Here is a 57,671-nt window from a genome sequence, read left to right on the forward strand (position 1 = left end):
CGGTGACGAGCACGCGGCCGGCGAAGGTGCCGTCCCCGTTGCCGGGCCACATGTACAGGTTGCCCGTCGCGTCCTCCCTCGCCATCAGGTCCGCGTGACCAGTCCCCCGGAAATCGCCGGCGGTGGTCTGGGAGAACGCGCCCCAGCCGGCCGTCAGGTCGGTCCTGGCCGTGAAAGACCCGTCTCCCAGCCCCGCCCACTCGTACAGGTGCCCGTCCGAGTCGTCGCGGGCGACGAGGTCGCCGATGCCCTTGCCGTGGAAGGCTCCGGCCGTCGTCTGGGAGAAGGTGTGGGAGAGGCTGGTCGGGGCGGGCCGCGGGGCGAGGACCTCGGCGAGGGCCGTGTTCCCATTGGTGGTGAAGTGCAGGTGGTCGGAGGAGACGTAACCGGCGAACGCGGCGCTCGGGTTGAGCGGGTCGCGGGTCGCCCGGTCGAAGTCGTGGAAGCCGTCGATAGCCGTCGTCGTGCGGATCCAGTCGTTGACGCACTGGCGCACCCGGTCCCGGGCGGCGGTGTAGTCGGTGTAGCCCTGGAAGGCGGGGATGGTGGCAACGGTTAAGCGCAGCCCGGCCGCGTGCGCGCGTGAGGCCAGCTGCTGGATCCCCGACTCGAGCGCGGAGTCGGAGGCGTCGTCCATCGTGATGTCGTTGATGCCCTCGTAGAGCACGACGCTCCGCACTCCGGTCTGGGAGAGGACGTCCCGGTCGAAGCGGTTGAGCGCGCTCTGGCCGAAGCCGACGCGTCCTCCCGTCCCGTCGGTGAGGATCCGGTTGCCGGAGATGCCCTTGTTGACGATGCCCTCGGGCGTCGGCCGGGCGCTGAGGGCGCGCCCGTAGTCATCGGCCCAGCGGGTGTTGGAGTCCTGGTCGGTGTGCCCGCCGTCCACCTGCGAGTCGCCGATGGCGACCACCGTCCCGTCGCTTCCGGCGGCCGTGACGTCCAGGCCGCTGAGGAAGGCCCAGTAGGGGTACGGGGTGGAGAGGTTGGCGCCGCCCGTGTCCCGGGTGCGGTCGGCACCGTCGCCGGGCGCGGAGGTGTAGGAGGTGGTGAGCGTGTAAGGGTGGTAGGGCGCGGTGGTGACCCCGTTGGGCAGCCAAAGGCTGACCAGCAGGTTCTCGTCTGCGGTGACCGGGAAGGCGACGGGGTCGCTGTAGATTTCGCTGCCAGGCGGGATGACGGCCTGGCCGGACCCGCCGAACGTCAAGTTGACCGGTGTGGCCGCCGGCGCGGCCGGGTTCCCGTTCTGGGCTGCGATCCTGTCCTGGGCCGCGATGGTGACGTGCCCGATGGTCACCTGGTCCGGACTGAAGGTGTTCACCAGGCGAATCCGGGCGGAGCTGCCGCCGATGCTGGTGTGGACGACCATGCGCAGGGTCTGCTGCCCCGTCACGCCCGAGGACGCGGATGGTCCGGCCAAGCTCATGGCGGTACCCCAACTCCCCGTCCAGGCCGAGGACTCGGGGCGCGGTGCGCCCGGGCCTGACGGGAGCGCGACGGGGACCGGCCCGCAGCCGGCGGCCGCGTTCGCCGGGGCCGCCGGCGGCAGGGCGGCGAACGTGCCGAGGACGGCGGCGGCTGCCGTCATGGCGGACAAGCGGCCCCGCGGTGGGCGGTGGGCGACGTGCACAGGAGTCCTTTCGCCGGGTACGGAAAACCCTTTTCCCGCATGGCTCGGATGACGAAGAAATGGCGGCGATCCGTTTCCCGAAGGAGGAGGTCCGAGAATGCGCCGAGAAATCTCGGAGCCCGCTCGCCATGCACCATGCAATCACCGCAGGCCCGGATTTCACCAGGAGGAACATCAGGCGGAAACCATGGGGAAGTTCCAGCAGAAACCGCGCTGGACAGGCGAGATCGGCGAGAAACAGGCGGATTGGCTTGATCGTACGTCAGTTGACTGTCGCGCCTGACGGGATTTGCGATATACCGTCTCGGGCACTTCCTGATCGACAATCCGCCAATCTCCTCCTGGCGTGATCACCTGCCTGCCTCGAATCTCGAATGAGGGAAAATCACATGGCAATCGGACGACGGCAACTCCTCACCTCCCTCGCACTGACCGCCCTCGCCGCACCCGTCCTGGCCAAGGGGAGCGCGACCCGCGCCTCCGCGGCCACGGGTACGGGTACGGGTACGGGTACGGCCGCGCGTATGGCCGCCGGCCCCGGGCCGCTGTTCATGCAGGTCGTCGCCCACGAGGACGACGACATCCTGTTCATGAACCCGGACCTGTCCAACGCGATAGCCAACGGCACGCCGTCCGTCACGGTGTTCGTCACCGCCGGGAACATCACCGGTGACCCGTGTTCGGGCTGCGGGGACCCCGCCGGCGACCCGCTGCGCACCTGGAACCGCCAGATGGGCGCCGTCAACGCCTACTCCCGGATGGCCGGGGTCGGCGACAACGACCCGTCGACCGACGAGATCGGGCACTGGACGGTCGAGGCCTGGACGGTCGCGGGCAAGCAGGTCGAGCGGTACATGCTCAAGGACCGGTCGGTGCACCTGATCTTCCTCAACCTGCACGACGCCGGGCTCGCCGACGTGCTGAACGGCGGCACCGACACCACGGTCGTCCCGAAGGACAGCCCGCTGTCCGGGCCGTCGACCTACACGGCGGCGGACGTCGTCGAGGTGCTGCGGCAGATCATGGTGACGTACCGGCCGACCGTGCTCCGGGCCCAGGACGAGCTCCCGGACACCCGCTACAAGGGCGACCACTCGGACCACATCTCCGCCGCGAAGTTCGCCGGCGTGGCGGCGAGCCAGTACGGCGGCTCGCTGATCCAGGTGAACTACCGGGACTACAACATCAGCGACTGCCCGGTGAACCTCGACCCGGCGACGGTCGACACCAAGGGCGTGTTCGTCTCCGAGTACGCCAGCCACGACCACTCGGGCAGCTACGAAACCGCCTGGTTCTCCCGGATGTACTACCGCTGGTCGCGGGGCACCTCCTGGGCCGGGCTGAACCAGGACGGCCGGCCGCAGGTCTTCGTCGTCCGGGCGGGCTCCCTCTACACGTACTGGCGCAACTCCGACGGCAGTTGGGGCGGCCCGGCACGGTTCGCCGACCCGGGCGGCCGGCTGGCGCCGGGCATAGCCGTCGGCACCAACGCGGACGGCCGGATGGAGGTCTTCGCCCGCCGCCTGACCGACCACCACATCGTCTCCGTCCCGCAGACCGCGCCCAACGGCGTGTGGCGGGACAGCTGGGCCGACCTCGGCAACCCCAACGCCGGGCTCAACAACGCGGACCAGGTCGGCGTGCCCGCAGTGGTCGCCTCCCAGGACGGCCGGCTGGAGCTCTTCGTCAAGAACGGCGGCGGCGGCCTCAGCACGATCCGGCAGACCAGCCCGAACGGCGCCTGGACGACCACCTGGGACGACCTGCACGGCACCGACATCCAGGACCCGGTCACCGCGATCCGCAACGGCGTCGGGAGGATCGAGGTCTTCGCCAGCACCCGCGACGGGGTCGTCAACTGGTGGCAGACCGCTCCGAACGACGCCATCAACGGCCCGGGCCCGATCCCGAACTCCCGGCCGGCCAGCCCGCCCAAGGCCGCGCTCGACCAGGACGGCCGCATCGAACTCGCCTACCGCGAGGCCAGCACCGGCGCCATGCTCGTCAGCTACCAGACCCAGCCCGGCGGACCGTGGAGCCAGTCCCCGGCCAACATCGGCGGCCACAAGGGCGTGGGCGAGCCGGCGATGGCCACCGTCGGCGGACGGGTCGTCCTGTTCGAGCGCAACGGCGGCAGCGGCGTGAGCACCACCGCCCAGACCGCCCCGAACACCGCCTACGGCGCCTGGCAGGACCTCGGCGGCACCGTCCTCGACTACCCGACCGCGCTCGTCGACGGCGGCGGCGTCCTCCACGTGTTCGCCATCGGCACGGACGGCCGCGTCTACTACCGCGCGGGCACGACGCCCACCGACCTCGGCGGCTGGCAGGGCATGCCCCTGTGACCGCCGGTCCCGTCGGCCGGTCGGGCACCCTCCCGACCGGCCGACGGGCCGGGCCCGTGGGAGCGCCCGTGGGAGCACCCGTGGGAGCGCTCTCACACCGTGTAGGATGGCCACTCCCGAGAGTGAGCCACACCGGAGTGTGATCATGCCCCGAACTGACAGGCCGGGCCCCGGAAGCGCCCGGCCTGCCGCGCGACCGACGGTGGAGGACGTGGCCGCCCGCGCGGGAGTCGGCCGGGGAACGGTGTCCCGGGTCATCAACGGTTCGCCCAAGGTGAGCGCCAGGGCGAGGGAAGCCGTGGAGCACGCCGTCGCCGAGCTCGGCTACGTACCCAACCAGGCGGCACGGTCCCTGGTGACCTCGCGCACCGACGTCGTCGCCCTGGTCGTCCCGGAGAGCCTGGCACGGCTGAGGTCGGAGCCGTACTTCGCGGACGTCATCACCGGGATCTCCGACGAACTCGCTTCGACCGACCTTCAGTTGCTGCTGACCCTGGTCCGCAACGAGGACGAGCGCGAGCGCCTGACCCGCTACCTCACCGCGCGTCGGGTCGACGGGGTGCTCCTGGTCTCGGTGCGCCAGGACGACCTGTTGCCCGACCTGCTCGAACAGCTCGGGATGCCGGCCGTACTGGGCGGTCGCCGGTCCGAGCGCGAATCGCTGAGCTACGTCCACGCCGACAACGCCGGCGGGGCCCGAGCGGCCGTCCGGCACCTGGTCGGGCGCGGCCGCACCAGAGTGGCCACCATCACGGGGCCGCTCGCCATGGAGGCGGCCGGGGCACGCCTGGCGGGGTACCGGGAGGCGCTCACGGAGGCCGGCCTCGCCCCGGAGGACGCGCTCGTCGCCCACGGCGACTTCACCGAGGCGGGCGGCTATGCGGCGATGTGCGAGCTCCTGGCCGAACTGCCCACCCTCGATGCCGTGTTCTGTGCCTCCGACCTGATGGCCGTGGGCGCGTTCCGGGCGCTGCGCGAGGCCGGGCGGCGCGTGCCGGGAGACGTGGCCGTCGTCGGCTTCGACGACTCCGTCATCGCCCGTAGCACCGAGCCGCCCCTCACCAGTGTTCGCCAACCGACCGAGGCGATGGGGCGGTTGATGGTTCAGCTGCTGCTCGAGGAGATCGCCGAACCGGGGCGGCCGCGTCGCCAGGTGATCCTTCCGACCGAGCTGACGGTCCGCGCCTCGGCCTGACGGTCCGCGCCTCGGCCTGACGGTCCGCGCCTCGGCCTGACGGCCTCGGACGGCTTCGAACTGAGAGACCGTCACATCCCGTTGTTCCTTATGAGCCACTGGCGCGTGTCGCGGCTGACCTGGACATGAGGTGCTGCTACGCTCTCGATGCGCGTGGGAGCGCTCCCACGCGCCAAGATTCTGGGGGTGACGTGTCGAAGGCACAACAAGGGGATTCGGCATTCGGGGGCATGCTGAGGACGCTTCGCCGCGAAGTGGGATTCACGCATGAGGAACTCGCCCGGCGTTCCCAGGTCAGTGTGAGGACGATCAGCGACATCGAGCGGGGCCGGGTGCGCCGACCGCAGCGCCGCTCCGTCCAGCAGCTCGCGGAGGCGCTCGGCCTGGGGACCTCGCGATTGGAATGGTTTCTCCGTGCCGCACGAGCCGTTCCCGGCAGCGGGCTCGATCAGCCGGACCGGAGCCGTCGCGAGACACCGGCCGCCGGGGAGGTCGACGAACAGCCGTCCGCGGTGGTCGTGATGGTCCTGCCGTTGACCGCGATCGGCGAGAGCGGTCCGTGCTGTCGGCGCCGCCGACGCTGTCCGCAACCCCGCCCGGCCGGGCCCCGGCACCTGCGCCGGGCCAGTTGATGGCCGTCACGTGCGGCGGGCAGGCTCCGGCGGCCACACCTCCGCCACGAGGACGCCGAACGCGTACGCCCGCCCCACCAGCGCCGTCCGGTTGGGGACGTGCCACCGGCGGCTCAGCCGGGCGAGGTGGTAGTTGACGCCGTCCGCGGCCAGGCCGATCTCCCTGCCGATCTGGGCGGTGGTGTAGCCCGGGCGGCCGCAGCCAGGATCCGCGCCTCGGTCGGGCTCACCTCGGCACGCGGCGCGGACGCCGGGGCCGGGGGCTCTGCGCGGGTACGGAGGGAGAGCAGCAGGTTCGGCTGCTCCTCAGGGGTGTCGCTCACCAGCGCGATGTTCATCTCGCCGTGCCGCTCGATGTCGGGCGGGTGACGGTGAACCTGGCGTACAGGCCGACCGTGACCGTTCATCGGCAAGCCCTGGTAATCCCGCTGACCACGGCTCAGCTTCGTGCGATCGAGGCCGGCCGGTCCGGCGACGCCCGGTTCGAGGTGGAGGTGTCGGCAACGCTTCCGCAGGCGGAGGGTTATCTCGGCACCGCGGTCATCACCGACCAGATCTCCATCGCGAGAAGTCGGTGGGAGGAACAGTTGGAGCAGGCCGCGCCATCCGCAGCGTTCGGGATGGCCGTCCCGTACCCCCTTCACGAGTCTCGGCGCGCTGAGCCCGGACTCGCCCTCCGCGAAGCCCAGCGCTTGATCACCAGCGGCCACATCCGGGCAGCGATTCCGGAGGTGCGCCGTGCCCTGGAGTGGATGCAGCACAATGCTGGGTGGGACAACCCCGGCTCCAAGAAGCTCGCCAATCAGTGCACCCAGTCGGATGGCGGATCTCGGTGAGCCGGCCCCGGGATCCGACGACGGCCTGCCAAGTGGCCTGATGAGCCGTCACGAAGTATCGAGGCTATCCCGGGCCGGGGCGGCTTGTCGGCGCATTGAATTCGGCGAACCGGAATTGCAGGAGGACCCAGGCGAAGACGTCGATATCGTTCAGGTCGAGATCGAAGAGCGTCTGCAGCTTGTCGATGCGGTAGCGGACCGAGTTGACGTGGACGTTCAGGGCGGCCGCTGTGGCGGGAATGCTCTTGTTGCTTTCGATGTAAGCCTTGAGAGTTTCGAGGTACGCGGAGCCGCGTTCACGATCCATCTCCCTCATCCGTTCGAGGACAGGGACGCGCAGTTGGCTGGTCGAGCGGTACCAGTCGGCGATCGTGGCCAGGTCGAGTCGGGGAAGGTGCTCGTCCATGAGCACGACGGCACCGCTGGGGCGGTGGGTCAGGAGCCCGGACGCGGTCAGCCGCACCAGGGTGCGCAGGTAGGTGTAGTCGTTGCTGAGCTCATGGGTGTCGTGGAGTTCACGGCCCACGACGACTGCCAGTGACGGTGCGGTGGGCTCGACGCGGCGGAGGAAGTCGTCGAGGTTGTGTTGGAGGGTTGTCCATTCCTGACTGTGCCGACCGCTGAAGAGCATGACGAGATGGGAGTCGACTTCCGCCACGATCGCGTTCGGCTGGATGAGGTGCAACCAGGTCGAGACACGTTGGACGAGCCGGTGGGAGACGACTTCAGCGGTGTGTGTGGGCGGGTTGGTCGTGGTGAGCGTGGCAAGGCGATACCACTGCTTGTCGGCGATCTCCAACGCGAATGCGCATGCGGATGCCTGGCGGGGATCGCGCAGGAGGTTGGAGAGCAGGTCGGCCTCGCGCCGCCGTTTGACGTCGACGTAGGAGCGTGCGTGGTGGAGGTGGAGGGAGGCGGCGTCCAGCAGCTCCTCCAGGGCTCGCATGACGTGGTGGCATTGCTGCGGATCGGTCACGATGACCCAGATGGTGCCGAGCACTTCGCCCTCGCTGCGGACGGCGGCGGCGACACGTCCGTAGGTCTCGGCGCAGCCGGGAACGAAGACGCACCCGGGGCTGGCATAGATGAGGCGGTAGTCGGGGTCGGTCGAGGGTGAATCGACCTCGCTCATCAGGAGGGTGACCTTGCGGCGCTGCTCGTCGATGGGCTGATCGGCGAGGTTGGAGAAGCCGAGCACCCGGCCCGCGGGGTCGACGATGCTGGTGGCGCCGCCGGCCATGGTGGCCACGGCGTTGGCGAAGGTGAACAGGTCGCCGAGCCGCGCCCCCGCGACACCGTCGGCCGCGGAGATGGACACGCTGCTCCTGAGGAGCGTCGCCAGCTGCAGCCAATCGATGGACTGGCGTGCCAGCACAGTGTTGACCTTGTGCAGTTCGCCCAGCGTGCGCAGGGACTCGGGGTCGATCGTGGCGGGCTTGACGATCACTGCGGCGGCCCGGGCTCCGCCGGCTCGGACCAGCAGCCTGGTGAAGGCGGGCCCCTGCGCAGGGAAGCCGACCGCGAGGAGCACCGCGCCCGGCGGGATGTACTCGTCATCGTCGGTCGGTTCGCGCAGCACGATCGACTGCACGAGCGGGTCGTCATTCTGGTGCGCCGGCCACAGGTCCGCTCCGACGTTCACGAGCACTTCCGAGAGAGACGCCGGTTGGAAGCCGTCAATGGCCGACGCGGTCCGGTCCGGGGTTTTGCTCGCCATGTTTGGAGATTTTATCAGCAGACAGCCGTCTTCTTTGTAGATCGGTCTGTATCGATAGGAGGTTCGCCCTCCTACTCTGGTCCCACGCCGCCCCCTTCGACGGGGCCTGGCGACCACAATCCCCCTGGCGCAGGAGCCCACGTTGACGTCTATTTCCTTGCGGTGCGTCGCCGCCGTCCTCGTCGCGACGTCAGCCACCCTCCTCACGGCGTGCGGATACCAGGAGGGTGGTGCGAGCACGTCGCCGACGTCCGCGAACGGCACCGCGTCGAGCCTGGCCAAGCAGGCCGGGGTACTGCGCGTCGGCACCAACGCGCCGTTTGTGCCGATGGAGTTCTACGCACCGGACGGGGCGACCCTTGCGGGTATCGACATCGACCTGGCCACAGCGGTGGCCGAGCGTCTGGGGCTGAAGGCGAGCTTCTCCAACGCTTCCTGGGACGGTCTGATCCCCGCGTTGAAGGCCGGCCGCCACGACATGCTGGCGTCGTCGTTCGGTGACTTCCCCGAGCGCCGGAAGCAGGTCACCTTCGTCGACATGCTCAAGGGCGGCATCGCGGGCATCGCGCGGGCCGCGGACGAGTCCCGGTACCCGCAGCCCTCCGCCCTGTGCGGCAAGAAGGTCGGCGTCGCGAACGGCTCCGCAACCGTCGCCGTGGTGGACACCGTCTCGGCGAGGTGCCTGGAGGACGGCGGCAAGGCGGTCTCCGCGCAGGTCTTCCCCACCGACAGGGAAGCCGTGGTGGCGGTCCGGAGCGGGCGGGTGGACGTGGTCCTGGTCGACCGCGTCGTGGCTCAGCACCTGGCCGGCACCCAGCCCCAGCGCTACGCCGAGGTCCTCGGCACCATCGCGCCGGACTTCCTCTACGGCTTCGCGGTCGACGAGAACAATCCGGCTCTGGCCCAGGCGGTCGCCACGGCGCTCGACTCCCTCATCGCCGACGGCACCTACGCCGAGATCTGTGCGAAGTACGGGATCACCGGCGGCTCCCTGGTCACCAGAGCCACCATCAACGGAGACACTCAGTGATCAACTCGACTCTTCCGGAACCGAACACCGATCAGGACGAGCTGCGCACCATCGCGCGGCGCCACCCGTGGCGGTGGGTCTCCGCGCTCGTCGCCCTGGCGGCCGGCAGCGGGATCGTGTGGGCTTTCGCAAGCTCCCCCAACATCGTGTGGAGCGAGGTCGGTTCCTACCTGACCACGCGCTCCATCCTCGAGGGCATCGGGCTCACACTTCTGCTCACGCTCGTGGCGCAGAGTGTCGGCATCGTCGGCGGCGTCGTCCTCGCCGTCATGCGAAGGTCGAGAAACCCCGTCCTCAGGATGATCAGCGGACTCTACCTGTGGATCTTCCGCGGGACACCGGTGCTCATCCAGATCATCTTCTGGTACAACCTCGCTCTGATCTTCCCCGCGGTCGCCCTGCACGTTCCGTTCACATCGTTCGGCTTCAGCGTCGAGACCAACTCCCTCATCACTCCGGTGGCCGCGGCCATCGTCGCGCTCGGTCTCAACGAGGCCGCTTACATGGCCGAGATCGTGCGAGGCGGTCTCCTCTCCGTCGAGCAAGGGCAGAGCGACGCGGCAACCACCCTGGGCATGACCCGCAGCCAGGCCATGCGCCACGTGATCCTCCCGCAGGCGCTCCGCACGATCGTTCCGCCGACGGGCAACGAGCTGATCAACATGCTCAAGAACACCTCGCTCGTCAGCGTCATCGCCGCCCACGAACTGCTGACCGCGTCCCAGCAGGTGTACGCGGTCAACTACCTGGTCATCGAGCTGCTCATCGTCGCCAGCATCTGGTACCTGGCACTGTCGACCGTCGCCTCCCTCGCCCAGGCCTACCTGGAACGCCGCCTTCAGGTCGTGCTCCGGGTCCGGCAGCAGCCATGGACCACACGCGCCGCGAACCACCTCGCCTCCCTGCGGTCCCCCTCCCCCACCTCGGACGGTAAGTCATGACAGCGATGCTCACGGTAAGGAACGTCAAGAAGAGCTACGGCCAAGCCGCCATCCTGCGCGGCGCCACACTCGACGTCCAGCGCGGCGAGGTGGTCAGCATCCTGGGCTCCTCCGGAGCGGGCAAGTCGACCCTGATGCGTTGTGTGAGCCATCTCGAACCGGTGGACGCCGGAACCATCAGCATCGACGGTCAACTCGTCGGCTACGAGCGGCGGGGCAATGACCTCCACGAGGTCAAGGAGTCGGTCCTGTGCCGGCAGCGCCAGGACATCGGCATGGTGTTCCAGCACTTCAACCTCTTCGGCCACCTGACCGCTCTGGACAACGTGACCATCGGCCCGCGGAAGGTCCTCGGCCGGCGGCGCGGTGAGGTCGAGGAGGAGGCACGGAACCTCCTCGCCCAGGTCGGCCTCGCCGACCAGGCGGACTCGTACCCGCGCCAGCTCTCGGGCGGGCAGCAGCAGCGCGTGGCGATTGCCCGGGCCATGGCCATGCACCCCAAACTCATGCTCTTCGACGAGCCCACCTCGGCCCTCGACCCGGGCCTGGTCGGCGAAGTGCTCCGTGTCATCCGTCAGCTCGCCGAGGGCGGCATGACGATGGTGATCGTCACCCACGAGGTGCGCTTCGCCCTCGATGTCTCCGACCGCATCGTGCTCATGGACGGCGGCACGGTCGCCTACGACGCCGGCCCGCAGGAGTGGCTCACCTCGACGCATCCGCTGGTCACCACCTTCATGAGCCACTTCAAGGCCTCCCAGGACGCCATCACATCCATCGGTTCCGAGGACAGGAACACGGCATCATGAGCTTGCCCGTCAACATCGACGACTTCCGCCGCGCCACCCGCCGCCGCCTGCCGCGGATCGTCTTCGACTTCCTCGAAGGCGGCGCACTCGACGAGATCACGCTGCGCAGCAACATCACCGACCTCGCTGCGCTGCGCCTGCGACAGTCCGTCATGAGTGACGTCTCCGGCATCGACCTCAGCACGACCGTCCTGGGGCAAACCCTGAGAACGCCGGTGCTCATCTCACCGATGGGCCTTCTGTCCCTGTTCCACCGCGACGCCGACGTCGCGCTCGCCAGAGCGGCCCGTGCCGCGGGAACCGTCTTCGTGCACAGCGCCTGGTCCGGCGCGCCGTTGCAGAAGGTGGCGGCCGCGGCTCCCGGCGCCGTCTGGTGCCAGGCCGCCATCTGGCCGGACCAGCGACTCGTCGACCAACATCTCGACCGCGCCGAGGAGGCCGACGTTCCGGTCCTCGTCCTGGCCGGCGACGTCGCCGTGTCCAGCAAGCGCGAACGCGACCTCCGTAACGGCTTCACGATGCAGGCGCGCCCCGCGCTCCGGGGTGTGCTGAACGCCGCGACGAAGCCGCGCTGGGTCGCCAACTTCCTGTTCGGCCCCAAGATTACGTTCGGCGATCAGAGCATCGACGGCCGGGCGATGAACATTCGCGAGATGGGCGAGTTCATGGAGACCGAGAACGACGCGGTGACCTGGGACGACGTGATCCGGATCCGCAAGCGCTGGCGCGGAAAGCTCGCGGTCAAGGGTGTGATGACCGCGCAGGATGCCCGCAGGGCCGTGGACGTCGGCGTGGACGCGATCTTCGTCTCCAACCATGGCGGCCGACAGTTCGACGCACAACCCTCCACCGTCAGCGCACTCCCCGAGATCGTGCAGGCGGTCGACGGCCAGGCCGAAGTGTTGGTCGACGGCGGCATCCGACGCGGTAGTGACATCGTCAAGGTCCGGGCCCTCGGCGCGACCGCCGGCCTGATCGGCCGGCCGGCCGTCTACGGACTGGTCCACTCCGGCGAAGCCGGCGTCACCGCCGTGCTCGACATCCTGCGCGACGAGACGGCAACCGCGCTCGCCTTCACAGGCAATATCACCCTCAACGCCCTGAGCACCTCGGCCCTGGCTCCCGGGACCAACGACGCCTACCCGCGCGCCAGGCACACGCTCCAAACACCCTGAACGTCCGTGTCGGCAACAGCCCGGACTGACACCGCGACCTATCTCCTCACCACTCGTACCGACACGAACGGAACACCATGAGCTTTGGCACCGTCAGCCACAGCGAGGCCGGAGCAACTGCGTCCGAAGACGCTCTGTCCGCAGATGCCACCGGCTTCGGCGGCCTTGTGTGCACCACGCAGATTCCAGACCGCGAAGACGGCTCGATCGAGCTGGGCGACATGCGGGAGCAGACCAGGCAGACGCTCACCAACCTGGCCAACGCACTCAGGCGGGCGAACAGCGACCTGAGCCGACTGCTGCACCTGACGATCTACCTCACCGACATCGAGGACCGCGGCATCTTCAACGAGGTCTACGCCGAGATCGTGCCACGGCCCTATCCGGCACGGTGTTGCGTCGCAGTCGCCGCACTCGCCATCGAGGGAATGCGCGTAGAAGTGACCGCTCTCGCCGCCCAGGCGGGCGTAACGCCCGGAAACCCGGCTTCCGCATGACACACGAACCAACGACCGCCCGAACCGGCGCCAACGCTGTCATGCCACTCACAAAAGGTCCCCTACCGCCCAGGCCAGCAGGCACCCTCGAATAGCACATGCTCGAACGGGTGGACCTTTTTCGAAAAGGCGTCGTTCCGCTGGAGGATTGACTATCTGATGGCCAGTCAGGGACTTGCGGATACTTGCACCGAGGCCTATGTCGAGCGGGCGGCCTCCCATGCCGAGCGGTGGAGCGACCACGCACCGGTGACCGCCGTGTTTGATCTCGGCCAACTTACTGAGAGCAGCCGATAGTTCGGCATCACCGAGAGGCATCCGGAGAACCACGAGACCCAGCCGCGCCAACGTTCTGCCAGCCGACCCGACGCCGGCCCCGAGCTCCAGCGGCCTCCCCGCTGGAGCGTTTTACAAAGTGAGTCGCTCGCCAGCTCCGATGGCATTGCCAAAACTCCAGAGCGTCACACCCGCCCCAGCGCCGCTTCCGCCACAGTTGCGCCAACGATGCGGCCGATGAGCGAGGCGCACCCGGCTCGTCGCTCTCCTACACCGGCTACGTCTTCTCGTCGACGAAAGGTGATTCAGAACCAGCATTCGGGCAGCAGCGACACAAGGAGCGCCGAAAGGAAAGCGCGGTCCTCCGGGGCGAGATTCGCCTTGCCCACCGAGCTGCCGCTCAAGAATGGTGAACTGATAGCGCAGGGCGAGTATCACCACATCCTTGTCCTGGTCACTCATCGGTAACAGCCGCCAGGCAGCGAATGCCTTGATGACAGTCAGGTATGCCAGGCGAAGCATCACGAGTGATCATCCTGCCGCAGCCACCAGGCAAGCCCTAGCCCTGCTGTCCCCATACCTCCACGCCCCGGCCACGCGCGGCTCCGACATTCGCGAGGATGGCCTTCTGGTGTTTGGGCGGGTGCTGAAAGCGGCAGCTGTCCAGCGTGCAGTAGGGCGGCGTCTCAGTTCAGAGTCACGGTGCGTTTGAGGTTGTTGCCATGCGTCCACTCGAGTGCGCCGTCGTGTTGCAGTCGGCCGACGACGATGCCAGGTGAGATGTGCGCTTCGCGGGCGAATGCCTCGATGAGAGTGAACGGCGTGGGCCTGGCTCGCAGGCGCCGGTAGGCGGCGGCGTGCTGCGGGGGGATCAGAGTGCTGGCCGCGAAGTCGTTGGCTTCGTCCTCGGCGGGATCCGCATGGGCCTTGGAGCGGAGGTTCTCGCTGTCGTCCATGAACGTCAGGCGCTTGCCGTGGAGGAGGACGTGGCCGAGCTCGTGGAAGAAGCTAAACCAGAACTGGTCGTCCCTCTTGAAGCGGTCGCTGAGCGCCACCATGACCTTCTCCGGTGTAAGCCAGCGGGTTGCGCCGGAGACTCTGGTCTTGGGGAGCGCCGGGACGAAGACCACGGCGACGCCGGCCCTGGCGCACAGGCGGGGGAGTTCTTCGAGCCAGCTGTCCTGCCCGGTCAGGGTCAGTGCTCGTAGCCTGGGGAGAAGCGCGGCGAGCTCGTGCTTGCTGTAGGGCAGCAGGTCCAGGTTTTTGGCCAGTTCCCGTGCCTGAAGTTCAGCCTGGCGCAGCCAGACGGCGGTCGCGTACTCGGTTGCTGTGCCTTCGGCGGATTCCTGCAGGGTGGAGCGGCGGAACGCGGTGCGGTAGTTGCGCCAGACGTCCTCGGCGGTGTCGGGGTCGGCGACGCCGAACCAGTCCAGCAGCTTGAGGAGGTTGGCGGAGGTCTTCTCGCGATTGGGGAGGATCTGGAGCTTCACCAGTTCAGCGAGAGGGAAGCGGCCGAGCCAGTCGACCCTTGAGGCCAGCGCCTTGCTCTCCTCCGCGCGGGCCTGCTGGGTGCGGTACGCGGCTTCCATCGAGTTCCACAGCGTGGCGGGCACGCCAGTGGTGCGTTCGAACAGGAGGGCGGTGTCGGGACTGAGCGGCGCGGTGCCCTTGATGACCTGGTTGATGTGCTTAGTCGACAGCCCGGTGCGACGGGCGAGGTCGGCCTGGGGGATGCCGAGTTCGTCCAGGGTGTCCTGGAGGGTCTCCCCGGGATGGGGGACCGAGGTGGGCGCGTATGCGAGCGGGTCGGCGCCGGCGGTCATCGAGGTGCCTCTCTTCGGATGACGGGAGGGGGGCTCAGGCGGCGGCAGCGAACTGGACGTCCGTGACGAGCAGGGAACGGACGGCCCATTCGACGAGGTGTCCTTCGGCCATGGGCGGCGGATCGTCGTGGGGGCGCAGGTGCAGCTCTGCCGTGGGGCCCAGGGCAACCAGCAGACGGCCGTCGGCGTATCCGCGCAGCCGGGCCTGCGGAAGACAGCGGAGCTCGGCCAGGTGGGCGGCGGCGGCGATCTCCGCCAGGCGGCGCCGGAGCACTGGTGCGACGACAGTGCCGAAGCGGTTCATGCGTATGGCGTCGTCGTTGCAGGACCGTGCCAGCTCGCCGTCGAGGAAGTAGATCTCCACCCGCACCCCAAGAATCACTTGCGTTTACCCATCGGGTGCATGATACCGTCCTCTCAAGATCGAAGGATTCCATGCACCTATTTGGTAAATGAAACCCTCGGGCTCGGCTGCGCCCCTGCACTGAGCCCTGGTGCGGATCGCGCCAGTCCAAACCGGGGGCCCGGAGCTTCACCAGACCGCCCGGGGGACTCCAGCCGCCCGAACTGCTCGGCGGTCAGCCTGTTCCGCCGCGCCCTCTGCATCCACTGCTGACCCGTGAAAGGAACAGACCTGTGCAACACGTCAACAGCTTCCGCGCCTTCCTGCGGGACACCGTCAACCTCAGCCAGGCAAAGCTCGACCTCCTCGACAGTCGGGTCGAAGCCATCTACAAGGCACTCCGGAACGATCCCGAACTCGGCCCCCTGATTCTCGGCAAGGAGCGCCAGGGATCGTGGGCGCAGCGCACCATCATCAACCCCGTCGGGGAGAAGGAGTTCGACGCTGACTTCATGCTTCACCTCGCCGAGGTACCGGAATGGGCCGACAGCCCGAGGACCTACGTCGACAAGGTCTACGCGGCCCTCCACCGGCACAGCATCTACAAGGACATGCCCCACACCCGTAAGTGCCGCTGCGTGCAGCTACGTTATGCCAACTCCATGCACGTCGACGTCGTCCCGCATCTGTTCCTGGTGGACGGCCGGGAGGTGATCGTCAACCGGGACGACAACCAGTGGGAGCAGACCAACCCCGACGGCTTCACCGCCTGGATGCGGGAGAAGGACGACATCGCGGACGACAACCTCCGCAAGGTCATCCGGCTGATGAAGTTCCTGCGCGACCACAAGAACTCCTTCACCGGGACCCGGTCCATCATCCTCACCACTCTGCTCGGCGAACGCGTCAGCCAGGCAACGGCCCTGGCCCGCCCCGGCTGCTACGGCAACGTGCCCACAGCGCTGCTGACCATCGTCGAAGACCTCGACATATGGCTGCAGGCCCGCCCCGACAAGCCCTCGATCGCCGACCCCTCCGGATCCGGAGCGACCTTCGACCACCGATGGAACCAGACCACCTACAGCTACTTCCGCGCCCGCATCCACACTCACGCCCAGGAGATCCGCGAGGCCTTCGACGAGCAGGACCACGACAGGAGCGTGCGGTTGTGGCGGAGCCTGTTCGGCGGCTCCTTCCCCTCCCTGCCGGGCACCTCCTCCCCGTCGCGCGCCCCCAAGTTCGCCGCGGCGTCGCTGCTCACCACGGCCACGCGCACCGGACGCGCGGGATGACCAAGCGCAGGCCGCGCTCAGACGGCCCCAACGACTGGCAGCGGCTGCAGCTGGCCGAGCTCAAGGCACTCGCGGACAAACACCCCGGGGAGGTGCGGGTGGTTGGCAGGCCCCGCACCTCCCCGGGCGGGCAGGTGGCTGTCACCATTCACATCCGCACCGCGGACATGCCGCGCTCGCCGGGCGGCCTGCGCCTCGCCAACACCGAGGAGTTCCTGCTCGTCCTTCCCTCCACGCCCCTGGCCCCGCCCGAAGTACAGACCCTGGACCACCGGTTCGCCGGCACACCGCACGTCCTGCAGGGAAGCCGACTGTGCCTCTACCTCGACCCGGCCCGCGAATGGGACCCTCTCGCCGGCGTCCCCTCCGTCATGAGCCGCTTGTGGCAATGGCTCACCGACGCGGCAGCCGGAAAGTTCGACGCCGGCACCGCGCTCTACCACGCTGTCGGAGGCGTCCTCCATAGCACACCGGGCACTCCCGCCGTCGTCGTGCGCGAGCCGGTGGCGCACGCCCGGGCCGCGGTCGGCTGGCTCACTCCGCGCACCGCCTACCGTCTCGACCTGACCAGCCGCTCCCAGAGCGGCGACAGCCTCCGGACCCCGATCCTGACGCTGGAGCACGCGCTGCCCCTGGGCGCCGGCGAGACCCTGGCGCACCTGATGACCCTCATCGACGCCAGCCCCACCGGCACGCCCCGCCAGACGCCCCCGTCCGGCGCCGCTTCCCGGGCCCTGCTGACAGCCCTGGCCGCGAGCGCCTTACGCAACCCCGAAGGCACCGCGCAGCATTTCGTTCTGGCGGTTCCGCACCCAGCGGCGCCGCGCTCGCCCCTGTTCCTCCTCGCCGGACGCCTGCCGTCCGGCCCGAGCGACCTGCTGCGCCAGCTCGCCCGCCGCGCGACGCCACGTCACCTGAGTGCCCTGCCCGCCGAGGTGAGCGATGTCGGCATCGAATGGTGCTACCTCTCCGACGAGCGCCCCGCGGTCACCACCCGCCGCGACGCACAGCGGCCCGTCCACGCATTCGACGGCCGTCACGTCCACATCTGGGGGTGCGGCGGCATCGGCTCGTGGGCAGCCGAACTGATGGTCCGCGCCGGAGCCTCCCGCCTCACGCTCAGCGATCCCGGCCGGATCACCGGAGGCCTCCTCGTGCGGCAGAACTACACCGAGGACCACATCGGCATGCCGAAAGCCCATGCCCTGGCCCAACGGCTGGCCAGCATCCGGGACGACGTCTCCATCGACGTCGCCCCGCAACCCCCCTCACCCGAACTCCTGGAGGCGGCCGACCACGCCGACCTCATCCTCGACGCCACCATCAGCGTGACCGTCGCACGCTTCCTCGACCAGCTGGCACAACGCCCGCACCGCAAAGCCGTACTCGCCCAGCTGGCTGTGGACACCCGCACCGCGTCCCTGGGAATTCTCACACTCGTCGCCCCCGGCACTCACTGGGGCCCCAGCGCCGTCGACCAGGCCGCCGGCCGGTACGTCCTGGCCACACCGGACCTCGAGCCCTACCACGGCCTGTGGGCCGAGCCGGCGCCCGGGGACGAGCTACGGCCGGTCCGCGGCTGCTCCGTTCCCACGTTCCACGGCTCCGCCGCCGACCTGATGGCGACCACCGCGACCTTGGTCAACCTCCTCGGTACGCAGATGCGCGACCCGGTCTCCGGTACCCATCTGTGCGCCCAGCCTCACACCGGAGTCCAACCTGCGCACTGGTTCCTCGCCCACGGAGCCCCGGCGCTGCGAGCGCGCTGAACCCGTGCCGGGGCGCCGGGTACGTCAGGGGGCCGCCCGGCCCACCTCCAGCGTGGCAACGTACCGTCCTGCCAGCCGCTCGTAGATCACCAACTCGGGGTGCACCTGCGGGTGGTGCGTACGGCCCAGCGCCACCGCCGCGGACATGGGGAGGGCCGGCAGGACGTGAAGGCGCCGCAGAGTCTTCGCCTCGGTCTCCAGGCTTGCCAGGAAGCCCCGCATGGTGGTCTCCAGCGACTGCAGGGATGCTTGTTGCCGCAGGATGTCCGGGTGCGTCGACCTGCCGACCGGGCTGATCTCGTAGCGGCGCAGAGCGGTAAGCGCGGCCGGGACCTCATGCCGGGCTATCGTGCCGGAGACGTTCATGACCACCACCGCCTCGTCATCGGCCGGCACGTCCTGATCCACGCACACCGTGAACGCCGTTGCCGAGCCCGTCTCCGCCGGCCAGGTCCACGACTGCTCGGGCCGGTGGCGCTGGTACACATCCGTCGGCACGGTGTCGTCCAGCACGGACCCCAAGTACACGAGCAGGGGAAGCCGCGCGAACCCGAACACGCTCACATGCTGTACCACGCCGCGTTCGATTCCCTCCCTCAGCTGATGCCTGAGCACGTCGCCGATGGCCCTGACCGCGTACTCGTAGTAGCTGCGGCTGCTCGCAGCCGCGGACTGCGCGTCCTGGGACGGGTCGCAGAACTCGCCGAGAATGCGCTGCAGGTCGACCTCTATCCCATGGCGCGCATAGGAGTTCAGGAACCGCGGGAAGCGACCCACCGCGGTCACGGCGAGGGCGGCCGCATCCTGTGACAGCTCGACGGCCTGTCCGTGGACCGATCCCAATACCCGCACCACCGTCGTGGTGCGATCCTGGCCCAGCCCCGTCACGTGCCGGATGCGGTCCTCGTGGTCCTGCTTCACCCGCCGCAGCCGCTCGACAGTGAAGACGTCCAGGGCGCCCTGCGCATCGATCTCGGCGTGATCGCGGGGGCACAGCAGGATCAGGTTGTCCACGTTGCCCCGCAGGACGGGACTCAGCGCGTGACCACCCCGCGGCGAGCGCGCGTCGGTGCTCTGCCCGACGATGTGCGCCGCCTCGCCCAGGCTCAGTGGGCGCCCCGACAAGGGGCCCTCCAACAGGTACGTGTTGCACAGCGCGCACCGCCCCCCGCTGCGCACCCACAGTTCCAAGCGGTCAGGAGCGGGGAGAGACTGCCGCCGACGCGCCGGATGACCCCCACTCAAAATTCTGCTGCCTTCGTCGCGTCCAAGCTCTACCGGATCCGACTCTAAGCCATAACTCCCATCTCCCAGGCAAGTTGACAGCATCGGCCGTATCGGATCGCCGCATCGCGAGAGGCTGCGGGCGTCACGTTCAAGTACCTGAGCGAGGAGTTCGAGCGACGGACGCTGCCAGATCCGAGCGCGCCCGTAGAGTCCAGGGGCGGCTGCTGGCATCGACATGTGACCGGGTCGTGGCCGTTGACGACCGAGCCGAACGCACTGGACAGCTGCCGGATACGGGTGATCGCGTGGTCGTATGAGCCTCGCTGTTGATGTGTTCGTTGTCGGTGGTCACGGCGAGATGAGTGTGCAGGAGGTTCCCAACGGTTGCTCCGACCTGGCCGGCCCCGAGAGTTGGCGCACCACGGTGTGGGGCTCGGCCGCAGTCCGTTCGCTGGGGGTGCGGTTCTTCCCGGAACTGTCCAGCGTGGATCTCGTCGTCGTACCTGATCAGGTGTCGGATTTCCTGTGGGAGTGAGCGCTCATCCGCGACAGCCTGGACTCCGTCACTCCCCGACGGGACCCAGAGGTGGTGGACGAGGGCTATGTCCTGCAGGTGTCAGCGCGCCTCGCCAACATCGAGGACGCAGCCGAGCGGGCACTGAAGAGCGGCGCCGGCGTCATCATCTGGTAGGCCAGCACCGCGCCCGCAACGATGCTGGGCACCGGCCGCGTGACGCAGTTCGGTTACGGGCGCCGCGAGCCGGTGGGCGCTACTTCAGATAGATCCGGTCCTGCAGTTGCTCCTCTGCCCATGCCTGAGTGGCCTGCAGATCGAACCACACCCGGTCACGCCGCGCGTCGGGCTCGGCCCGACCGCGACCCAGGTGAAGACTCCCAATAGAACCTCGCGCGGGTACGAGGGGGCAGCCACCGACAGCGCGAACCGGATCGCGAGCCCGGCGCGTGACGATCATGTGCTGATTGTCGGGTTCCGGACGGCCACCGATGAGGAAGCCCGGATGCTCGAGAACCTTGATCCACTCCAGCTGGGCGCCGGCGGCCTGCTGCTCCAGGATCTTGGCGATCTCGTCCCGGATCGCCTGGACGGGGTCGTCACCGAGCCAGCCCAGCCAGTGGTCGGTCTCTGTCAGCTTGCCGAAATCGTCCTTGGGCGGACCGAAGCCAGGGTTGACCTCGTACTCGCCGGTCAACCGACCATCCGTTCCTACTCGCCAGAACCCGCGGATAGCCTCCGGAGGCACGAAGCCGTCAGGGTCGCCGATGAACTCCGGATCGATCTCCGCCACCCATCCCCCGGGTTCGCCGCAGCCGCAGCCACCAGCTCCGGTCGTCGGCCTGCACCATGTCCAACGCCCCCACCACCCCGACCGTAGTAGAGCCACGGAACGTGTCCAGCCTGCGAGCGATGCTCCGGTGATGCCAGGCCTGCCAGCCGCTGATACTCCTTTGGCGGCGCGGCGTCGCCAGGCGAGGCCCGCGCCCTGTTGCACCGGTGCCAGTCTGACTGCGGCCGCAACCTCGAGGCCTCAGGTGAGACCAAGCCGTAACGCGAGCGTGGCAGATCGAATACCGTGACCAGCGATGGATATCTGGCAATCCTGACCACGACGGAGGGCCAAACGAGACAGCAGCCCTTGGCAAAATCGAGGATACTAAATCCCGAACGGGCCGCGCCCCAATGCGAGATGCTCTTTCAGCTCGGCGCGCTCATCATCCGAAAGATCTCTTCTATTGAGCTCAATTTGCTCCAGCATCTTGGGGGCCCAGAGAAATCTTATACAGCCGCGCTCGTCTGCAGCCCTGGCGAAGCGCATGATTTGTTCAGCCAGACCCCAGAGTCCGATAGACTCCAAGAGGATATCGCCACCCGCTTCCCACTTCTTAAAAATGAACCTACCCTTCCATCCTCCTTCGCGCCCAAAGTCACCTGTCCGGTACAGCTTGAACAGCTTTGCGCCGTCTAGGGTCGCCACAGCAACTCTGACCAACCGCTGCGAATCAAGAAGTCGCCCCCCATGCAGAAGGCTGCGATAGAGAGCGCCAATTTCATCCGGCTGGCGCACTCGGCAGTAGGCAGCAAGAAGCCGTACGGCGTCATTCGATCGATCCGCATCGTGCAGTTGTTCCAATTGGCGGTAAATGGCATCTTGGAAATCTTGCCAAAGTCGTTGAGCCCCCTCCCGCTTTCCATCGGCAACCGATCCCCGAAATGGAAACAATTCACCGGAAATCGACTGCGGCGTGGGCATCCTTATCCCGCGCGACACCAAGGACTCTACATCCTGGCCTGCTACCTCTCGCCCGCGCCCAAACCGCACTTCCCCGTCAGCCCTGGCAGAGTTGAACGCGAGAGGATAGGACGCAGCGGTATCGGTGCCGCGCTGGTTAGGAACAGGCAGGTTGGCCGCAAAGAGGCTCCGCTTCAAATGCGGAAATATGTCCGCAAATGTCAGCACATCCGGTCCACCCGGAATCCCATCTTCCAGTATTTTGACTAGCTGTTCCGTGAAGCCCGTGCAGCGATCTGCATTCCCGGCATGAGCGACTCGATCTGCGGCAGTGAGCGTGTATGTGCCGGATACGTCCGTTAGATCTGCCAGTTGACTCACCTCAGACGACAGGTGAGAAATCGCCCGACCCGAATAGCAGCAGTCGAGAATAATCGACTTCATTCGCGCTGGACTATGCAGCAATGCGTCCCGTATCCACCGATACTCCAGTCCGGTAATATCAGGATGCTCGGAGCTAGTGTCACGCAAGGCCATTATTAGTTGACCATCCGACGAGAGGGTGCCATGGCCTACGAAATAGATTAGTAGCGCCCCTGATGTCTCCGAGCAAATCTGCCGGATCTGCCGCACGAGAAGGCGACTGTCTTCGGGATTGACAAGGATTGTTATTTTATCTTCCGGCCACGCCCCAAGCCAGTCATCCGCAAGCAGTGCATGCATGCGCGAAATGCTGTTAACAACGGCTGGGACGTCTGGAAACTCAGGGTCTTGATACTCGCTAGTGCCAATCAGGACCGCGTGCGAGTCGGAACGGTCGATACCCTCAGCCGTCGCCATTCGAGGCACCGTTCAAGAAGTCTCGGATAGTTGAAGCGGCAGCATCGATCTCTCTACTCCGGACCCGACTCCCCTGGATCTCTATCTTTCGACCCTCGGATTCGATGGAAATCTTGACATCCGAACGCCGAGTCTGGAGCCAGGTACTCACCGACTGTGCCAGGACCGCCCCAGCACCACCGGAGCCCAACGCCACGCTCAGCAGGTCTATGGCACCGCCGAGCGCGTGTTCGCCCACCTTGCCGGGAACGAGCTCCACGCTGCCGCCGAGACCACGCTCGCTCCTGAGCCAGTCCGCTAAGCCCGTCAGCTCATCTATGTCATTACTGTTGGTCTCAACCCCGATCAGCACCGTCACATGGGCATTGTGCCAAATGCGATCCTGCGGTGTCATGAACTCGCGGTCATCCGGCGGGAGTCAGCGGTGCACGCGCCATGCGTGCGTGCGCGACTCAAGAGCAGCTTGCCCATGTAGCGGACAGCCCCGGAGGTGACCGGGTCAGGCTCCAGCGTCCGCCCGCCACCGGGGCGATCGACGATCCGGTACCCGTAGGGCGGCTGGCCGCCGGCCCACCGGTCCGTCTTCCGCAGATGCCTGTGCGCGCCGGCCACCCGGGCCTTGATCCGTTTGAGCTCCATCTCCGCGAAGATCGACACCAGCATCAGGAAGACCTTCGCCAGCTCGTTCCCGAACGACGACTCCCGACCCTCCCGGTAGTCCAGGGTGATCCCGTCGTCGGTGAACACCAGGACCTTGTGGTTCTCCTCCGCCCAGTACGCCACGTCCGCGCAGTCCTTGGCGGACCGGAACGCCCGGTCGACCTTCGCCCACACCATCGCGTCTCACTCGCCCTGCCGCTCGGTCAACCACGGACCCAGGTCCGGGCGCTTCTACGGCGTGACCTCGGCGGAGACGTCCAGGTCCTCGAAGGATCGGACGATCTCCCACTCCTTCGACAGCGCGTGCCGGGTCGCCGACTCCGCCTGCACCAGGTGCGAGACCTTGCCCTCGTCCCCGTGCGTGTCCGAGACACGCGAGCCCACCACAGCTCGAACCGGTGCCGTAGCCGTCACAATGCTCATGGGCTTCCCCCCTACCGCCCAGGCCAGCAGGCACCCTCGAATAGCACATGCTCGAACGGGTAGACCTTTTTCGAAAAGGCGTCGTTCCGCTGGCGCATCGACCTCCAGGTCACCACCCCCGGCCTCGCCGCCAAGGCCGTCGACGCCTACGTCGAGCGGGCTGCCACCCACACCGAACACTGGAGCGACCACGCGCCGGTGACCGTGGTTTTCGACCACCAGTTCTGACAGCTCGCCACGGGCAGGGCCCCAGGAAGACAGGAGCTCTGCCCGGACGTCTTCATCGTCATAGCCCGGGCGAAGGACCGGTTCCTAGGAAACATCTCCGCCCGTCCAGGACCAACCATCCCCGCGCGTGCGGGGCCGATACGACGTCGGCCAGGTCCCGGGAGCCGAGCAGGGGAACATCCCCGCGCGTGCGGGGCCGACTTGCCCGAACCGATTTCTCCGAAGGTAATCCAGGGAACATCCCCGCGCGTGCGGGGCCGATTTTCCGTCCCGGTACACCTCGACCACCGAGGCAGGAACATCCCCGCGCGTGCGGGGCCGATGCGGCGCGGGGCGACAGGCGACAGACGGGCTGGGGAACATCCCCGCGCGTGCGGGGCCGATGCTTCGTGACCTGCGGGTTTATCGGCGGGGGCGGGCCGAGAGGATCAGTCCGTCGAAGTCGACGGGCTTCCAGCGATCCTTGCCGGCGGTGCGGACCGTCCAGCCCTGTTCGTTGGTGGCGGGTTCGACGAGGACGGCTTGGCCGTCGCCGATGCGGGTCGCGAGGAGGTCCCAGAGGCGGTCGCGGATGCGGCGGCTCGGGGTGCCGACGAAGACGCCGGCGTTGACCTCGACCATCCAGCGGGTGAGGTGGCCGCGCAGGCCTTCGGGTGCTGCGATGAGGATGATGACGGTCATGGGCTGCTCGTGTCCTGGGTGAACTCCGGGCCGATGATGGCCAGGTGTTCGTCGCCCATTCCCGGGTCGGAGGCGGCGGGCACCGACGGGCCTTCGGTGCCCGACCAGTTGACGCCGCCCTGGACAGTTCCGACACGTTCGTCCCAGAGTTCGTTGACCTCGACGTCGGGCATGTCGGTGCCGTCCGGGCTGAGGAGGGTCTTGACGTCGTGGACGATACGGCCCAGCAGCTTGTCCTGGGCGATGCGGTCGCGCAGGGCGAGGCGGGCGTCGCGTTCCTCGGTGTGGCCCTGCTTGGCGAGGTCGAAGGCGAGGGGGATGGTGTATTCGGCCTTGTAGAGGTCCGCGATGTCGAGGACGAACGAGGTCGCCAGTCCGGTGTGGACGAAGCCGAGGCCGGGGCTGGCGCCGAGGCCGGTGATGACGGCGTGACAGATCCCGTAGAGCGCGGCGTTGGCCGCCGACAGGAGGCGGTTGAGGTCGTCGCCTGCGGCGTGGGCGTCGCCGGCCTTGTAGACGCGGCCGTTCCACGGGACGCCGGTTCGGCGTGATTCGGCTTGGTAGAGCTTGCGGATGCGGGCGCCCTCGCGGCCGCGCAGCTGCTGCATGGTGGCCGTGCTGACGTCCTCGCCGGGGAAGCGCATGCGGTACATGGTCCGGGCGACGGCGAGGCGTTCCTTGGTCCGACTGACCAGCCAGGCCTGCCGGTTGAGCAGGCCCGCGCCACGGCTGGGGCCGAGTCCTGCGGCGTACATGCGCACGCCCTGCTCGCCGACCCAGCACACGGTGGTGCCGGAGTCGGCGAGGAGGTTGACGGCGCCGTGGGTGATGCGGGTGCCCGGGCCGAGCAGCATCACGGCGACCATGGCGGCCGGGACGCGGACGGTCTCGCGCTTGTTGATGACGACGACGGCGTTCTCGTCGCGGTCGATGTGGCTGCGTTCCACGTAGACGCTGGAGACGCGGTCGGCGAGGCGGTGCAGGTCGTGGGGGTGGGCTTTCCACCAGATGTCGGCCATCGGTCAGCGGGCTCCGGCGGGGGGCGGGGCGAGGGTGAGCAGGCCGCAGCCGTAGGCCTTGGAGGGGCCGATGCCGCCGAGGAGGGCGGCCTGCAGGAGGCCCGGGTCGGTGATGGACAGGCGGCCTTCGAAGGTGGCGGTGGTGAGCGTGACGGCGGTGCGGGTGCCGGGCTTGGTGAAGGTGGTGCGGCTGCGGTCGGTGATCCGTACCTCGCGGGCCGGCTGGGCGTCGGTGGCCGATGGTTCGAGGCCCGGCGCCGGACCGTCGGTGCGGGCCTCGGGGATGGTGAAGCCCCAGCGGCCGGTGCGGTCCAGGAACCAGGTGAGCTGCTGGGCGGCGGTGCGGTGGGCCATGCGGTAGGAGCGGTGGTGGAGTTCGGCGGCGGTCTTGGTGCGGTGCGCGCTCGCCTTGTCGGGCTTGGAGGTGTTCTGGACGGGGCTCGCTTTGAGGCGGAAGGCGAACTCCCGGCCGACGGCGAGTTGGGCGAACAGCGGGCTGTAGTCGCGGATCGCGTAGTGCTCGCCGTCGGCGTCGGGCCATCCGGCCTGTTCGACGATGTGGGTCCAGTCCGGCTTGGACGGGGTGAGGACGAGCAGCACGGGGCGGCGCGGGTGGTCGGCGTCCAGGCGCCACAGGATCCGGTCACCAGGGGCGGTGTCGGGGACGCCTGCCGTGACGGCGCCGTGCAGGGCCCGGGGGTTGGCGAGTAGGTTGCGGCTGGCCGCGCGCAGGGGGTTGATGCGGACGCGGGAGAGGTAGGTCATCGGGTCACCAGCCCAGCAGGGCGAACGGGTCGTGGCCGTCGGCCGCGGCGGCCGGTTCGGCGGGCGTGGTCATCGGGTCGAGCCCGCTGGGGACGTCGAGCCAGGCGTGGCGGATCCGCCGTGTGGAGAAGCCGCGTTCGCGGGGGTCGAAGGAGCGCGGGACGTCCTGGAAGGTGTCGCCGCCCGACGGGTCGTCGAAGGTCGCGGCCAGGTCGATCCGGTGGGGAGAGAACGGCGCGGGGGCCCGCTCGGCCCGCCGTCGGTAGGCGTTCTTGGCAGCCTGGCCCGCCTGCCAGGGCTCCTCGGCCAGGACGTTTTCCACGGTGCCGCCGCGCACCTCGCCGAGGGCGATCGGCTGGGTGGGGACGCAGGAGCGCCGGCCGAGGGCGAGCGGGAAGGCGGGGCGGCGGACCGCCTCGGCGAGTGCCGTGACGAGGGCGGCCGGGCCCTGGACGGCTGCGACGAACACCGCGTCCTGGAGGTAGTAGCGGTGGGTGACGTGGGTGTCCTTGGCCGGGGAGGTCGGCTTCTGCAGGCCTTTGGCGTTGACGCCGGCCTGCGGAAGCGGCCGACCCCGGTAGTCGCTGACGGTGTGGTAGTCGCGCAGCAGCGTGCCGGGCTGGTCGATGCGCACGCCCAGGCGCAGGCCGACCAGGGCGGTGATGTCCGCTTCGCGACCAAGTCCGGCGGCGGCGGCGAGCAGGCCGACGACGCCGGACTTGGTCGGCTGGGGCGGGGTGTCACGGCGGTTGAAGGCGCTACGGTCGCCCCAGGACTGGAGCGGGCCGGCCAGACGCAGGACGAGGACCGCCTGTTCCTCGTCGGCCGTGGCCTGCGTGGGGGTGGGGTTGGCGGGCATCAGTTGTCGTTCACCCGCTCGGTGAGGGCGGTGCGCAGTCCCTCGCGCAGCTCGGGGAAGGTGCGGTTCGCGCCGAAAGCCTTCGTCAGCTCCTCCCCGGTCTCGTCGGCGCCTTCGGTGAAGGTGTGGCAGATGCCGACGTACAGCGGGGTGTCGCCCCACTGCTCGGTGGCGGTGGCGAACTCCCCGGCGAGGCGGCGCGCGGATTCCGCGACGATGCCCCGGCTCGCCGGGACCGGGTTCTCGTACGCGGAGACGAGGTTCACGGGCTGGTCGGCGCGCACGACGACGGCCACCAGGCTGGGGCGGGTGCGGTGGGCGAAGGAGTTGCCGTAACCGGTGGGCATGGAGCGGGCGAAGGAGTCGACGAACAGGTCGACGGCGTCGACGGCGGCCTTGTCGTCGCCGAGGTTGCCGCGCAGCTGGTGCAGACCGACGGTCGCGTAGCGGTAGAGGGTAGCGGAGTTGAAGCCGATGGTGCCGATCATCCCGGCGCCGGTCTCCTCGGCGGTGTTCTCGTCGTCTACAGCCGTGTAGTAGTCGAATTCGAGTTCGGCGGCGTGGGTGGAGATCGCGTGGGCGACCTGCGTCGCGGCATCCACGTTCAGGCCGGGGATGTCCGCGACCATGCGTCCGAAGAGTGCGACGTCCGCCGGGTGGCCGCTCTGGAGCTGTTCCTTGACCGGCAACGCCTTGACCGCCTCTTCCAGGGCCTTGGCGTCGAGGGCGGCGAGGTCGGCGGCGGTGTCGGCGACCAGGTCGACGATGCCGTCCAGCTGGCGGCGCCCGTAGAAGAGGAGGTAAGCGGTGTCGCCCTCCTTCTTGCCCGCCGAGATGCCGGTGGACTTGATCAGGGCGCCGGCGATCCGCTGCGCGATCTCGGCCTCGATGCCGGTGCGCTCGGCGATGCCCTTGGCGAGCTGGGAGGCGATCCGCTTGGTGCGGGTGGCGAGGTCCTGCCGGTCGCGGCTCTCGGCGAAGTGGATGCGGGTGGCGCGCTTCCAGGCCTGGGAGGAGACGCGCGAGCGGCGCTTGCCGCCGAAGTAGGCCTCCTTCGGGTTGCCGTTGTCGTCCCGGTTGAGGTTCGCCGGCGGGACGGTCTGCAGGATGTGCACGTCGATGTAGAGGCGGTCGGTCATGCGCTACTCCGTAGATGGGTGGTAGTCCGGGTGGATCGAAGCGCGATCAGTCGGCGGGGGCCTTGTCCTTCCAGGCCTGGTAGCCGATGGCCCACTTGAGGCGGACCTGCGGGCGCCGGTCGGTGTGGTGCCAGGCCTGGATGTCGGCCATCAGGTGGTTGTAGTCCAGCGGTTGCCCGACGGTGCGCAGCTGGGTGATCAGGCCGCGAAGGTGGACCAGCAGCGCGGACACGCTGGTGGCGCCCGCGAGTTGCGCGACGCGGGTGTCGAGCGCCTCTTCGCTGAACTTGCCGCTGCGGCGCAAGGCTCGCAGGGCTTCGCCGAGCTTGATACCGCGGCGGTGCATCGGTGTGGACTGGCTCTGCTGGTGCAGGCCGTAGAGGGCGAGGGCGGCGTGCTCGGCCTTCTGCTCGTCGGAGACCTCGTCGCGCAGCGCGAGGACGTCGTTGACCTCGCAGCTGTAGAGCGGCCACATCTTGGGGCTGTCCATGACGGGGCGCCCGAGGCCGGAGCGCAGGGCCGCGAGGTCTTCGCCGGGCGGGCGGCGCGGTTGCCCGCTACGGGGGTCGAGGCGCCAGGTGTGGTCGGGGGCGGTGCATGCGTCCCAGTACGGGCGTCGTTTGGCGGAGGTGGTGTGTTCAGTCGTCAAGGTCCGCTCCAGGGGCGGGGTCGGGGTCGGGTCCGGTCTCGGCGGCCCGGGCAGCGGCCGCTTCCCGAAGGGCGTCGGCGTACCGGGGAAGGATCTCGTGGAGCTGGTTCCGGAAGTTGGCACCGGCTGTGCCGAGCGTGTAGGTCTTCGGCTTGCCCGACTTGCCGGCCGGGCTGACGGTGCGACCCTCGAAGGTGGTGGCGGGGGCGGCCAGCAGGAGCTCGTTCGCGGTGCTCCGCGCACGGTGGTGGGCGAGTTCCTCCCAGGCGAGCCTGCCCCGCTCCAGGATGTCGTCGTCGGTACCGGCGGCACGGACGCCGGCGAGCAGGCGGCGCACCAGGGGGTCGAGGGTGTGCAGGAGGAGGTCGCCGGGGCGCTGACCCTTGTCCCAGGGGATGGGGTCGGTGCCAGCGGCTCGGCGCAGGTCGGCGGAGAGGTTGTTGACGGCTTTCGCGAGGCGTTCTGCCTGTTCGGCGACGTCCAGGAGGAGCTCGTGGGCTTCGCTGTCCTGGTGGAGGGCGAGCAGCGGCAGTGGGATCACGTCGTGGATGACGTCCTCGACAACGGAGGACTGGGTGCCGTAGACCATGCCGAAGGTCTCGACCTGGAGCGGGTAGTCGGCGTCGAGCTTCCCGAGTACCCGCAGGGCACTGGCCTCGTCCAGCAGGACGCTGGTCTCGAAGACGCCGTCCGGGCCTTGGCGGGCCGGGGTGAGGAGGGCGTCCAGTCCCCGCCAGGCAGCCTTGCCCTGGGTGTGCCGGCGCGGCCTGCGCTCGGGCACGGCCGACGCGGACTTCTTGGCGGGCGCGGTGAACGTCCAGGCGGTGTGCGGCTCCTGTAGGGGCAGGAGCGTGAGCCGGTCACCGGCGCTGACCACCACCCGGGCGACCTTCAGCCGGCCGTCCTCGTCCTGGTGCGGGACGAGCCGGATCCGCCGGGCCTGCCACGTCCACAGGTCGAGCAGGCCCTCGGCCGGGCGCGGAGTCCAGGCGGGGCCGTGCGGACCCCTTGTCCACTGCGGGGCTCCGAGGACGCCGGCCGGGGTGACCGGTAGGTTCAGCAGGAGGGTCTCGTACAAGGTGCGCCCGGTGGGAATGATGACGCCGAGCTGGCCGAGCGGGCCGGTCGGGTTCCCTGTCGTCTTGCCCGCTTTGACCTGGTCGTCGCCGACGACACCGGTCTTGATCGCCGCGGTGTCCCAGCAGTGCGTGTGCACGAGCCAGTGGGCGGCCTGGGCCGGCGTCAGGTCGAGCGGGTCCGCGTCGCTGCGGCTGGCGAACAGCGGGACGTTGTTGCCGCTCGCCGCCGTCGCCACCAGGGCAGCGGAGCCCTTCGTCTCGCCCTTGGCCGTCCGCAAGTCGGCGACCTGCGCGAACGGGGCGACCGGGTCGAAGAGATCGAACTTCGCACGGTGCTCGTCGAGGTAGGCCTGGAGCCTGTCGAGCTCGTCCTGCGTGAACCCGTCCTTCTGTGCGAGCCGGTCACCCTTCTCCCGCAGGGTTCCAGGAACGCCGGTGGCGTGGGCGACGACGGGCAGCAGGACCTGGCGCAGGACTGCCGGCAGCTGGGTGGAGAACTCGACGACGAGGCCCTCGAACTCGTGGGCCCGCGCCAGAATCTCGGCGACCCCCAGCTCCACGGGCGGGCCACCGCCGACGGGCCGCGCCGTCAGCCACGGTTCCTCGACAAGGTTGTACCCAGGCACGCGCTGTTCTCCCATACTGGCCTTGCTAGTTGAGTGCAAGATTCATCCTTGCATCAGGCACAACCCGGTGTGGGGGTGTTGCTTCAATTACCCCTCAGCATCACAGCTTTGACGCGTGGGGATGGATCCAGACAGCCATGGGCCCTCGTCGGCCGTGCGCCAGGCTCGCGGCCGCATGGACAGTTCGCCAGTAGTGCCAGTGTTCGACTTCAGCAACCGGCGTCCGCGGTCGAGTGCGCAGGCCACAACGATGTTGCTCAACTATCTGAGGAATTAATGGTGTTGATAGTCAACCAGGGGCACAAAGCTGCGGCCGGTATGCGCTACGGTGGGTCTCATCGGAAGAGCGAAGGGGCGCCCCTCGCCCTAGGAAGCTGAATGGGGCGCCCGTTCGCGATCAGACTAGGAGAACCATTGATCCCAATCCGTGATGCCCGCGTCTGCGTCAGCATCCTCGACATCGTTGCACGTCATCAATGTCAGAACAAGGGCGTGGCCGCCATGGCTGCGACCTTCGCAGCCTGCGTAGTCAAGGGCTCAGCTGCTGGCACGCTCGGCCATAGTGCTGATCTGGTGATCGCTGCCATCGTTTTGATCATCATCGGCTTCATTCCTCGAGCCGCCGGCGATCTCACTGAAGTGAGTCAGCCAGGCAGGCAGTCCGCCCTCCCTCGGCACGAGCGCCCCCGTAGGTTCACTTCTCGGCATCACCGATAGGCGTTTGGTCACGACAACTTGCTCTCCGGGCTTCGGGCTTGCTGCTAGTAGCCAGCCCGTTCCTGCCTAGCCCCGCGCTCGCGGGGATCGCTCCGATGTGGCTCAGCTCCACGAGGGCGTCTTCTTGTTGGCCCCGCGCTCGCGGGGATCGCTCCGATGTGGCTCAGCTCCACGAGGGCGTCTTCTTGTTGGCCCCGCGCTCGCGGGGTCGGGAACGCGTGGGCGGAGCGGCATCGCGTCCGATCCGTCCACGCGCCCTACCGGTACGGGCTGCCGCCGCTCACCACGAGCCCGAGCGCCTCGTCGTAGCGCAGCCGGAAGTCTCCAAGCGACGCTTCGCCCTGTTCGTCGAGTGTGAGGGCCAGGCTGTAGCGCAGCCACGGATGGTCCCGCCACCCCGGCAGGGGGCCGAGCGCTTGCTTCGCCGCCTCGGTCAGCCGGGCGGGAAGGCGCACCGTCCCGGAGAGCACGTCGTCGACCACCTCCGCAGCGACTTCGCCGTTCGGCCCGAGCCTGCGGCCCGTCACCGCCCGGAAGTCGTCCTCCCCGATGCGACGTACCAGGACGACCTCCGTGCTCGGGTCACCGTCGCGGACGAGTGCCTCGAACTGCCCCTCGGCCAGCCTTCCTTGGCCTCCATAGTGCAGGCCGGCCAGTGTCGGCGCCCCGTGCTCCCCGGAGCGGGTCAGTACATACTCGACTGCCTTCGCGCGACGCAAGGACTGCCGCTCCTCCCACTCCTGCCGGGCCTGCGCCTCGGACTCCGCCCATGCCGCCGGAACGACGGGGTCCGTGCCGTAGACCCGGGCAACCAGCTCTGGCACCCGGCTGGGGATGCTCCACAGGCCTCCATCGGCAGTCACCCGCTCCACCTCTGCGGCCGTGCGCAGCAGGAGGTAGCGGCCGTAGATTCCCTCGGAGGCGCGCAGGATGTGCGGTGTTCCTCCGCTGTCGAGACTGATGCCGGTGACGACGACCGTGGGTTGGGCCAGCAGGGCGGGGCGCTTGACGCCGTCGTGGCGGTGGAGGCGGCCGATGCGCTGGAGGAGCAGGTCCATCGGTGCGAGGTCGGTGATCAGCAGGTCGGCGTCGACGTCGAAGGACTGTTCCGCGAGCTGGGTGGCGACCACGATCAGCCTGCCGGGACGCCCAGCGCCTGCGGCCGGCGGGGCGAGGAGGTTCAGCACGTCCTGTGTGCGATCGGCCCGGTGGCCCGTGTGCAGGCGTCCGTGCAGCAGTCGGACGTCGGCGCCGAACTCCTTGCGGAGGGCGTCGAACGTGGTTTGGGCGCGGTCCACCGTGTTGCGGATGACCAGGACGCACCCGCCGTCGGCCAGGCGGTCCCTCAGGTAGTCGACCACGGCGGTGTCCGTCTGCCCGGCGTCGTTCTCCGCGCCCCGGGCATCGGTCCGCGTCGGCGGTTCGTCGAGGACCTCGACCCGCACTCGCAGGTCGTCACGCCAGGATTCCGTGCTCTCGACCAGTACTTCCGGCTTCCCATCCTGTCCCGGCCAGGCTGCCGTCACGCTCGGGTACCCCTGCGGCTCGGGAACCTCCAGCGCCACCGAGGTCTCTGCCGATTGCGTTCCGGCCAGGTAGGCGGCGACCAGGAGGCGTCGTTGCTCAGGTGGCAGGGTCGCCGACAGCAGGACCACCGGCACCCCGGCCTGCCCGAGCCACCACAGGCCTTCCAGCAGGAACTGCGACATGTAGACGTCCGCGGCGTGGACCTCGTCGAGGATCACGACCTTGCCGACCAGGCCGGCCATCCGCAGCATCACGTGCTTGGTCCGGGTCGCGGCGAACAGGAGTTGATCGATCGTGCCGACCGCGAACGGGCTCAGCAGGCCACGCCGACGGCCGAGGAACCACTCGGCCGGAGCCCTGCGCTCCCCGCCCTCGCAACCGTCGAAGCAATCGGACTGCACGCCGTACTCGTCCACCGTCGAGTAGCGGGCGTCGGCATCCTGGCTCCCCTCCCCCGCGTCTTCCAGCAGGCCGCGCCATTCCTTGTTGAACATCCGCTTGCCGTGCAGCAGCGCGACCTGGTCCTCCTGCCCCTCCTCGATGCTGCGCAGCCAGGATCGGACCTGGGTGAACATCGGGTCCGCGGTGGCCTGGGTCGGCATGCCCAGATACACTCCGTCCAGGCCGTACCGGGCAGCCAGCAGCTCCGCCGCCGCCAGCGCGGCCTTCGTCTTCCCCTCCCCCATCGGCGCCTCGACGACCACCAGCCCCGGCCCGCCCATCCGGCGCACCACATCGAGGACCAGCTCCTGCGACGGCCGGGTCCCGTGACCGAATCGGTCCCGAAACGTCTCCGGGCCGGGCGTCGGCAGCGTTCCCCACCCGCCACGCAGCCCGAGGCTCGACCAGGCCGCAGCCGCCCGCTTCCGCGCCTGATCGATCGTCACCTTCTCCAGATCCGAAACCCCGGCGAAGTGCCGCTCGTCGCTGGCGATCCAGTCCGCCATCACCACGAAGCCGGACAGCTGGAGCTGCACCGCACGACCCGGCACCAGAACGGGCTCCACCGCTGCCAACGGCGCCCCTCCCCCGAAGCCGAGCTCCCGTGAGAACACCTCCACCAGCGCCGACTGGGCCAGCTTCCAGGACGGCCCCTTCCCCTGGAGGTCCGCCTTCTTCGGAGGCAGCTGGCCCAGTGTGGGGAAGCGACCGTGGTGGCCGGCGACCAACGGCCAGACCCAGTCGACCTGTTCCTCCACCCACCCCGCGTCGGCAAGCGCCGCCCGCAGCAAAAGGCCGCCGGCCTTGTCGTGCCTCCAGGACTCGGATTTCACCGCGTACTTGTTCCATGAGAGGCCCGCTTGGCGAACGGCGTCCGCCAAGTCGGAGTCCATGTGCTGGAAGGCGGGGACGGCCTTGCCGTAGTCATGGATCCCGCACAGCCAGGCGAACAGACGCCGCCCCTTCCCCCGGCCGCCCGCGACGGCGTCCAGGCGCCGCTTTGTCACGGGCGGCAGGTAGCGGTCCCAGATGACCTCCGCCACCGCAGCAGTGTCCAACATGTGCGACAGCAGGAGGTTGGCAGACCCCCCGGCCCGCCCGGCCGACTTCCCCCACAACGCGCCCAGCCAGCCCCTGACCTCGGGCGGGTACCACTGCCAGCGGTCCTCAGCCATCGTCCCGACCTCCATGTGCGAGTACGCTTCAAGAGCCTAGAACGCGGCACCGACAATGGACTTGGCCGTGAGAAGAGACGACGACACCACATGACCGCCGCTACGGATCGCCTACCAAATCGAACTGAATCAATCGGCGCCCTCTGAGGAGAATCGCTGCAGGTCAGGAAGTGTCGGCCCCGCGCTCGCGGGGGTTGCTCGTCGCGATGACCGGCGTCGGCCTCGGCTTCATCGTCGGCCCCGCGCTCGCGGGGGTTGCTCCGTCGCGGTGGGCGCAGTGCCCGCACTGTCCGCGTCGGCCCCGCGCTCGCGGGGGTTGCTCTTGGTCCGCGGCTTGCTTTTCGCCTGCTGCTTCGTCGGCCCCGCGCTCGCGGGGGTTGCTCTTCGCTGGTCGCAACGACTCCGAGGCCGAAGTCGTCGGCCCCGCGCTCGCGGGGGTTGCTCCGCGTACAACGCCGTCTCCGAGTGCGGCAAGGCGTCGGCCCCGCGCTCGCGGGGGTTGCTCCTTCTCAACGCGATCCGCCGCGCCGGAGGAACCGTCGGCCCCGCGCTCGCGGGGGTTGCTCTTCTCTCGGCGGCCCTCGGCCTCACCACGAGCGGTCGGCCCCGCGCTCGCGGGGGTTGCTCCCAGGAGGACTGACATGGACCGCATCACCGCCCGTCGGCCCCGCGCTCGCGGGGGTTGCTCCAGGTCGAGTACGCGGGAGGTCGTCCACGCCACGTCGGCCCCGCGCTCGCGGGGGTTGCTCCTTCTCAACTTCCTTCCGGCAACAGGTCGTTAGGTCGGCCCCGCGCTCGCGGGGGTTGCTCCAGACCAGACCATGATGAATCGGTCGGTGTCTGGTCGGCCCCGCGCTCGCGGGGGTTGCTCCCGGATCAAGGACCGGAAGTACGAGAACGGCGAGTCGGCCCCGCGCTCGCGGGGGTTGCTCCGCTCAGGGGCCCACCCCGTGATGCTCCACCTGGTCGGCCCCGCGCTCGCGGGGGTTGCTCCCCGGCGGCCTGGGGCAACAAGCGCAAGGGCTAGTCGGCCCCGCGCTCGCGGGGGTTGCTCCGGCAGGCCGCGGTCGATGAGCCGGAGGCGGGCGTCGGCCCCGCGCTCGCGGGGGTTGCTCCCGCACAGCCCACCCTCCGCGCGGTACCGCGAGGTCGGCCCCGCGCTCGCGGGGGTTGCTCCGAGAAGGTGCGTACATCGTGACCACCCCCCGTGTCGGCCCCGCGCTCGCGGGGGTTGCTCCAGGCCGCCGATGGTCAACGTGGTGGCGGGGACGTCGGCCCCGCGCTCGCGGGGGTTGTTCCTCCTGGACGTGCTCTGCGCCGTCGTCCCTGCAGTCGGCCCCGCGCTCGCGGGGGTTGCTCCCTCGCCAAGGAGTTCAAGACCCGCCTGAGTGAGTCGGCCCCGCGTTCGCGGGGGTTGCTCCGCTCTGACCAGGACCTCGCGGTTCTCCTCCGCCCAGTGCGCCACGTCCGCGCAGTCCTTCGCCGACCGGAGCGCCCGATCGGCCTTCGCCCACACCATCGCGTCCCGCTCACCCTGCCGCTCGGTCGACCACGGACCCGGATCCGGTTGCTTCCACGGCGGGACCTCGGCGGGGACCTCCAGGTCCCGGACCATGTGAGGTGGCGCACGGGCCGCGTGCGCTGTGGCAATTCGCCCACTATCTGTCAGGGACATGTCTACTATGGGCGGGGCGCCACGTCCGGATGCACGCCCGCCGAAGACGTCCATCTCACCCCTGGAGACCTCGTGAATCCCAGCGTTTCCCGCCGACTGCGCGCGCACGCTCCCGCCGCCGGTCTCGCACTGTTGTGTTCCGTCGTCCTCTGCGCCGCGACGCCGGCGCACGCCTTCAGCGGGGGCAACCACGAGAAGATCACCCGGGCCGCCCTGGGAGCCGGGGGCTGGCACCCGAACTCGCTGACGGCGATGGCGGACGGGAACTCGGGCGCGATCGTCGCCAACGACCACGACCAGTACTTCGGCATCGGCAAGCTCCACTGCGACAACGCCGACTACCTCGACCCCCGCTACGACAGCCGCTACCCCCGCACCCGCGCGCAGGCCGACGCCGAGGTCATCGACTGCGTCGAGAGCTCCGTCGACCACGTCAGGAGGGCCCTCGCCGCCGCGGACCGGCTGGTCGACGCGAACGGGCACGTCATCGCCGCCCAGACCTCCATCTCCCCGGCCTGCTCGTGGAACGACCAACCGGGACGGGCGAAGTGCGAGGTGTTGGAGGACCTGGGCCGCGGCTGGCACCAGATCGAGGACTTCTACGCCCACAGTAACTGGACCGACCAGGCCGCCCCTGGAGCCATCGGTGTCAAGAACCCTCCCGGCCTGGGGCGCACCGACCTGCCCGCGTTCTTCTCCATCGCCCGCTACAGCTCCATGAGCAGGGCGGACTGGGTCAAGGACGCCACCGGCCACATCCCCCACGACCTGGCCACCGGCTGCTACCCGGACCGCGACCACACCGGGACGGTCTCCAACTGCACGGGCCGCGTCACCCACGACGGGGTCCTGAACAAGGACACCAAGGACAGCCCCCGCTCAGCCGTCGCCCACAACTTCGACCACGCCTACGACCTCGCCATCAAGGACATCGCCCGCCAGTGGAAGGAGTTCAAGGACGAACTCCAGCGCAGGTACCCCGGCAACGGCCGGGCACAGGCGATGATCTGCGCCATCACCCATGACCACCCGGACAAGACCTGCGGCTGAACCACCACCGCCGGGTAGTGAACGGCCTGGCCGTCACCGCCGCCTTCCCCGAGGCCCTGCGCCCGTCCCGGTGCCAGGCCGGGAGAAGCCGGCGGTGCGGCACGGACGCGCACGGACGCGACACCCGCCCGACGCCGGCCCGATCCACGCCGCGCTCGTCACCGACGCCCGCGCCCGCGGCGGGAGCGCGGCCTGATGCCCGCCGACCGTCGCCGGCGGACGAAGGATCTTGCCCACGCCGGTCGGGTTCCAGTGGTTCGACGGCGGCGCCTTGCGCTCTGTCGAGTGCGACTCGCCCTGGTTCTTGTACGCGTGGGCCGCCGGGGTGTCGAAGCCCGCGGCTTCCAGCGCCGTGGCGATCATCCACCGACTCCGCCCCTCCAGCAGGAGCTTGCCCATGGACCGGACCGCCTCCGAGGTCACCTGGTCCGGCTCCGGCGTTCGGCCACCGCCCGGGCGGTCCCCGATCCGGTACCCGTACGGCGGCTGACCACCGGCCCCACCGGTCCGTCTTGCGCAGGTGCCTGTGCGCCGCGGTGACGCCCGGTGCGCCACGTCCGCGGAGTCCTTGGCGGAGCGGAACGCCCGGTCGGCCTTGGCCCGCACCGTCGCTCCCTACTTACCCTGACGCCCGGTCAGTCACGGACCCAGGTCGGGACGCTTCCACGGCGTGATCTGGGCGGAGACGTCCAGGTCTTCGAAGGGCCCGACGATTCCCACTCCTGCGAGGCCCGCGCGCCGGGTCGCCGACTCCGCCTGCGCCGGGTGCGAGACCTTGCCCTCACCCCCGCACCCACGGAGATGGCCCGACCGGTGTGACGGGGGGCGAGGCATGCGGCATTTCCGGGGCAGGACGCGCCGCCGTAGGCGGACGGGGAAACAGGTGCGGGTGTGGAGCCGGAGTTGGTGTGGGCGGTGCCGGAGGCATGTCGGGCGGGCGTGGGGCGCTTCGGTATGCGGGTGCCCGGGCGGACTGGCGAGGATTCATCCTTCGGATGGTGCGCGCAAGCACGAGAACTGGCGGGTGGCCGTTCGCGTCGCGCGATCCTGCGGGGACGAACGGCAGGTGGCTTCGATTCGGCTTTCGGGCGTCGTAGTTCGTCTACCCGGGGAGCCGAAGCGGGCGGGCGCCGGGGCCGTATCCGCTGTTCATTGCTTGTTTATTCCCAGAAGCCAGAGTCATTACTGATCTTCCTGACTCGGGCGGCCGGACGGTGCCTGGCAGGCAACTCTGGAGAACGCACATCATGCCGCGCAAGCCACTTGGGACCCTGGTCGCCGCCGCTGGGGTGGTCGTCGGACTCACGCTCGCCACACTGGCCAGCACCTCCGCCGCCATTGCCGCGGAGTGGGACGTGCCGGCGCAATCAGCACACCGATCGTGCGTACACCGACCCGAGTGCGGGGATCGTCGGCGCCTTCTCGGAATGGACTTCGTGAGGTCGCTGATCGGCGAGGCCGGAAAGAGCGCCGAAGTTCGGAGAATCCAGGCCGAGTTGCATGTGGGCCTGTCCAGGGTGTCGCGACAGCTCGCCATGGGCGAGTACGCCGTCAGCATCTTCCGGTGAGACAAGGGCTTCCAGGTCGGGCGCGACCCGGGCAGAGGCGATCGCCGAGCCGTCGCGTCTCGGGCGGGGCCGGACACCGACGCGAACCGGACAGAACCGAAGACTCCGCTTCCCGTCGTCCGTCTGACCGGCATTCTCCGAACGACGGCGGCGTTCCCGTACGTCAACACATGTAAGGCGACCGGCCCTCACCCCGGTCGTACCACCGGTCGACCGGGTTGCCTCCCCCACAGGCCTGACCCGACCGACCGCGCCAGTGCGTTCGCATCCTGTCACCCCCACGAAGAAGGAGGGTTTCCGCATGACCGAGATTTCCACGCTTGCCGTCGTACGCTGCCTCGGCGGCTTTTCACTGGACTTGAGGGGACTCCCGGTCAGACGCTGGCGGGCCGGCAAAGCGCGCACACTGTTCCTTTACCTGCTCATCAACCGGGGCCGTACGGTCGACCGCGACGAACTGCACGCCGCGCTGTGGCCCGACCGCACCCGGTCGGCGGGCTCCAGTTCCCTCAAGGTCGCCAAGCACGCGGTGCACCAGATACTCAGCGGGCAGCAGGCCGCGGAGGAGCAGCCGGCCGCGGAGATCGTCTGCAGCGAGTACGGGTACTCCCTCAAACTCCACGACGCCTGGCTGGACTTCGAGGAGTTGGAGCGGCTGTGCAACGAAGGGCACCGGGCGGCGGCCCGAAGTGATCCGGGCGCGGCAGCGGAGCACTACCGCCGGGCGCTGGATCTCCACACCGGGGACTTCCTGCCCGGTGAGACCGCCGACTGGGCCAGGGAGCAGCGGGACTGGGTACGGTCCCTCGCGCTGGGAGCGGCGGACTTCCTCCTCCAGGAGGCGCTGGACCGGGGCGAGTTGCCGAAGGTCATCGACATGTGCCGCCGCACGCTGGACATCGACCCGTACCAGGAGGACGTCTACCGGACCCTGATCCAAGTGCACGGTGACCTGGGCCAGTTAGCGCAGGCGAGGTCCTGGTACAAGCTGTGCCGGGCCCGGATGTCGGAGGGTCTGGACATCGATGTCAGCCCTGACACTCAGCGGCTTCTGGAGCGGGTTCTGCGCACCCAGGACGCGTCCGCCCGGACGGTGGACCAGACCTCCGGCCCACGCGTAACCGATGCATAACCCCCGCATAACCAGCTCATAACCAGCGCATAACCACCCTGTCTAGACTCCGAAAACCGCGACCGGTCAAGGAGATTGGTGTAACCGTGCTGGAGACGAACCAGGGTTCCGTTCTTTCGGTGGAGGATCCCGGTGTTGGTGCCCCGGCCGATACCGGGCCCCTGATCGTCGGCATCGGGGGCACCGTCCGATCCGGTTCCTCGACGGAACGGGCGGTCCGGGCGGTACTCGCGGCCTCCGCGGCGGCGGGGGCCCGGACCCTGCTGCTGGGTGCCGAGGAACTTCAACTACCGCTCTACGCACCGGGGGAGTCACTGCGCACCCCGGCGGCCCGGCGGCTGGTCGAGGCCGTCTCCCTCGCCGACGGCCTGGTGATCGGCACGCCCGCGTACCACGGGGGCGTTTCCGGTCTGGTGAAGAACGCCCTCGACTACCTGGAGGACCTGCGTGAGGACGCGCGTCCGTATCTGCACGGCCGCGCCGTCGGCTGTGTCGTCACCGCGCGCGGGACGCAGGCCGCTTCGACGCTGGCGGGGCTGCGCTCCGTCGTGCACGCCCTGAGGGGCTGGCCCACTCCCCTGGGCGTGGCCGTCAACACGGAGAGCGTCACCCTGGCATCCGACGACAGCGTCGGCGGCAGCACCGGCGACCCGCGTCTCACCGCGCAACTGGCCACCGTCGGACGGCAAGTGGTCGAGTTCGCCCGGATGCGCACGCCGGTCGGCTGAGCGTCCGGGGCCCGCCGCCGCCGACCGCGGCCGACCGCCGTACGTCCCCGTACGTCCGTCCCCGGTACGTCTGTCCCCCGTACGTCCGTCCCCCGTACGTCCGCCGTCACGATTCCCGCCCACCCCTTTGGTTCCGGCTGCCCTGACACCGGATCCTTCGCATCCGCATTCCCACGTCCGACCGTGATTCCGAATGGAGCGCGCCATGGAAGACACCGCGAAGTCCACCGCGAAGTCCGCAGAGCCCGAGGAGACCACCGAGGGGACGGAAACCCCCCAGGCGGAAACCGCCGAGGACACCGAACTGGACGCGCTGGACGAGCTGGACGACGTCGACTTCGACCTCGACGAGGTCGAGAACAAGATCGCGCCGCTCGCCCTCGCCACCACCGAGCCCTCGCGATGGTGACGCGGGCGGCCGAGGTGAGCCGCGCATCCACCGACTCCGTCCTGGTCGACGTGAACACCGGCCCGGCCGCCTCGTACACGGGGCTGCGCGCGGGCATCGACGCCCTGCGCGCCGAGGGCGCCGACTTCACCGCCCTCGCGGCCGGGCACCCGTCCGAGTGGGCGGAGCTCTTTCCCGCCGAGACCGCGCCCGGCACCGCGCCGCTGGAGGAGATCGCGCTCGCGCCGTCCGAGCGGCGGCTGCACCGGGAGAGCGAGCAGGTCTACCGCGTGCTGACGGTGGCCGCGACCGCCCTGTGCACGGGCACCGCGCAGTTGGGCAAGCCGCTGCTGCTCAGCGGGATGGGCGGCACCGACCTGTCCTCGCTGCGCGGCTTCATGCGGGCCTTCGAGCACGCGCAGCTCGTCGAGGGCGCCGAACTGCTGCTGGACGCGCCGACGTCCGTGCGCGAGCCGGTCGGCCGGTACGCCGACTACCGCGGGGAGCGGGTGCGCTGTCTGCGCCGCATGGGGCTGCCGGTCACCGAGGCCGACCTGGCCGTGGACCTGGGTACGGCTCCCGACGCCGGATTCGAGCCGGTGTCCGAGGAGGGCGAACTCTTCCTGCGGGCAAGGGACTCCGAGGGCTCCGCCGTGGACCGGGTGGCCGCCGCACTGGCCTACTGCCGGCGGGCGTTCTTCTCCACGAACTGGGAGGGCATGGCAGTCGTCGCCGACGAGGCGATCGGGCTGCTCGCCGGCATCCCCGAGTCGGGCGTACCCGGGCTGCTCGCCGAGGCGGAGCGCGAGAAGGAGCTCGTCCACGCCATCGAGTTCGAGACGGCGATCCTGCGGAGCACCGCCGACGTACGCGGTTTCCTGCTCAAGGTGCTCGGCATCCAGGCGGGCTTCCGCGGGGACCAGGACACGGCCCTCGCCTGCTTCCGGGCCATCCGGGAGGACGCCGCCGGCCTGTCCCCGGAGCTGCGCGCCCAGTCGCACCTGTACTCCGCGCTCACCCTGTCCAAGCGCAAGAACCGGCTGGCGGAGGCGGTCGCCGAGGTGGAGCAGGGCTTCGAGGTCGTCGGGGAACGTCCGGGCGAGGCCGAGAGCGTACGCCGCGAGCGCGGCTGGCTGCACAACCTGCGCGGGCTGACCCTGTTCGCGCAGCGGCGTCTCGGGGCGGCCTTCGAGCACGAGAAGCAGGCGCTGGCCTGCATGGCGGGTCTGACCGACGCCAGTGCCGCGCATCTGCGGATCAACCTGTACTCGAACATAAGCGTGCTCCAGGAGAAGGCGGGCAAGCACGCCTCGGCCCTGGCGACCTGGGAGAAGTTCAGGCAGGCCGCCGACTCGTCGAACGCGGGCTTCCGCAAGCACCACGCGTACCGTAGCGCCGGGCTGCGGCTGCTCGTCGGCGAGCGGGACGCCGCCCTGGCGGACCTGGACACCACGCTGGTGAACGCGGCCGCGCTGGGTGACCGCTTCCACGAGACCGAGGTACGGCTCGAACTGGGCATGCTGCACGCCTCCGGCGGTGACGCGAGGACGGGCGCCGAGCAGTACGAGCGTGCCGAGGCCGCGGCGCGGCTGCTGGGCGACCCGTACCGCATCGCGCTGGCCCAGGCGGGTCGGGTGATGACGACCGGCTCCGTGACCGCGGCCGGGTCGGTGGCGGCCATGGCGCCGCTGAGCCTCACCCGTCCCGGCGCGGCGGACGCCCTCGCCAAGGCCGTCGCCGACGGCGGTGACCTGCGAGGGCTGCTGCCCAAGCCGCGGACCAAGCTCAACCGCCCGTTCGACCTGATCAACTTTCAGGACTGAGGCCATGACGGACCATGCGACCCAGGCGGAGACGGGACAGCGGGCCAGGTGGCAGCTCTACGATCGGCTGCTGCTGCGGCGGGCGGGCTTCGGCATCGGCCTGCTGACCGCTCTCGGTGACGGGCCGGCGGGTGCCGCGGCCGCGGAGTACCGGGAGGCGGTGGCGCGGTTCGAGCGCAGCCGCGCCCGGCTCCAGGAGGCGATCGCCGAGTCCGTCACCGGCGCCGACCGCGAGCGGGACCGGGCCGGACTGCGCGAACTGTCGAAGCTGCGCGGCCGGGTGGGCCGCCGGCTTCCGGTGGAACACGACCCGCGCGGCGGCGACCTGGCATCGGAGGTGGCATCGGCGGTGGCACCGGCGGTCGACGGATACCGCGCGGCGCACTCCGCTCAGCAGCAGGCGGGCGAGCGGCTGACCGCCGCGCTCGGTGAGGAGGTGCTGCGGCGGCCGGAGCGGGTCCGCGACCTGCTCCGCGACGAGCGGGTGTGCGACGCCCTGCTCCAGCTGTCGCCGTCCTTCCACACCGAGGCGGTGCGCTGGGTCGACGGCTGGCAGCAGCAGGACAGCACGGCGGGCCGCAACCGTGCCAAGGACCGGTCCTTCTACCGCCGGGTCTACCTGTACGGCCAGCGGCTCGGCGCGAAGAACGAGACGACCAGCTTCTTCGGTCCGCTGGTGCACGGCCGGGTCGACCGTGGGGCCGAGGGCACCGTCCTCGGCCCCGAGACGGCCTGCGGCTACCACGTCCTGGCGGCGCAGACCGCGTTCTGGGCGGTGTGCGAGCTGGCCAAGCTCATCGGTACGGACCCGCAGGTGCGGGACCGCCCGCCCGTGGCCTGGATGCCGTCCTGCCGCAGGACACCGGACGAGGTGCCGGGGACGGGGCCCGGGTCGGGGACGGGGTCGGGGTCGGGGACGGGGTCGGGGTCGGGGACGGGGTCGGGGACGGGGTCGGGGTCGGGGTCGGGGACGGGGACGATCCAGTCCGCCGACGGCCGCCTGATCACCCTGTCCGGGGTGCGGTGGCAGCTCGCCGAGGCCGTCGACGGGCGGCGTTCCCCCGTCGAACTGGCGGCGCTGGCGGGACTCGGCCTCGCGCAGACGCGCCGGGTCCTGGACCGGCTGCGGCAGGCGGGAGCCGTCCGGCTCTGGCCCGAGCCGCCGTCCACCGCGGCGCGGCCGCTGGACTGGCTGCTCTCCTGGGCCGACCGCTACGCGCAGGGCACCGCCTGGCCGGCCCGGCTGCGGGAACTGCGCGACCTGGGCGACGCCTACGCGGCGGCCGACGGCCACCGTGCCCGGGCGGCCGCGCTGGAGCGCGTCGAGGAGTGCTTCACCCGGCTCACCGAGGTCGACGCGCGCCGCGCCGGCGGCCGGATGTACGCGGACCGGCTGGTGGTGTCGCTGGACGCCAAGGGCGACCAGAGCCCGGTGGTGGTCGGTGGCGACGTGGCCGGGCGCTGGGAGTCCGAGCTCAGCCCGGTGCTGGACGTGGCCGCCCGCTACGGCGAGCTCCAGCAGCACGCGGCGGCCGAGCTGTGCGCGGGGATCCTGCGCGAGGCGGGCGGCGGCGCCATGCCGTACGACGAGCTGATCCGCCGGATGCGCGCCTCGGTCGAGGCGGGCGGTCTGGACCGGCTCGCCGGGCCGCTGATCGGGTTCAAGCGGGACTACGCGGCGCTGGTGGAATCCGCCGTGCGGGGCCAGGAGGCCCGGCTCTCCCCCGCCGAGCTCGCGGGGTTGGCGCCCGAGCCCGGCCGGCCCCGTTTCGTCAGCCCGGACCTGATGCTGGAGAGCCGGGAGGACGGCGGCGAGCTGCTGGTGCTGGGCGAGCTGCACCCGTACGTCTTCGCCTGGGGTTCGCAGGGGCTGTTCAGCGACGAGCAGGACCGGATGCTGGGCGACTTCGCGGCGGGTCTCGAACCGTGGGGCGGCCCCGAGCGGCTGGCCACGGTGATCCGCCGCAGGCGCCACAAGGGCCTGGTGGCCGACTGGTTCCCGGGCCGCTTCATCGAGATCACCTCGGTGGCCACCGACGACCGGGAGCGGACCGTGCCGCTGACCGACCTGACCGTCGTCCTGGTGGACGGCACGCCCCGGCTGCGCACCCCGGACGGGGAACTGACCCTGTACGCCGGCGAGGACGACCACGTGCACCTGCGGGCCTTCGCCGCACCCGGCGTGGGGCTGCCGCTGGTGCGGATCGGGGACTTCGCGCCGAGGATCGTGGTCGGAGACCTGCTCGTGCAGCGGGCGCGCTGGTGGTTCGACCGGGCCGACCTCGGGGTCGACGCGGCGCGCGACCCCGCCGCCGCCTTCCTCGCCGTCCAGTCGCTGCGGGCCCGGCACCAGGTGCCCCGGTTCTGCTTCGCCTCCCTCGCGCACGAGCCGAAACCGGTCGGAATCGACCTGGACAGTCCGCTGGCCGTCGACGCACTGGTGGCGATGGTGCTGGCCGGTGACAGCGCGACGGTGTCGCTGGCCGAGATGAGGCCGGCGCCGGACGCGCTGTGGCTGCGCCACGGCGGGGCCCCCGTGACCTCGGAGTTCCGGATCGCCATGAAGCGAGCATCGTCATGACCCACCGATCCGACCGATCCGACCCGTCGCCACAGGAATCGGCGGCGCGGCGGCACGGCTGGGAGCTGCTGCCCACGGTCGTCCTGCGCAGCGCCGGGTTCCCCTGGCAGATGGTCGAGCGACTGGCCTGTGAACGGACCCGTCTGCTCATCGAGGAGTTGTTCGCCCTGGAGGCCCGGTCGGCCGGCGTGGCGTCCCGGCTGCACCCGGCGGGGCGGCTGTCCCGGGGCCAGCAGGCCAGGTTGCGCGGCCTGCGGCCGCTGCCCGCGTCGGACAACCTGCCCGCCGACTGGCTGGCCGAGTGGAACGCCGCGGCGGAGCGGGTGAGCGCGGTGCGGGAGCGGCTCGCCGCCACCGTCGAGGCCGACACGGCGGCGGTCGACGAGGCGCTCGCCGCCGTCCGCACCGATCCGCGGGTCAACGACGCCATCGTCTGCTCGTCGCCCGCCGTCCACCGCGATCTCGCACGGGGTGCGGCCGGCGGCCGGATCCGGCGCCAACTCGCCTCCTACGCGCAGCGGCTGGCGTCCAAGAGCGAGACGATGAGCTTCTTCGGGCCCATCAACTACGGCAGGCTCAACCCCAGCTCCGACGCCGTCACGGCACTGGACTGGGAGGGCCACACGGCGATCCCGGTCCGCCAGGCGCACACCGCGGCCCGGGTCAACGACGCCGTGCAAGGCCTGCTGCTGGGCGATCCGGCGCTGGCCGAGCGGCTGGCGCCGGTGCGCAAGACGATGACGGGGCCGCCCCGCGGTAGGGGCGTCGGCGCGGCGCTGCTGCGGGAGGCCGACGGCGTACGGACGGTGGCCGGGATCGCGTCCGGGTGCGGCGCCGACGCCCTGGAGGCCGTGGAGGCGTTCGCGGCCGCCGTGGCCAAGGGGACGCTGACGCACACCCTGTGCCCGCCGGCGACCGTGGTCGACCCGCTGCGCTGGACCCTGGAACGCATCGACGCCTCGGACACCGGGACGGCCGCCCGCGCGGCCGGGGTGCGGGCCCTGCTGGTGAAGGTGCTCGAACTGCTCGACGGCTACCCGTCGTCGCCGCCCGAGCGGAAACTGACCGTCCAGGCCGAACTGGAGGCGCTGCTGCCCGTCGCCGACCGCTCGGCGGAACGCGGCCGCTTCTACAACGACCGGGTCGTCATCCACGAGGCCGCCGTCGGCACGGCCGGGCTGGAGGTCCGTGGACCGCTGGCCCGCGACATGTGCGACGCCGTCGCGCCGGTCCTCGACCTGCTGGCCCACGAGGCCGAGGCGACCCGCGTCCGCACCAACCGGGCGGTCGCGGCCCGGCTGGGAGCGGGACGCATCCCGCTGCTGCGGGCGCTGCGGGAGTGCGCGGACCTCGCCATCGAGCCGGGCGGCGAGCTCGGCGCCGAGCTGAGCCGGGTGATCGAGGCCGAAGGCGCGGACCGGGCCGAACTCGACGTGGCCGGGCTGCTCGCCGCACCGCCACCGCCCGCCGCCCCGGTGCTGTGCTCCATCGACGTCCTGATCGCGGCTCCCGACCTGGCCGGATACCAGCCGGGGGTGACCCCGCTCGTGCTCGGCGACATCCACGACGCGGCGCTGCTCACCCCGTGGGCGCTGCAGTTCCATCCGGACGCCGCGGCGCTGCTCGCCGAGCGGGACGCCGGGGTGCGCAGGGCCCTGGGCGACCAGGTGGCCGTCAACGTGATCTCCCGTCGTACGACCGGGCTGCCGCCGCTGGAGTTCCCCGGGGTGGCGCTCGAACTGGGCGGCAGGGCCGGCCCGGACCGGGAGCGGATCGGCCTGGACCAGCTGTGGCTGGAGAGCGACGGCGAACGGGTCGTCCTGCGCGGCGACACCCACCCGGGCCGGAGCCTGCTGTTCCACAACGGCGAGCTCGACACCGCCGTGCACACCGCGCTGGCACTGCCCCGGATCCGGCGCCCGGTGCTGCCGGACCTGCCGCACGTGCCGCGGCTGAGCTGGGGCAACGTGGTGTTCTCCCGGCGGCGCTGGGCGCTGCCGAGCGCGGCGCTGCTGGAGGCGCACGGCAGCCGGTGCGAGGCCGAGCGGCTGCTCGCCACGGCCCGGCTGCTCCGGGAACGGGGCCTGCCCGACCGCTTCTTCGCGAAGTCACCGGCCGAACGCAAACCGGTGTACGTGGACACCGCGAGCCCCGAACTGCTCAAGGGGATGGCCCGGCTGGCGGGCACGGCGGAACAGCTCCTGCTGTCCGAGACTCTGCCCGCGCCCGAGGACGCCTGGCTGCGGGACGGGGAGCTGCGCTTCGCCTCCGAGCTGCGCTGCGTGTATCTGCGGGGCGGTGGTGAGCGGTGACGCGCCGGGTGGTGCTCCCTCCCCTGTTCGATCCGAGTCTGGAACCGGAGCTCGGGGCGGACGACGAACTGATCGACGCGAACGCGCACTTCGTCGCGCGCCTCGCGGGCACCGGGGCACTCGCCGCGCTGGCCGAGGACTACGACCTCGGCAGGCGCGGCGGGGCCGACCCCGCGGAGAACCGGACCAGGGCGCTGTTCGCGCGGGCCGCCGCACGGGTCACCGCGCGGGGCGGCCGGGCCGCGGGCCGGCTGCGGGCCATGGGCATGGCGCTGCGGCTGGCGGGCGAGGCCGATCCGGCCCTGCGGCTGGCCGCGGACGACGTGGAACTCGTCGGCGGGACCACCGAGTGCGGGGCCGACGTGGTGCTGGCCGCGCGGCGGACCGAGCTGCTGGGGCCCGAGGCGCGGTGGACACGTGCGGCGGCCCCGGAGGGGCGGGTGCACGTGGTGATCGAGACCGACCAGCAACTCCCGGCGGCCGCCGTACTCCTGGAGGAGCTCGGCCCCGCACGGGTCGTGCTGTGCGGGCGTTTCGCCACCGCCCACCGGGAGGCGCTGCGCGCGCTCGCCCCGTTCTCGGCGGCGGCGGGCTTCGACGACTGGGCTCCGGCCTGGCGGCTGGGCAAGGAGTGGTCGGGGGACGGCACGCCGGTCCGCTGGGTCCGCCGCGCGGCCGACCGGCCGGCCGGCGCGCCTTGGGCGGGCTGGCTGGCCCCGGACGAGGCGGCGGCGCTGCCCGCCGGGGCGTGGCGCGAGTGCCGGGGCGCGGCGCTGACCGTGGCACGGCTGGAGTCCTGGGCCGAGGTGACGGGGGCGGACGGCCGCCGTACCGATCTGCGGGCCGTCCTGGACGCGGCGGGCGGGGCCCTGCTCCGGGTCGAACTGCTGGTCGGGGCGCCCGGGGTGAGTGCCGAGGAGACCGGCGCCGCGGCGCGGGGCCTGCTCTCCGGGCCGGGCCCCCGGCTCGCGGGGCTCAGCCCGTTCCGACTGCCGACGGCCCGGGGCGGGGCGGCACCGCAGACCTGGGGCGGTGTGCCGCTGGTCCGGCACCCGGCCCCGGGCAACGACCTGCCCCGCTGGGACCGGTTCAGCGGGCCCGGGACGCTCGACGAAACGGCGCGCACCGCGGCGATCGGCACACTCAACGCCGAACTCGGCACTGTGGCCGACCTGTTCCCCGGCCGCTTCGCCTGCTGCGTGCTCGCCGCACCGGACGGGACGGCGGTGTGGGAGCCGTCGGCCGCCGTCGTGGCCGGGGAGGGGCCCGGCCCGGACGGCCAGGGCCCGGGTTCGTTCGTGGTGAACCTGCGGACGGGCAGCGCGTTCCGGCTGCACCCGAAGCTGACGCCGGTCGTGGAGCGGCTCTCGTCCGGCGACACCGCCGTCCTGGACCGGATCGGCGACGGAGCCCGAAGGAAACTGACCGATCGGCTGATCCAGGCCGGTGTGATGCGGAGGAGCCAGTGAGCCGACAGTGGCGCATCGGGCGGGAGTTCATCCTGCGCCATGCGGGAATGCCGTTCGACTGGCTGGAGGAGCTGGGCGCGCCCCACTCCCTGCTGGAACTCGCGGACGAGCTGCTCGACCGCGAGCGGACCGTCCTGGAGCTGGTGGAGGCGCGGTTCAGCGGGCCCCGCGCCGAGTCGCTGCGTTCCGACGTGCTGCGCGGACGGGCGCGGCAGCTGCCGGCAGCGTCCGGCGGGGCGCAGTGGAGCCGGGCGGTGGGCGCCTGGGCCGACGCCTGGGAACGCTACGCGCTCGCCTGCCGGCAGGCCGACGACGAGGCCGGAAAGCGGCTGCGGGACCTGCTCGCGGATCCGCGGGTCTCCGAGGCGGTGTTCCTGTCCAACCCGGACGCGTACCGCAACATGCTGCTCCCGCTGCTGGCGTACGAAGGCCCGCTGACCTCGCGCTGGCGCCGGGTGCGCCGGCAGATGTTCACGTACGTGCAGCGGTTCTGCGCGAAGAACGAGACGGTGAGCTTCTTCGGGCCCATGGCGTACGGCACGGTGGGCGAGGGCGAGGGCGCCGTGCTGCGCGACGACGTGCCCCGCGTCCGCCGGGTGTTCTTCTCGCACTGGGCGGCGCGTGCGCTGGCCACGGCGATCGCCCGGGACCCCGGGATCCTTCCGCATCTCGCGTTCCACTCCACCGGACGGGGTGACGCGGCGCGGGAGCCGCTGCTGCCGCTCGTGGCCCCGGCCGGAACGGTGTTCCGCGACGTGGTGCGCGCTGCCGGGCAGCCGGCCCGCGACGTGGCCAGGACGCTGATGCGGCTGGTGGCCGAGGAGGCCGTCACCATCGGCCTCGGCGGCGGCGACTACGACCTGGAGCCGCTCGCGACCCTGCGGGACCAGCTCTCCGCGCTGCCCGCCTCACCGGCCCGCGAGCTGTGGCTCGACCGGACGGCCGAGCTCTCCTCCCTCATCGGCGAGTTGGCGGAGGTGCCGCTGGAGTGCAAGGCGGCCGCCGTCGCCGCCCTGGAGGAGCGGTTCACCGAGTTCACGGGCAGGCCGGCCAGGCGGGGCGCCGGTGCGGCGTACGCCGACCGCGCCGTGTTCTTCGAGGAGTGCGCGTCGCCCTTCGCGCTGACCCTCGGAGCCGGGCTGGTCGGCGACTGGGAGCGGCAGCTCGCCCCCGTGATGGAGGTGTGCGCCGCGCACGGGCGGGCCGCCCAGCGCGCCGCGGCGGCCGCGGTGCGCGACGCCTTCAAGGACGGGACCTCAGGAGGGGCGGGCCCAGCGGAGTTGGACCTCCTCACGTACGCGACCCGAGCGGCCGCGAGCCGGTCCGACTCGACCAGCACCTTCCAGGCGGCCCACGCACCCGTCTACCCCGGCGCCGACTGGCGGGCCGAGGTCGAGCGGCTGACCGAGGAGGCCGGGGCGCTGGACGGCGACCGGTACGCGGTCATCGACCTGTGCCCCGCGGCACCGGACGCCGCCGGGCTCGGCGCGGACGCCCCGCTCGTCCTCTCCCGCGCCCACCACCACCTGCTGGTGCGCAGCTGGCTGGGCACCATGCACCCGGATCCGGACCGGCTCGGCGCGGACGCCGCCGCCTGGACGGCGGCGCAGGACGGCGCGGTCGTCGGCCTCGACTTCGGGCGCCGCAACAAGGGCTACTACCGCTTCCCCGGCCGTGAGGTCGCGATGCGCCCGCTGACCTGGACCGACCACGATCAGCCGGAGCTGCTGAAGCCGGAGGACCTCACCGTCCGCATCGGGCCGCACGACGTCACCCTGCACGATCCGGACGGCAGGGCGGTCAGCGCGTACGTCCCGCTGAGCGACTTCGTCAAGTACGCCCCGATCGCCGCCCTTTCGCACCCGCAGGTGCTCCACCCCACCTTCACCACCGAGGACGCGCAGCCCGAAGTGGCCCTGGGGTCGGTCGTCCTGCAGCGGTCCCGGTGGCAGGTGCCCACCGCGGCGCTCGCGGCACCGGAACCCGAGGCGCGGTTCCTCGCGCTGCGCAGGCTGGCCCGGGACACCGGAACGCGGTTCGTCTTCTGCCGCAGCGCCCATGAGCGCAAGCCGTACCTGATCGACCTGGCCTCACCGCTCGCGGCCGACCTGGTCAGCCATGTGGCGCGCGGCGCCGAGCAGTTGGGCGTGGAGCGGATGGCGCCGGGGCCGGACGAGCTGTGGCTGCGCGACGGCGAGGGCCGGCGCTACACCAGCGAGCTGCGGATGCAGATCATCGGCAGCTGCGGCGGCAACAGCGGCAACAGCGACGGGAGCGGCACGCGATGACGCACACCACGCTCTTCGCCGAGCACTCGCTGCGGATGCGGGCCGACGTGCTCCCGGACGGCACCGTCTCCACCGAGCGGACCTCGATGCGCGGGATGAGCGTCGAACGGCACCTCGACCGGGGCTGCACCGAGCACCGCTTCGCCGACGGCGACGACCTGCTGGCCTCGGGCACCGCCGTAGCGGGCCCGGAAGCCGCCGACGCGCTGCGCGAGGTGCAGGAGCGGCCGCTGTTCGAGCTGACCCCCGAGCTGCGCGCCGAGCTCGCCGGGATCGCCGCCGAGACCGGCGCGGAGCTGACCCTGGGGGTGGCCCAGCAGCACGTCGCCGCCGGCGGCGCGGACCGCGTCGCCACCACCGAGCGGATCGTCACGACCCTGGAGACCAGGCTGACCGGCGACGACGGCACCGTCCACTCCCGGTCGCTGCTGTGCGCCCCCGCGGGGTCCGACCCGGGCGGGCTGAGGGACGCGGCCGTGCGGACGGCCGACGCGGTGCGCGAACGCCTCGCGCTGCCGCTCGCCGCCGAACTCCCGTACGGCGCCGACCTCGTGCTGCTGCCCGGTCTCGCCGGGGCGTTCTTCCACGAGATCGTCGGACACCCGATGGAGGCCGACGTGGTCGCGTCCGGAACGAGCTACCTCGGGGCGCGTGCCGGGCGGCCGGTCGCACCCGCTTGGCTGTCGGTGCTCGACGGCGGTGCGCACGACGGGCCGGGCTACCGCAGCCCGTTCGACGACGAGGGCACCCCGTGCCGCACCCTGCGGCTGATCGACCGGGGCACGGTGGGGCGGCCGATGACCGACCGGGCGCTCGCCGCCCTGCTCGGCGGCGGCCCCGGCACGGGCCACGGGCGCAAACAGAGCTACCGGCATCCGGCGATCCCCCGGATGACCCACACCGTGGCCCTGATCGAGCCCGCGGCCGAGCCGGAGCCGCCCTCGGGCGACTGGATCGCCCCGTACGGGCTGCGGCTGGACACGATGAACATCGCCTCGGGCGCCTTCGTCTTCCACGCCCCGTTCTCGCTGCTGCACCGCGTCGACGGCAGCACCGCCCGGCTGGGCCCGCTGACGGTGACCGGTGACGGAGCGCGGGTGCTCGCGGGCCTGCGGCCCTACGAGCACCGGGTCGCCTCCTACCTGCGGGCCACCGGAGGCTGCGGGAAGCTGGGGCAGTACCCGGTGCCGGTGTCGTTCGCCAACGCCGGATTCCGGCTGCCGGCCGGGCTCGTCGGGCTGCGGGCGGTGGCCCGTGGCTGAGACCAGGACCCGTGCCTCCGGGATCTTCACGCCCACCCGCGGCGCGGCGCGGCTGACCGTCTCGCTCGACACCCTGCGCGTCGAGCGGGACGCGACGGGCCGGGTCACCGGCTCCCGGCGGGTCGCCGGGTCGACGGACCAGGACGCGGGCAAGGAGACCGGGCTGCTGCTCGCCGAGGCGGCCGAACGGACGGCGTCGGCCGTCGCCGGGCTCCAGAGCGCGGTGGCGCAGGTCCACGAGTGGCGTGACGGCGACGGCCTGCCGGTGTCCAGGCGGGCCGAGCTGCTGGCCCGCGTCGAGACCCCCGGCGGTCCCGTACTGCTCGGCACCAGCGGCCCGGGGGATCCGGCCGGGCTCGTGGAGGCGCTGCCCTGGGACGAACTCGGGGCGCTCTCGGGGCCGTTCGTACCGGTCGACCCGCCGGACGACTGGCGCGAGCGGCCGGTGCTGCTGCGGCCGTCCGCGGCGTCGGTGCTGGTGGCCGGTGCGGCCTTCTCGCTGACCTCGCGCGGGGGCCGCGCGACCGCCGCCCGGCTGGCGGGGCGGCGCATCCTGCCGCAGCTGACCCTGACCGATCTGCCGTCCGCTCCGCCCGAGTCGGGGCTGGACGCTTCGGGGCTGGACGGGCCGGGGCAGGACGCTTCGGGGCAGAACGCTTCGGGGCTGGACGCTTCGGGGCTGGACGACCGGGGCGACCCGGCGCTGCCCACCGTCCTGGTCGACGGCGGCCGGATCTGCCCGCCGCCCCCGCTCGCCGAGGGCATCGCGCTCGGCCGGGCCGTGTGGGACCACGACACCGGCGGGTTCGGCCCGCCGCCGCTGTCCCGGCTCGAACTCGGCGGGCCCCGGGCCGAGGTGCCCCCGGACGCGGTGGAACTCGTCTGGTGCGTGGAGGGCCTCCAGCGCTACCACGGCGACGGCACCGTCCGGCTCCAGTGCCTGGCCAGGGTCGCGGACCGGCCCGGCGGCTGGTTCCGCCTCGCCCTGCGGGGCAAACCCGTCCACCTGCTGCGCCAGGCCCGCGGCCTGGCCGGCCCACCCGTGGCTGTCCACAGCGACAGCGACGTGACCACCCGCTCGCTGGTACTCGCCGGCGCGGCCGAAATGGAAGGTGCAGGACATGCCGTCGTCACCGTCATCACCCCCTGACTTCACGCTCATCGGCGGAGGGATCGTCGGCGCCTGCCTCGCCGAGGAGTTGAGCGACAGCGGGGCCTCCGTCCGGGTGCTCGACTCCGGTGCCGAACCCGGGCACTCGACCAACCGCGCGGCGGGGGTGGCGGTCCCCTCGCTGCGCTACCTCACCGACCGGGAGTTCTACGACTGGCTGCGGACCGCCAAACGGGACCTGGACGCCGACGTCGCCCGGCTGGAGCCGGAGTACGGCGCGTTCAGCGTGGCCAGGCCCATCCTGCGCGCGCTGCGCGAGACGGACGTGGAGGCCCACGGCGACGTGCTGAGCGGGCTCGGCGTCGGCGACTGGGTGGAGGGCGGCGCCCTCGCGCAGGCCGCGCCCGGGCTCAAGCTGCCGACCAGCAGGCGCTACCTCCTCGACCCGGACGGGCTGATGATCGACGGCCGCCGCTACCTGGACGCCGTACGGCGCCGGTGCCTGGCCCGGGGCGTCGACTGGCGACAGGGCGTCACGGTGCGGGAGGTGCGCGAGGAGGGCGCGGCCGTCTCGGTGGTGACCTCCGACGGGACGCTCCGCGCGGACCGGGTGGTGATCACCGCCGGCGCCTGGAGCTCGGGCAAGGGCCTGGCCGAGGCGACCGGAGTCCGGCCGCAGCGCGGGCAGATGGCGGTGCTGCGGACCGACGAGGAGCTGAACTGCATCCTGTCCTCCGCCTACTACCTCGCGCCCGGGGTCGGCGACGACGTGATCGTCGGCGCGACGGAGGAGGACACGGGGTTCGCCGAGCACGTGACCACCCAGGGCATCGCCAACCTGCTGCGGTTCGCCACGACCGTCATGCCGGGGCTCGCGGACTCGGTGCCCGTGGAACTCCGTGCCGGGCTGCGCCCGGTGTCCGGCACCGGACGGCCGCTGGCGGGCGCGCTGCCCGGCCACGAGCGGATCTTCCTGTCGGCCGGCCACGCCGGGCACGGGCTGCTCTCGGCGCGCGCCACCGGCAAGGGCATGGCGGCCGGCCTGGTCGGCGACGACTGGGAGGCCCTGCCGTACAGCATGTGTCCCTCGCACGCCCTGGGCGGTGCCTCCTGATGCGCATCGACCACGTGATCCTCGGCGCGCGGACCATCGAGCCGCTGCGCGAACTGCTGTGGGACCAGTACGGGTTCGGCATCACCGACGGCAGCCCCAACCCGGACGGCACGGCGAGCTGGGTGGTGCCCTTCGACACGCCCGACGTGCAGTACCTGGAACTGCTCGTCACCCACGACGAACGGCGGCTGGCGGGCGAGGACTTCGGCCGGCTGTTCCTGGAACGGACCGCCGACGGGCCGGACTTCCTCACCTGGGCGGCGCTGACCGACGACATCGAGTCCACCGCACGCGAGGTGGAGGCGGTCACCGGCGCCGATCCGGACCTCTACCGCGGCGAGTCCGTCCGGGCCGACGGCCGACGCGTGCCGTGGGCGGAGGCGGCGTTCGACCTGTCGTGGCACAGCCGGGTGCTGCCGTTCTTCCTGAGCTACGGCGACCCGCAGGCGCGCGCGGCACGGGTGCCGGGCGACCTCGAAGCGGCCGGGCACCGGGTGTGCCCGACGTCGCTGCGGCGCCTGGAGACGGGCCCGGCGCCGGAGCGGGAGCGGGTTTGGGCGGACCGGTGGCCCGGACTCGCCGCGCTCGACGTCCTCGTCGACCCCGCGGCAGGCCCCCGCGTCTCGGCGGTGCACATCGACACCGCCGAGGGCGAGACGGTGGTGCGGCTTCCGTGACCCCCGCACGCCCCGCACCCGCGGGAGCACCGGGCGGCCCCGGCCGCAGCACCGCCGCGGCCGGGACGTCCGGACCCGCCCGGCCGGGCAGGTCCGGACGGCGGCGGTCAGCCGGCCGTGCGGCCCGCGTCACGACGAGCCGCGTGGGCCGTGAGCAGCCGCTCCCGGGCCTGGTCGTCCTCGGCGGCCTGCACCGCCGTCCAGGCCAGTGCGACGGACGCCTGGAGCAGCGCCCGGTCGGCGGCCGGGGCCACGCAGGCCCGGGCGAACTCCGGCTGGTGGTTGACCGCGCCGCCGCTGTCGATGCCGATGCTGGGGTGCACGCTGGGCAGGACCCGGCTGACGTTGCCCATGTCGGTGCTGCCGGTGGGCATCGCGCGCTCCTCCTCCGGGGACACCAGGGGGCGGCCCAGTTCGGTCGCCGCCGCCCGGTAGGCCGCCACCAGGAACGGGTCGTGGGCCAGTTCGGCGTACGCGGGTGTCGAGCGGACCTCGTGGGTGCAGCCGGTGGCGACGGCGCCGCCCTCGAAGCAGGCCCTGACGCGCGCTTCGAGGCGCCCCAGGGACTCCATGTCGGCGGCCCGCAGGTTGTACAGGGCGCTGGTGTGCGCGGGGACCACGTTGGGCACCTCGCCGCCCCGGGTCACGATGCCGTGCACCTGCTGCCGCGGCTCGAAGTGCTGGCGGCCCACGCCGACGGCGACCTCCGCCACGGTCAGGGCGTCGGCGGCGTTGACGCCCAGGTGCGGGGCGAGGGCGGAGTGCGACTCGCGCCCGGTGTAGCGGACTTCGAGTTCGACCAGGGCGAGGGGGCGGGGAGCGCAGTTGTCCTCGGGGGCCGGGTGGACGAGCATCGCCATCGACACCTCGTCGAAGACCCCGGCCTCCAGCATCGCGATCTTGCCGCCGCCCTCCTCCTCGGCCGGGGTGCCCAGCACCATGACGGTGATGCCGAGGTCGTCGGCCACGTCCCTCAGCGCCAGGGCCGCGCCCACCGACGAGGCGGCGATGATGTTGTGGCCGCAGGCGTGGCCGAGGCCCGGCAGCGCGTCGTACTCCGCGCACAGCCCGACCGTGAGCGGGCCGCTGCCGTAGCGGGCGGTGAACGCGGTGTCCAGGCCGCCGGCGCCGGGCACCACCTCGAACCCCTCGTCCCGCAGCAGGCCGCTCACCTTGGCGGCGCTGCGGTGCTCCTCGAACGCGGTCTCCGGCTCGGCGTGAATACTCCTCGACAGCGCTATCAGTTCGTGTTCGGCGCGTTCGACGCTTTCGCGACAGCCACGCATGATCCGAGACGAGATTCGCATCTTCTCTTTCCCCTCCGAATGACCGGGATCGCCACCGGCCGGACGGCCGGACAATTCCCTGGCCTTTTCCTTCCTACCGGAGTCTCCGGCGAAAAGCGAGACCAGTCTGGAGAATTGACATGACGTCACCGAAAACGTCACTGGCAACGTCACCGACAGCCTCACCGACCACGTCACCGACCACGTCACTCACCTGGAACGTGCGGGCGGGCGACGGGGAGCTCTCGGTCGAGACGATGCCCTGGTCGCTGCTGCGCGCCACCGGCTTCCCCGCCGGACTCCTGGACGGGCTCGCGTCCGAGGAACTGCTCGGCACCGCCGCCGGGGTGCTCGCGGCGGAGCAGGCGGTCGCCGCCGAGCGCGCGCACTTCCTGGACCAGCTGTGGCCGGGGCTGCGGAAGGCCGTACGGACGGTCGAACCGCGCCAGCGGTCGCTGCGGGCCCTCCAGAGCTGCCGCCGGCTGGTGGACGGGGGCATACCCCTGGACGAGCGGTGCGCGGCGGTCCTCGCGGCGACCGGCGCGCCGGACTGGGCGCCCCGCTGGAACGCCCTGGTCGCCGCGCTCGACGAGCGG

47 protein-coding genes, 1 pseudogene and 1 CRISPR repeat array (1 of these 49 running past the window's edge) are annotated in these 57,671 nt (G+C 70.9%); of the genes and pseudogenes, 28 read left to right on the plus strand and 20 right to left on the minus strand.

The window, feature by feature from the left end; genetic code table 11:
• Window positions 1–1,423, minus strand: a 1,423-nt coding sequence (locus ABT015_RS24205; protein WP_350882402.1) for an SGNH/GDSL hydrolase family protein, incomplete at its 3' end; no start/stop codon positions are given.
• A gap of 593 nt (window positions 1,424–2,016) precedes the next feature.
• On the opposite strand from ABT015_RS24205, the gene ABT015_RS24210 reads away from it, so the two are divergent.
• The 4 genes from ABT015_RS24210 to ABT015_RS24225 all read left to right on the plus strand — a co-directional run bounded on the left by ABT015_RS24210 (window position 2,017) and on the right by ABT015_RS24225 (window position 6,635).
• Complete coding sequence (locus ABT015_RS24210) at window positions 2,017–3,972, plus strand: DUF8189 domain-containing protein (RefSeq protein ID WP_350882404.1); 1,956 nt, start codon at window positions 2,017–2,019, stop codon at window positions 3,970–3,972.
• 145 nt (window positions 3,973–4,117) lie between these two features.
• Complete coding sequence (locus ABT015_RS24215; protein ID WP_350882406.1) at window positions 4,118–5,167, plus strand: LacI family DNA-binding transcriptional regulator; 1,050 nt, start codon at window positions 4,118–4,120, stop codon at window positions 5,165–5,167.
• 230 nt (window positions 5,168–5,397) lie between these two features.
• A complete protein-coding gene (locus ABT015_RS24220) occupies window positions 5,398–5,799 on the plus strand; it encodes a helix-turn-helix domain-containing protein (RefSeq protein WP_350882508.1) in 402 nt (133 codons plus the stop codon).
• A gap of 344 nt (window positions 5,800–6,143) precedes the next feature.
• On the plus strand, window positions 6,144–6,635 hold the full coding sequence (locus ABT015_RS24225) for a hypothetical protein (RefSeq protein WP_350882408.1): 492 nt from the start codon (window positions 6,144–6,146) through the stop codon (window positions 6,633–6,635).
• Window positions 6,636–6,699: 64 nt separating this feature from the next.
• On the opposite strand, the gene ABT015_RS24230 is transcribed toward ABT015_RS24225, so the two are convergent.
• Complete coding sequence (locus ABT015_RS24230; RefSeq protein WP_350882410.1) at window positions 6,700–8,352, minus strand: PucR family transcriptional regulator; 1,653 nt, start codon at window positions 8,350–8,352, stop codon at window positions 6,700–6,702.
• Between the two features lie 142 nt (window positions 8,353–8,494).
• Here ABT015_RS24230 and ABT015_RS24235 point away from each other — a divergent pair, with 142 nt between their 5' ends.
• From ABT015_RS24235 to ABT015_RS24255, 5 genes are all read left to right on the plus strand, one after another.
• Complete coding sequence (locus ABT015_RS24235; RefSeq protein ID WP_350882412.1) at window positions 8,495–9,382, plus strand: ABC transporter substrate-binding protein; 888 nt, start codon at window positions 8,495–8,497, stop codon at window positions 9,380–9,382.
• Window positions 9,379–10,323 carry an amino acid ABC transporter permease gene (locus ABT015_RS24240; RefSeq protein WP_350882414.1) on the plus strand — a complete coding sequence of 315 codons (945 nt, stop codon included), beginning with the start codon at window positions 9,379–9,381 and terminating at the stop codon, window positions 10,321–10,323. The genes ABT015_RS24235 and ABT015_RS24240 overlap by 4 nt, the downstream gene beginning before the upstream one ends.
• Window positions 10,320–11,132: an amino acid ABC transporter ATP-binding protein gene (locus ABT015_RS24245; protein ID WP_350882416.1), complete on the plus strand. Its 813-nt coding sequence runs from the start codon at window positions 10,320–10,322 to the stop codon at window positions 11,130–11,132. Before ABT015_RS24240 ends, ABT015_RS24245 begins: the two co-directional genes overlap by 4 nt.
• Window positions 11,129–12,307, plus strand: a complete 1,179-nt coding sequence (locus ABT015_RS24250) for an alpha-hydroxy acid oxidase (protein WP_350882418.1) — start codon at window positions 11,129–11,131, stop codon at window positions 12,305–12,307. The genes ABT015_RS24245 and ABT015_RS24250 overlap by 4 nt, the downstream gene beginning before the upstream one ends.
• Before the next feature lie 77 nt (window positions 12,308–12,384).
• On the plus strand, window positions 12,385–12,804 hold the full coding sequence (locus tag ABT015_RS24255) for a RidA family protein (protein ID WP_350882420.1): 420 nt from the start codon (window positions 12,385–12,387) through the stop codon (window positions 12,802–12,804).
• 962 nt (window positions 12,805–13,766) lie between these two features.
• Here the strand turns inward: ABT015_RS24255 and ABT015_RS24260 are convergent.
• Window positions 13,767–14,903: an ImmA/IrrE family metallo-endopeptidase gene (locus tag ABT015_RS24260; RefSeq protein WP_350882422.1), complete on the minus strand. Its 1,137-nt coding sequence runs from the start codon at window positions 14,901–14,903 to the stop codon at window positions 13,767–13,769.
• Between the two features lie 34 nt (window positions 14,904–14,937).
• Window positions 14,938–15,267 carry a hypothetical protein gene (locus ABT015_RS24265; RefSeq protein WP_350882424.1) on the minus strand — a complete coding sequence of 110 codons (330 nt, stop codon included), beginning with the start codon at window positions 15,265–15,267 and terminating at the stop codon, window positions 14,938–14,940.
• Between the two features lie 272 nt (window positions 15,268–15,539).
• Between ABT015_RS24265 and ABT015_RS24270 the strand changes: the two genes are divergently transcribed.
• A complete protein-coding gene (locus ABT015_RS24270) occupies window positions 15,540–16,538 on the plus strand; it encodes an SMODS domain-containing nucleotidyltransferase (protein ID WP_350882427.1) in 999 nt (332 codons plus the stop codon).
• The gene (locus ABT015_RS24275; RefSeq protein ID WP_350882429.1) at window positions 16,535–18,307 is read left to right on the plus strand and encodes a ThiF family adenylyltransferase; all 1,773 of its coding nucleotides are present in this window, start codon (window positions 16,535–16,537) and stop codon (window positions 18,305–18,307) included. The genes ABT015_RS24270 and ABT015_RS24275 overlap by 4 nt, the downstream gene beginning before the upstream one ends.
• A 24-nt stretch (window positions 18,308–18,331) precedes the next feature.
• Here ABT015_RS24275 and ABT015_RS24280 read toward each other — a convergent pair whose 3' ends face one another.
• The gene (locus ABT015_RS24280; protein WP_350882431.1) at window positions 18,332–19,498 is read right to left on the minus strand and encodes an SAVED domain-containing protein; all 1,167 of its coding nucleotides are present in this window, start codon (window positions 19,496–19,498) and stop codon (window positions 18,332–18,334) included.
• Between the two features lie 349 nt (window positions 19,499–19,847).
• On the opposite strand from ABT015_RS24280, the gene ABT015_RS24285 reads away from it, so the two are divergent.
• On the plus strand, window positions 19,848–20,069 hold the full coding sequence (locus ABT015_RS24285) for a hypothetical protein (protein ID WP_350882433.1): 222 nt from the start codon (window positions 19,848–19,850) through the stop codon (window positions 20,067–20,069).
• A 235-nt stretch (window positions 20,070–20,304) separates the two neighbouring features.
• On the opposite strand, the gene ABT015_RS24290 is transcribed toward ABT015_RS24285, so the two are convergent.
• From ABT015_RS24290 to ABT015_RS24310, 5 genes are all read right to left on the minus strand, one after another.
• Window positions 20,305–20,841 carry a hypothetical protein gene (locus ABT015_RS24290; RefSeq protein ID WP_350882435.1) on the minus strand — a complete coding sequence of 179 codons (537 nt, stop codon included), beginning with the start codon at window positions 20,839–20,841 and terminating at the stop codon, window positions 20,305–20,307.
• A gap of 366 nt (window positions 20,842–21,207) precedes the next feature.
• Window positions 21,208–22,623 (minus strand): caspase family protein, encoded by a 1,416-nt coding sequence (locus ABT015_RS24295; protein ID WP_502897389.1) that lies wholly within the window; start codon window positions 22,621–22,623, stop codon window positions 21,208–21,210.
• Window positions 22,610–22,981: an effector-associated constant component EACC1 gene (locus ABT015_RS24300; protein ID WP_350882439.1), complete on the minus strand. Its 372-nt coding sequence runs from the start codon at window positions 22,979–22,981 to the stop codon at window positions 22,610–22,612. The genes ABT015_RS24295 and ABT015_RS24300 overlap by 14 nt, the downstream gene beginning before the upstream one ends.
• 32 nt (window positions 22,982–23,013) lie before the next feature.
• A complete protein-coding gene (locus tag ABT015_RS24305) occupies window positions 23,014–23,460 on the minus strand; it encodes a recombinase family protein (protein WP_350882441.1) in 447 nt (148 codons plus the stop codon).
• A gap of 54 nt (window positions 23,461–23,514) precedes the next feature.
• Window positions 23,515–23,670 (minus strand): hypothetical protein, encoded by a 156-nt coding sequence (locus tag ABT015_RS24310; protein WP_350882443.1) that lies wholly within the window; start codon window positions 23,668–23,670, stop codon window positions 23,515–23,517.
• A gap of 126 nt (window positions 23,671–23,796) precedes the next feature.
• On the opposite strand from ABT015_RS24310, the pseudogene ABT015_RS24315 reads away from it, so the two are divergent.
• Window positions 23,797–23,934 (plus strand): annotated as a pseudogene (locus tag ABT015_RS24315) (exodeoxyribonuclease III); the annotation flags it as partial.
• A 402-nt stretch (window positions 23,935–24,336) separates the two neighbouring features.
• Here the strand turns inward: ABT015_RS24315 and cas2e are convergent.
• The 8 genes from cas2e to cas3 all read right to left on the minus strand — a co-directional run bounded on the left by cas2e (window position 24,337) and on the right by cas3 (window position 34,611).
• Window positions 24,337–24,615 carry a type I-E CRISPR-associated endoribonuclease Cas2e gene (gene cas2e, locus ABT015_RS24320; protein ID WP_350882445.1) on the minus strand — a complete coding sequence of 93 codons (279 nt, stop codon included), beginning with the start codon at window positions 24,613–24,615 and terminating at the stop codon, window positions 24,337–24,339.
• On the minus strand, window positions 24,612–25,634 hold the full coding sequence (gene cas1e, locus ABT015_RS24325; RefSeq protein ID WP_350882447.1) for a type I-E CRISPR-associated endonuclease Cas1e: 1,023 nt from the start codon (window positions 25,632–25,634) through the stop codon (window positions 24,612–24,614). The genes cas2e and cas1e overlap by 4 nt, the downstream gene beginning before the upstream one ends.
• 3 nt (window positions 25,635–25,637) lie before the next feature.
• Window positions 25,638–26,399: a type I-E CRISPR-associated protein Cas6/Cse3/CasE gene (gene cas6e, locus ABT015_RS24330; protein ID WP_350882449.1), complete on the minus strand. Its 762-nt coding sequence runs from the start codon at window positions 26,397–26,399 to the stop codon at window positions 25,638–25,640.
• Window positions 26,400–26,403: 4 nt separating this feature from the next.
• Window positions 26,404–27,258, minus strand: a complete 855-nt coding sequence (gene cas5e, locus ABT015_RS24335; protein ID WP_350882451.1) for a type I-E CRISPR-associated protein Cas5/CasD — start codon at window positions 27,256–27,258, stop codon at window positions 26,404–26,406.
• Complete coding sequence (gene cas7e / locus ABT015_RS24340; RefSeq protein ID WP_350882453.1) at window positions 27,258–28,397, minus strand: type I-E CRISPR-associated protein Cas7/Cse4/CasC; 1,140 nt, start codon at window positions 28,395–28,397, stop codon at window positions 27,258–27,260. The genes cas5e and cas7e overlap by 1 nt, the downstream gene beginning before the upstream one ends.
• A 46-nt stretch (window positions 28,398–28,443) precedes the next feature.
• On the minus strand, window positions 28,444–29,046 hold the full coding sequence (gene casB, locus ABT015_RS24345; RefSeq protein WP_350882455.1) for a type I-E CRISPR-associated protein Cse2/CasB: 603 nt from the start codon (window positions 29,044–29,046) through the stop codon (window positions 28,444–28,446).
• A complete protein-coding gene (casA, locus tag ABT015_RS24350; protein WP_350882458.1) occupies window positions 29,036–30,751 on the minus strand; it encodes a type I-E CRISPR-associated protein Cse1/CasA in 1,716 nt (571 codons plus the stop codon). Before casA ends, casB begins: the two co-directional genes overlap by 11 nt.
• A 974-nt stretch (window positions 30,752–31,725) precedes the next feature.
• Window positions 31,726–34,611, minus strand: a complete 2,886-nt coding sequence (gene cas3, locus ABT015_RS24355; RefSeq protein WP_350882460.1) for a CRISPR-associated helicase Cas3' — start codon at window positions 34,609–34,611, stop codon at window positions 31,726–31,728.
• 172 nt (window positions 34,612–34,783) lie between these two features.
• Window positions 34,784–36,032: direct repeats of the CRISPR family, unit length 29 nt; unit sequence GTCGGCCCCGCGCTCGCGGGGGTTGCTCC.
• Between the two features lie 326 nt (window positions 36,033–36,358).
• On the opposite strand from cas3, the gene ABT015_RS24360 reads away from it, so the two are divergent.
• Window positions 36,359–37,336: a CinY protein gene (locus ABT015_RS24360; protein ID WP_350882462.1), complete on the plus strand. Its 978-nt coding sequence runs from the start codon at window positions 36,359–36,361 to the stop codon at window positions 37,334–37,336.
• A gap of 33 nt (window positions 37,337–37,369) precedes the next feature.
• On the opposite strand, the gene ABT015_RS24365 is transcribed toward ABT015_RS24360, so the two are convergent.
• Complete coding sequence (locus ABT015_RS24365; RefSeq protein ID WP_350882463.1) at window positions 37,370–37,735, minus strand: hypothetical protein; 366 nt, start codon at window positions 37,733–37,735, stop codon at window positions 37,370–37,372.
• A gap of 1,028 nt (window positions 37,736–38,763) precedes the next feature.
• Between ABT015_RS24365 and ABT015_RS24370 the strand changes: the two genes are divergently transcribed.
• The 13 genes from ABT015_RS24370 to ABT015_RS24430 all read left to right on the plus strand — a co-directional run bounded on the left by ABT015_RS24370 (window position 38,764) and on the right by ABT015_RS24430 (window position 55,789).
• Window positions 38,764–38,904, plus strand: coding sequence for a hypothetical protein (locus ABT015_RS24370; RefSeq protein ID WP_350882465.1), 141 nt, complete (start codon window positions 38,764–38,766; stop codon window positions 38,902–38,904).
• A 301-nt stretch (window positions 38,905–39,205) separates the two neighbouring features.
• Complete coding sequence (locus ABT015_RS24375) at window positions 39,206–40,036, plus strand: AfsR/SARP family transcriptional regulator (protein ID WP_350882467.1); 831 nt, start codon at window positions 39,206–39,208, stop codon at window positions 40,034–40,036.
• 86 nt (window positions 40,037–40,122) lie between these two features.
• Entirely contained in the window at window positions 40,123–40,764 is a 642-nt protein-coding gene (locus ABT015_RS24380) for an NADPH-dependent FMN reductase (protein ID WP_350882469.1), read from the plus strand.
• 193 nt (window positions 40,765–40,957) lie between these two features.
• Window positions 40,958–41,173: an ammosamide/lymphostin RiPP family protein gene (locus tag ABT015_RS24385; protein ID WP_350882471.1), complete on the plus strand. Its 216-nt coding sequence runs from the start codon at window positions 40,958–40,960 to the stop codon at window positions 41,171–41,173.
• A gap of 14 nt (window positions 41,174–41,187) precedes the next feature.
• On the plus strand, window positions 41,188–42,975 hold the full coding sequence (locus ABT015_RS24390) for a hypothetical protein (protein WP_350882473.1): 1,788 nt from the start codon (window positions 41,188–41,190) through the stop codon (window positions 42,973–42,975).
• Window positions 42,976–42,979: 4 nt separating this feature from the next.
• Window positions 42,980–45,556: a hypothetical protein gene (locus ABT015_RS24395; protein WP_350882475.1), complete on the plus strand. Its 2,577-nt coding sequence runs from the start codon at window positions 42,980–42,982 to the stop codon at window positions 45,554–45,556.
• Window positions 45,553–47,868, plus strand: a complete 2,316-nt coding sequence (locus ABT015_RS24400) for a lantibiotic dehydratase family protein (protein WP_350882477.1) — start codon at window positions 45,553–45,555, stop codon at window positions 47,866–47,868. Before ABT015_RS24395 ends, ABT015_RS24400 begins: the two co-directional genes overlap by 4 nt.
• An 8-nt stretch (window positions 47,869–47,876) precedes the next feature.
• Window positions 47,877–49,337 carry a hypothetical protein gene (locus ABT015_RS24405; protein ID WP_350882478.1) on the plus strand — a complete coding sequence of 487 codons (1,461 nt, stop codon included), beginning with the start codon at window positions 47,877–47,879 and terminating at the stop codon, window positions 49,335–49,337.
• Window positions 49,334–51,625, plus strand: a complete 2,292-nt coding sequence (locus ABT015_RS24410; protein WP_350882480.1) for a lantibiotic dehydratase family protein — start codon at window positions 49,334–49,336, stop codon at window positions 51,623–51,625. Before ABT015_RS24405 ends, ABT015_RS24410 begins: the two co-directional genes overlap by 4 nt.
• Window positions 51,622–52,887: a metallopeptidase TldD-related protein gene (locus tag ABT015_RS24415; protein ID WP_350882482.1), complete on the plus strand. Its 1,266-nt coding sequence runs from the start codon at window positions 51,622–51,624 to the stop codon at window positions 52,885–52,887. The genes ABT015_RS24410 and ABT015_RS24415 overlap by 4 nt, the downstream gene beginning before the upstream one ends.
• Entirely contained in the window at window positions 52,880–54,037 is a 1,158-nt protein-coding gene (locus tag ABT015_RS24420) for a hypothetical protein (protein ID WP_350882484.1), read from the plus strand. Before ABT015_RS24415 ends, ABT015_RS24420 begins: the two co-directional genes overlap by 8 nt.
• Entirely contained in the window at window positions 54,009–55,112 is a 1,104-nt protein-coding gene (locus ABT015_RS24425; RefSeq protein ID WP_350882486.1) for an NAD(P)/FAD-dependent oxidoreductase, read from the plus strand. Before ABT015_RS24420 ends, ABT015_RS24425 begins: the two co-directional genes overlap by 29 nt.
• On the plus strand, window positions 55,112–55,789 hold the full coding sequence (locus ABT015_RS24430; protein ID WP_350882488.1) for a VOC family protein: 678 nt from the start codon (window positions 55,112–55,114) through the stop codon (window positions 55,787–55,789). The genes ABT015_RS24425 and ABT015_RS24430 overlap by 1 nt, the downstream gene beginning before the upstream one ends.
• A gap of 107 nt (window positions 55,790–55,896) precedes the next feature.
• Here the strand turns inward: ABT015_RS24430 and ABT015_RS24435 are convergent, their stop codons facing one another.
• The gene (locus tag ABT015_RS24435) at window positions 55,897–57,075 is read right to left on the minus strand and encodes a M20 family metallopeptidase (protein WP_350882490.1); all 1,179 of its coding nucleotides are present in this window, start codon (window positions 57,073–57,075) and stop codon (window positions 55,897–55,899) included.
• Window positions 57,076–57,215: 140 nt separating this feature from the next.
• Here ABT015_RS24435 and ABT015_RS24440 point away from each other — a divergent pair, with 140 nt between their 5' ends.
• On the plus strand, window positions 57,216–57,671 hold the start of the coding sequence (locus tag ABT015_RS24440; protein WP_350882492.1) for a lantibiotic dehydratase. The gene runs 2,133 nt beyond the window's last position; the window shows 456 of its 2,589 coding nt (coding positions 1–456); its start codon is at window positions 57,216–57,218; its stop codon lies off the right edge, out of view.

The organism is Kitasatospora sp. NPDC094016, from assembly GCF_040304045.1.
GTDB lineage: Bacteria > Actinomycetota > Actinomycetes > Streptomycetales > Streptomycetaceae > Kitasatospora.

Bases quoted from the DNA above. Each gene is read 5' to 3' on its own strand.
- ABT015_RS24210 (WP_350882404.1), top strand. From the start codon at position 2,017: ATGGCAATCGGACGACGGCAACTCCTCACCTCCCTCGCACTGACCGCC.
- ABT015_RS24215 (WP_350882406.1), top strand. From the start codon at position 4,118: ATGCCCCGAACTGACAGGCCGGGCCCCGGAAGCGCCCGGCCTGCCGCG.
- ABT015_RS24220 (WP_350882508.1), top strand. From the start codon at position 5,398: ATGCTGAGGACGCTTCGCCGCGAAGTGGGATTCACGCATGAGGAACTC.
- ABT015_RS24230 (WP_350882410.1), bottom strand. From the start codon at position 8,352: ATGGCGAGCAAAACCCCGGACCGGACCGCGTCGGCCATTGACGGCTTC.
- ABT015_RS24245 (WP_350882416.1), top strand. From the start codon at position 10,320: ATGACAGCGATGCTCACGGTAAGGAACGTCAAGAAGAGCTACGGCCAA.
- ABT015_RS24250 (WP_350882418.1), top strand. From the start codon at position 11,129: ATGAGCTTGCCCGTCAACATCGACGACTTCCGCCGCGCCACCCGCCGC.
- ABT015_RS24255 (WP_350882420.1), top strand. From the start codon at position 12,385: ATGAGCTTTGGCACCGTCAGCCACAGCGAGGCCGGAGCAACTGCGTCC.
- ABT015_RS24260 (WP_350882422.1), bottom strand. From the start codon at position 14,903: ATGACCGCCGGCGCCGACCCGCTCGCATACGCGCCCACCTCGGTCCCC.
- ABT015_RS24275 (WP_350882429.1), top strand. From the start codon at position 16,535: ATGACCAAGCGCAGGCCGCGCTCAGACGGCCCCAACGACTGGCAGCGG.
- ABT015_RS24285 (WP_350882433.1), top strand. From the start codon at position 19,848: ATGAGCCTCGCTGTTGATGTGTTCGTTGTCGGTGGTCACGGCGAGATG.
- ABT015_RS24295 (WP_502897389.1), bottom strand. From the start codon at position 22,623: ATGGCGACGGCTGAGGGTATCGACCGTTCCGACTCGCACGCGGTCCTG.
- ABT015_RS24305 (WP_350882441.1), bottom strand. From the start codon at position 23,460: ATGGTGTGGGCGAAGGTCGACCGGGCGTTCCGGTCCGCCAAGGACTGC.
- cas2e (WP_350882445.1), bottom strand. From the start codon at position 24,615: ATGACCGTCATCATCCTCATCGCAGCACCCGAAGGCCTGCGCGGCCAC.
- cas1e (WP_350882447.1), bottom strand. From the start codon at position 25,634: ATGGCCGACATCTGGTGGAAAGCCCACCCCCACGACCTGCACCGCCTC.
- cas6e (WP_350882449.1), bottom strand. From the start codon at position 26,399: ATGACCTACCTCTCCCGCGTCCGCATCAACCCCCTGCGCGCGGCCAGC.
- cas5e (WP_350882451.1), bottom strand. From the start codon at position 27,258: ATGCCCGCCAACCCCACCCCCACGCAGGCCACGGCCGACGAGGAACAG.
- cas7e (WP_350882453.1), bottom strand. From the start codon at position 28,397: ATGACCGACCGCCTCTACATCGACGTGCACATCCTGCAGACCGTCCCG.
- cas3 (WP_350882460.1), bottom strand. From the start codon at position 34,611: ATGGCTGAGGACCGCTGGCAGTGGTACCCGCCCGAGGTCAGGGGCTGG.
- ABT015_RS24365 (WP_350882463.1), bottom strand. From the start codon at position 37,735: ATGGGCAAGCTCCTGCTGGAGGGGCGGAGTCGGTGGATGATCGCCACG.
- ABT015_RS24370 (WP_350882465.1), top strand. From the start codon at position 38,764: ATGGACTTCGTGAGGTCGCTGATCGGCGAGGCCGGAAAGAGCGCCGAA.
- ABT015_RS24375 (WP_350882467.1), top strand. From the start codon at position 39,206: ATGACCGAGATTTCCACGCTTGCCGTCGTACGCTGCCTCGGCGGCTTT.
- ABT015_RS24385 (WP_350882471.1), top strand. From the start codon at position 40,958: ATGGAGCGCGCCATGGAAGACACCGCGAAGTCCACCGCGAAGTCCGCA.
- ABT015_RS24395 (WP_350882475.1), top strand. From the start codon at position 42,980: ATGACGGACCATGCGACCCAGGCGGAGACGGGACAGCGGGCCAGGTGG.
- ABT015_RS24400 (WP_350882477.1), top strand. From the start codon at position 45,553: ATGACCCACCGATCCGACCGATCCGACCCGTCGCCACAGGAATCGGCG.
- ABT015_RS24415 (WP_350882482.1), top strand. From the start codon at position 51,622: ATGACGCACACCACGCTCTTCGCCGAGCACTCGCTGCGGATGCGGGCC.
- ABT015_RS24425 (WP_350882486.1), top strand. From the start codon at position 54,009: ATGCCGTCGTCACCGTCATCACCCCCTGACTTCACGCTCATCGGCGGA.
- ABT015_RS24430 (WP_350882488.1), top strand. From the start codon at position 55,112: ATGCGCATCGACCACGTGATCCTCGGCGCGCGGACCATCGAGCCGCTG.
- ABT015_RS24435 (WP_350882490.1), bottom strand. From the start codon at position 57,075: ATGCGTGGCTGTCGCGAAAGCGTCGAACGCGCCGAACACGAACTGATA.